Consider the following 55,801-nt stretch of genomic DNA (forward strand, 5'->3'; position numbering starts at 1 on the left):
AGCCTCACAGCGCCGATGGTACTGCAGGGGGGACCCTGTGGGAGAGTAGGACGCCGCCGAACTTTACTTATAGCCGTGGTCCCTGGACTTATTGTCCAGGGGCCACGGCTTTTTGTATTTCCGGGCCTTTCTGTCCCCTGACTACCCCTCTGCACCGCCGGCTGACAACTGAGGGTAAGGTCAGGGTGCATCATCGGCTCGTTTCCCACAGGAGGCCCCCGGGTGGAGGTCCAGGAGACTCGCGTCCAGACGGACCGGGTCCTCACCATCCCGAACATCCTCAGCATGGCGCGTCTCCTCGGCGTACCCCTCTTCCTGTGGCTGATCCTCAGGCCCGAGTTCGGCGGGCCCAAGAGCGATCACTGGGCGCTGTTGGTGCTGATGCTGAGCGGTATCAGCGACTATCTCGACGGCAAGCTGGCCCGCCGTTGGAACCAGATCAGCAATCTGGGGAGGCTGCTCGACCCGGCCGCGGACCGGCTCTATATCCTGTCGACCTTGGTCGGCCTTACGTGGCGGGAGATTCTTCCGCTCTGGCTGACCGCGGTGCTGCTCCTGCGGGAGCTGGTACTGCTGGTGATGGTCCTCATCCTCAGACGTCACGGCTATCCGCCGCCGCAGGTGAACTTCCTCGGCAAGGCCGCCACCTTCAACCTGATGTACGCCTTTCCACTACTGCTCCTCAGTGACGGAAGTGGCTGGATCAACAATCTCGCGGCTATTTTCGGATGGGCGTTCGCAGGATGGGGTACAAGTCTGTACTGGTGGGCAGGGATCCTCTACGTGGTTCAGGTCCGCCGACTTGTCCGTGCGGATGTCACGGCCGATTGAGCCTGCCGGTTCGGCAGCTGTGGAGGCTTGCAGCCCCGTAAGCCACATGTACGGGTCTAATCTGGCGGGCTGAGTCGGCCGGGACGTCGCCTATTGAGGAGGACGCTTCCGACATGAAGGCCGTCGTAATGGCCGGAGGCGAAGGCACGCGCCTTCGCCCTATGACCTCGAGCATGCCCAAGCCGCTCCTGCCTGTGGCCAATAGGCCCATCATGGAGCACGTGCTGCGGCTGCTCAAGAGGCATGGGCTCACCGAGACCGTAGTAACAGTCCAGTTCCTGGCTTCTTTGGTCAGGAATTACTTCGGCGATGGTGAAGAGCTCGGGATGGAGCTCACCTATGCCAATGAGGAGAAGCCACTCGGCACTGCCGGGAGTGTGAAGAACGCAGAGGAAGCATTGAAGGACGATGCGTTCCTCGTGATCTCCGGTGACGCTCTGACCGATTTCGACCTCACCGAGCTGATCAACTTCCACAAGGAGAAGGGCGCGCTTGTCACGGTCTGCCTGACGCGCGTCCCCAATCCGCTGGAGTTCGGCATCACCATCGTGGACGAGGAAGGAAAGGTCGAGCGCTTCCTGGAGAAGCCGACCTGGGGGCAGGTTTTCTCCGACACGGTGAATACGGGCATCTACGTCATGGAGCCCGAGGTCTTCGATTATGTCGACGCCGATGTGTCGGTGGACTGGTCCGGTGACGTCTTCCCTCAGCTCATGAAGGAAGGCAAGCCCATCTACGGGTACATCGCCGAGGGCTACTGGGAGGACGTCGGCACGCACGAGAGCTACGTCAAGGCTCAGGCCGACGTGCTGGAGCGCAAGGTCGACGTGGAGCTCGACGGCTTCGAGATCTCACCGGGCGTGTGGGTCGCGGAGGGCGCCGAGGTGCACCCCGACGCCACGCTGCGCGGGCCGCTCTACATCGGTGACTACGCGAAGGTCGAGGCGGACGCCGAGATTCGTGAGCACACGGTCGTGGGTTCGAACGTGGTGGTCAAGACCGGGGCGTTCCTGCACAAGGCCGTCGTGCACGACAACGTCTACATCGGCCAGCACAGCAATCTGCGGGGCTGTGTCATCGGCAGGAACACCGACATCATGCGGGCCTCCCGCATCGAGGACGGCGCCGTCATCGGCGATGAGTGCCTCGTCGGTGAGGAATCGATTATCCAGGGCAATGTCCGGGTCTATCCGTTCAAGACGATCGAGGCCGGCGCGTTCGTCAACACCTCCGTCATCTGGGAGTCGAGAGGCCAGGCGCATCTCTTCGGTGCGCGTGGGGTCTCCGGGATCCTGAACGTGGAGATCACGCCCGAACTCGCGGTGCGGCTGGCGGGGGCGTATGCCACGACCCTCAAGAAGGGCTCGACCGTCACCACGGCGCGTGACCATTCGCGAGGCGCCAGGGCCCTGAAGCGCGCGGTGATCTCGGCCCTGCAGGCCAGCGCCATCGACGTACGGGACCTGGAGAACGTACCGCTGCCCGTCGCGCGGCAGCAGACGGCTCGGGGCAGTGCCGGCGGGATCATGATCCGGACGACGGCGGGGTCGCCCGACTCCGTCGACATCATGTTCTTCGACGCGCGCGGGGCCGACCTGTCGCAGGGGAGTCAGCGCAAGCTGGACCGGGTTTACGCACGTCAGGAGTACCGGCGGGCGTTCCCCGGGGAGATCGGGGATCTGCACTTCCCGTCCAGTGTCTTCGACTCCTACACCGGATCACTGCTCCGCAATGTCGACACCACGGGTGTTGCCGAGTCGGATCTGAAGGTGGTCGTCGATGCCTCCAACGGCAGTGCGGGGCTTGTGCTGCCCAGCTTGCTCGGCCGGCTCGGCGTCGATGCGCTGACCATCAATCCGGGCCTGGACGAATCGCGCCCGACCGAGACCTACGAGGCACGCAGGTCGGGTCTCGTGCGGCTCGGCGAGATCGTGGCGTCGTCGCGTGCCGACTTCGGTGTGCGGTTCGACCCCGTGGGCGAGCGGCTCTCGCTCGTCGACGAGAAGGGGCGGATCATCGAGGACGACCGCGCGCTTCTCGTCATGCTCGACCTGGTCGCGGCGGAACGCCGCAGCGGGCGGGTCGCGCTGCCGGTGACGACGACGCGCATCGGCGAGCAGGTGGCGGCGTACCACGGGACGCAGGTCGACTGGACGACCACGTCGCCCGACGATCTGACGCGGGTGGGGCGCGACGAGTCGACCATCTTCGGCGGAGACGGCCGCGGCGGATTCATCATCCCCGAGTTCAGCAGCGTGTTCGACGGTACGGCCGCCTTCGTGCGGCTCATCGGTCTTGTGGCGAGGACGCAGCTCACGCTGAGCCAGATCGACGCGCGTATCCCGCGCGCGCATGTGCTCCGGCGGGATCTCGCGACGCCCTGGGCGGTCAAGGGGCTCGTCATGCGGACCGTCGTGGAGGCGGCGGGGGAGCGGTCCGTGGACACGACCGATGGTGTGCGGGTCGTGGAGGCCGACGGGCGCTGGGTCCTCGTACTGCCCGACCCGGCGGAGGCCGTCACCCATCTGTGGGCCGAGGGACCCGACGACGCGTCCGCCCAGGCGCTGCTCGACGAGTGGTCGGCCGTGGTGGACAGCGCCGGTCGCTGACCCCGGCGCGGGCCGGACGGCACCCTTGGGGGGTGCTGTCCGGCACGCCGGTGGGGCCATTCGGAGGTAACGCCCGCGACGTGCGACGATGTGCGGCATGCCGCAGCAGCCCCCCGTTCGGAGCACACCCTCACGCCCCCGGCGTCCGGACGCCTCCATGTCGCTGCTGACCACGGTCATGGACCACAGCCTGGACGAGGGTTACGCGGAGGCGGCGGCCCGCAAGAAGGCGAGGGGCGCCGGCGGCGTGCCGCGTCCGCTGCGGGCCAAGCTCGGACTCGCGCTCGGACTCGTGCTCGCCGCCCTCGTGGTGACCGTGGGCGCCGCGCAGGCGCGGATAGCCGCTCCGGTGGTCGCCAAGGAGCGCGCTGAGCTCATCGACCGGATCGAGTCGGCGACCTCGGACGCGGATGAGCTCGAGGGAGATGTCGAGACGCTCCGCGACGACGTGGGCGCACGGCAGCGCGAGGCGCTGAAGAAACACGGGGGCAGCCAGGGCGAGTTGGTGTCCCTGCTCTCCGGTGCCACCAAGGTCCACGGGCGCGGCGTGAAACTAGTGGTGGACGACGCCAAGGAAGCCGACCAGGGCGGGGGCGGGCCGCGGGAGAGCGCGGGTTTCTCCGACACCGGGCGGGTGCGGGACCGCGACATGCAACGGGTCGTCAACGGCTTGTGGCAGTCCGGCGCGGAAGCGATCGCCATCAATGATCAGCGGCTGACGGCCCTGTCGGCGATCAGGGCCGCGGGTGACGCGATACTGGTCGACAACAAGCCGCTCGTGCCGCCGTATACGGTGCTTGCCGTGGGTGACGGGCAGCGCTTGAGCACGCGTTTCCAGAACAGTCGCGACGGTCAGTATCTGCATGCTCTGCAGGAGAACTTCGGCGTCCGGACCAGCATTTCCGTCCAGGACGACGTCCGATTGCCGGCAGCGCCGAGTGTGACCGTACGTACAGCAGAGCCGAAGGCAGGAAAGGGCACATCGTGATCGCCGTACTGGGCCTCGTCGTGGGAGTCGTGGCCGGATTGTTGGTCCGGCCCGAGGTTCCGGCCGTGGTCGAGCCGTACCTTCCGATCGCCGTGGTGGCGGCACTCGACGCGGTGTTCGGAGGCCTGCGCGCGATGCTCGACGGCATCTTCGACGACAAGGTCTTCGTGGTGTCGTTCCTCTCGAACGTCGTCGTGGCCGCCCTGATCGTCTTCCTGGGCGACAAGTTGGGCGTCGGCGCCCAGCTGTCCACCGGCGTCGTGGTGGTCCTCGGCATCCGGATCTTCTCGAACGCGGCCGCCATCCGCCGACACATCTTCAGGGCGTGACGCGGATGGGTACGGAAGAGACGCCGGGGGGCGAGAACCGGAGCAGGGAGCTTCCCGCCGAAGTGCAGGGCCCGCCGCCCGCGGAGCCCGTGCGGCCCGCTGAGGACGCGGCGCCCGAGCAGGACGAGCAGCACCAGGACCCGGACGGGAAGGCCCCGCGCAGCGGCCGTCAGCGGCTGGCGGAGGGGCTGTGGCCGCCCCGCGTCACCCGTCCTCAACTCATCGTCGCCCTGCTGCTGTTCGTGCTGGGGCTCGGCCTTGCCATCCAGGTGCGCTCCAACAACGACAGCAGCGCGCTGCGCGGCGCACGTCAGGAAGATCTCGTACGCATCCTCGATGAACTGGATGACCGTACACAGCGTCTGGAAGGTGAGAAGCAGCGTCTGGAGGATCAGCGCACCGGGCTCGAGAACAGCTCGGACCAGGCCGAGGAGGCCCGCAAGCAGACCGTCGAGAAGGAACGGCAACTCGGCATTCTTGCGGGCACCGTGGCAGCGCAGGGTCCTGGTATCACGCTGACCATCGATGACAAGAAGGGATCGGTTGAGGCGGACATGCTGCTCGACGCCATTCAGGAGCTGCGCGCCGCGGGTGCCGAGGCCATCCAGATCAATGATGTACGCGTAGTGGCCAACACCTATCTTTCGGATACGGACAGTGGTGGTGTCCGGGTGGACGGCCGCAAGGTCGGCAAGCCCTACCGGTTCAAGGTGATCGGCAAGCCGCAGGACCTCGAGCCGGCACTGAACATCCCAGGTGGCGTGGTGCAGACTCTGGAGAAGGAGCAAGCCACCGTGACCGTGGCGCGAGCGGAGAAGATCGTGGTCGACGCCTTGCGAGCCGCGAAGCGGCCTGACTACGCTCGGTCGTCGTCCCAGTGAGGCGGGGGTGCATGGGGGCCGCCGGTCGCGGGCATGAGGTTGCGGGGGGTCGGCGCATCGTAAGCGTGATGCGTGGTGGAAACTGTTTGGTGGATACGGACGTTGTGAGGATGTCTGTGCTGCCGATGTACGGCGGTGTGTGCAATCAGGGTTCGTCCTGCCCCACGGGCGGGTCTGTTTCGGTCAAGGGGAATCGCCCGTGAAGTTGTTTGCGAAGTTGTTCGGCAAGAGTGCACGCGAGGACAGCGGCAACCCCGCCACTGCCCGGCACCGTGCCCCGCGCCATGGAGATGCCGAGGAGCAGGGCGGCGAGCGCCCGATGTTCCGTGACCAGGTCGGTGGGCCGGGCGGTGACATTTCGGGCGCGCAGGGCGCGTCGTCTGTTGACCCTGCCGGTCCGGGCCGCATAGGTTTCGGAGAACCGTCAACCTCAAGTACGGGTGGAGGGTTTACCCCCGGCCCGTACGCATCGAATGCCCCCGCGGGGCAGCCTCGGCAGGAGGATCCGTCCATGGCCCTGGTGTGTACGAGGTGCGGGAACCGCAACGCCGAGGCGAGCCGGTTCTGCTCCAACTGCGGCGCGCCGCTGCGGGCCGGGGCCGCGCCGGAGCGTCCGTCCGAGACGACATCGACGATCTCCATCTCCGGCCTTGAGGCCTACGACGCGGAGGCGACGGGGCAGACCGCCTCGCCCGCTCTCTCGCCGGAGGCTCAGGCCGCCGTCGACGCACTGCCGCTCGGCTCCGCGCTCCTCGTGGTGCGCCGGGGTCCGAACTCGGGCAGCCGCTTCCTCCTGGACGGCGAGCTGACCACGGCGGGGCGCCACCCGCAGAGCGACATCTTCCTGGACGACGTGACCGTCTCGCGCCGTCACGTGGAGTTCCGTCGCCTCGGTGACGGTTCCTTCACCGTCGCCGACGTGGGCAGCCTCAACGGCACGTACGTCAACCGGGAGCGCATCGACTCGGTCGCGCTGTCGAACGGCGACGAGGTGCAGATCGGCAAGTACCGGCTGGTCTTCTACGCGAGCCAGCGGGGCGTCGGTATCTGACCCTCCTCCGGACTCCGTCCGGGGGGACCCCCAGGAAGGGCCATGCCACAAACACCGAGGGGCGGTGCCGGGAACGGCACCGCCGCCGAGGACCGTCGGATGATGAGCATCGGCGCCGTGCTGAACGCACTGCGTGACGAGTTCCCCGAGGTCACGATCTCCAAGATCCGCTTCCTGGAGTCGGAAGGACTCATCGAGCCGGAGCGCACGCCGTCCGGCTACCGCAAGTTCAGCCCCGAGGACCTTGAGCGGCTCGGTCACGTCCTGCGGATGCAGCGGGACCACTATCTGCCCCTCAAGGTCATCCGGGAGCACCTGGACGCCATGGAGCGGGGAGAACGTCCCCCGCTGCCCTCCCAGGGGCAACCGCGCGAGCCCGGTGACGCGTGGGGCGCGAGTGACGCCGACGCGCCCACCGCCGCCCGGGTGGGCCGTGCCGAGCTGCTTGCCGCCGCGGAGATCGAGCCGGAGCAGCTCGCCGACTGGGAGACGTACGGCCTCATCGTGCCCTTGCCCGACGGCGGTTATGACGCGGAGGCCGTGACGGTCGCCGCGCTCGTCGTCGAACTCGGGCGGTTCGGTATCGAACCAAGACATCTGCGCACCATGAAGTCGGCGGCCGAACGCGAGGCCGGTCTGGTCGACCAGGTCGTCGCGCCGCTGCGCCGGCACCGTAACCCGCAGACCAGAGCCCATGCGGAAGCCCGTACGAAGGAACTCGCCGGGCTGACCGGAAAGCTGCATTCTGCACTGGTACAGACGGCTCTCGGAGTGCGGTTGCCCTGACTCGGGAGGTGCCCGACTACCCAAACCGGCCGGGCACGTCCTAGGGTTGCTGTGTGAACGAGCTCGACGTCGTAGGTGTCCGGGTGGAAATGCCCTCCAACCAACCGATCGTGCTCCTGCGTGAAGTGGGAGGCGATCGTTACCTCCCCATCTGGATCGGTCCAGGGGAGGCGACCGCGATCGCCTTCGCACAGCAGGGGATGGCGCCCGCGAGGCCGCTGACCCACGACCTGTTCAAGGACGTGCTGGAGGCGGTGGGTCAGGAACTCACCGAAGTGCGCATCACCGACCTGCGCGAAGGGGTCTTCTACGCGGAGCTGGTCTTCGCCAGCGGAGTCGAGGTGAGTGCCCGGCCGTCCGACGCCATAGCGCTTGCCCTGCGCACCGGAACGCCGATCTACGGCAGCGACGGTGTCCTGGACGACGCGGGCATCGCCATTCCGGACGAGCAGGAGGACGAGGTGGAGAAGTTCCGCGAGTTCCTCGACCAGATCTCGCCCGAGGACTTCGGTACCAACAGCCAGTAGTCCGCCGATTCCGCAGGGTCCCGGCGGGCCATTCGGCTAGCCTTTCCCGGCGATGCGGTACGGCAAACCACTCTTAGGGTGATTATCACTCGGCGTGCCGAGTGTGGCGATCGTTGACGAGCCCCTGGCGACTGCCTACCGTCGAGAAGGCAGGTCAAGGACGGAGGTCGGCGTGAGAAGCAGCGGCGACGGTACGGCGATGGGTGGGCCGTATCCGCTTCACAGCAGCACGGCCGGTCACTCTCCGCAGAGGCCGATGGCGGTTCAGGGCAGCGTTCAGGGGAGCGGGGACGCCACGTCCGGACAGTCCGAACAGGAGCAGATCGGTTACCGGGGGCCTACCGCGTGCGCGGCCGCCGGCATCACCTACCGACAGCTCGACTACTGGGCCCGTACGGGACTCGTGGAGCCCAGTGTGCGGTCCGCGGGCGGATCGGGGACCCAGCGGCTCTACAGCTTCCGGGACGTCGTGGTCCTGAAAATCGTGAAGAGGTTCCTGGACACCGGTGTGTCGCTGCAGAACATCCGGACCACCGTCCAGCACTTGCGCGACGGCGGATTCACGGACCTGGAGCGGATGACGCTCATGAGCGACGGCGCGACGGTCTACGAGTGCACGTCGCCCGACGAGGTCCACGATCTGCTCCAGGGCGGGCAGGGCGTCTTCGGGATCGCCGTGGGTGTCGTGTGGCGGGACGTGGAAGCCGCGCTCTCGCAGCTGCACGGCGAGCGGATCGACACCGGGGAGACCTTGCTGCGGCAGAACCCGGCCGACGAGCTCGCGAGGCGGCGCAACAGGGCCGTGTGAGGCGGTTGTGACTGCTGGGGCCGGACCGGGGCGCGGGGTGGTGTCCCGGTCGCGTTGTCAGTGGCGTAGGGCAGCATCAGAGGTGTGAGAACCGCGCCCACGATTCTGCATCTGGACATGGATGCCTTCTACGCGTCCGCCGAGCAGGCCGCGAAGCCGAGTCTGCGCGGGAAAGCCGTGGTCGTGGGCGGTCTGGGACCGCGGGGCGTGGTGGCGACGGCCTCGTACGAAGCGCGCAGGTTCGGGGTGCACTCGGCGATGCCCATGGGGCAGGCGCGGCGCCTCGCGCCCAATGCCGCCTATCTGGTGCCGCGCTTCGGGCTCTACCGCGAGATCAGCGAGCAGGTGATGACGCTGCTGCGGGCGCTGTCGCCGCTGGTGGAGCCGCTCAGCCTGGACGAGGCGTTCGTCGACCTGGAGGCGGGCGGCGTGGCCGACGACCAGGCGTCGGCGCTCGCCGTGGGCGAGCGGTTGCGGGCGGACATCAAGGCGGTGACCGGGCTCGCGGGGTCCGTAGGGCTCGCCGCGTCCAAGATGCTGGCGAAGATCGCCTCCGAGGAGGCCAAGCCGGACGGGCTGCGGTTGATAGTGCCGGGGACCGAGCGGGACCTGCTCGCGCCGATGTCGGTGCGGACGCTGCCCGGTGTCGGGCCTGCCACCGGGGACCATCTGCGGCGGGGCGGGATCACGACCGTGGGCGAGATCGCGGAGGCGGGCGAGGACGAGCTCGTACGGCTCCTCGGCAAGTCCCACGGGAGCGCGCTGTACGCGATGGCCCTCGCGCGGGACGAACGGCCCGTGGTGGCCGAGCGGGAGTCCAAGTCGGTCAGCGTCGAGGACACGTACGACGTGGACATCCACGACCGGGTGCGGGTCAGGGGAGAGGTGGCGCGGCTCGCGGAGCGGTGCGTGGAGCGGCTGCGGGCGGCGGGGCACTCGGGGCGGACCATCGTGCTGAAGGTGCGGCGGTTCGACTTCTCGACGCTGACGCGCTCCGAGACGCTGCGTGGGCCTACGGACGACCCCGGCGTGGTGCGGGAGGCCGCCGCGCGGCTCCTGGAGTCCGTGGACACCACCGGGGGCGTGCGGCTCCTCGGGGTGGGGGTCACGGGGCTCGCCGACTACACGCAGGAGGATCTCTTCGCGCAGGCCCAGGCGCAGGCCGAGGCCGAAGCCGCGGAGGCCCTGGAGGCGGAGCGGAACGCCGAGGGGGAGGCGCACGAGGAGGCGCAGGGGGAGATACGGGGGGAGCGGGACGGGGAGAGTCCGGTGGAGGACGTGGCCGAAACCGGCGATGCGCCGATCCCGCCGGCCGAGCGGCGATGGGCGGCCGGGCACGATGTGCGGCATGCCGATTACGGGCACGGGTGGGTCCAGGGCAGTGGCCTGGGGCGGGTGACGGTTCGCTTCGAGACGCCGGAGTCGCGGGTGCCGGGGCGGGTGCGGACATTCCGGACCGACGATCCGGCGCTCGAGCCCGCTGAGCCGTTGCCGCTGATGGCCGCGCCGGGGGAGGGGGCTGGGCAGGGGCCTCTGGTGTAGCCGGTGCTCGACGGGTGGGCTCGGGGGCGCGTTGGGCGGACTCAGGGGCTTGTGGCCGGGGTGGTGCTGGGTGGCCGGGCTCAAGGGTTCGTGGCCGGGTCGGGCCGGGCGGGTGCTGGTGTCGGGGCCAGGGGCTTGTGGCCGGGCGGGTGCTCGGAGGCCGGACTCGGGGGCTTGCGGCCGGGCCGGGGCTGGCTCTCCGGGCTCACGGGCTTGTGGCCGTGCGCATGCTGGGTGGCCGGGCTCAGGGCTCGTGGCGCGGTGGCCGGGCTCAGGGCTCGTGGCGCGGTGGCTGGGCTCAGGGCTCGTGGCGCGGTGGCTGGGCTCAGGGGTTCGTGGCCGGGCCGGGCGGGCGCTGGGTGTCCGGGCTCACGGGCTTGTGGCCGTGCGGGCGCTGGGTGGCCGGGCCAGGGGTTTGTGGCCGTGCGGGCGCTGGGTGGCCGGGCTCAGGGCTCGTGGCTCGGTGGCTGGGCTCGGGGGCTCCTGGTCGGGCTGGTGCTCGGTGGATGGCCTCAGGGCTCGTGGCCGGGGTCAGGCGTTCTCCTGGCCTGCGATCTTGCCGAAGTCCTGGTCCGGCGGGGGTGGCTGCGGGGGTGCGATGTCCAGGCCGTAATGGTGGTAGAGCTGCAGCTCCTGTTCGGGGGAGAGGTGGCGGCCCACACCGAAATCGGGGGCGTCCTTGATCAGGGCGCGCTCGAAGGGGATGCGCAGAGTGCCGTCGCCGGTGAGCTCGCTGGGTTCCAGGGGCACGAACGCGTCCCGGCTGAACAGCCCCGTACGTATGGCAGCCCATTCCGGGGTGCCCGTGGCATCGTCGAGATAGACCTCGTCGATCGTGCCGATCTTGGCCCCGTTCAGGTCGAACGCCTTCCGGCCGATCAGGTTGCGCGGATCGATATCGGTCTGCACGGTCCCTCCAACTGGTCGGGGCTTGTCGAAGTGGGGCGTAACTCATCCTTGTTCGTTCGTAATCACTACGAAAGAGCACTTCGGGGCAGGCGGCCACTCGAGGGATGGCCCGCGGTCCTCGCTGGTAGGCTGGCGGATGGCTGCTGACCCCGTGCGGGAGAGCTCTCCGGTTGAGACACCGGGGGCGCCGAAGGAGCAACTCCTCCCCGGAATCTCTCAGGCCCATGTACCGCACGGACGAGGTCACTCTGGAAAGCAGGGCGGGCGTCGGGCGGGCACGTTCGGAACCCCTCCTCACCGACGGTGAAAGCCGGGACGAGGCCCCTCGCGGGGCACGGCCCGGTGAAACTCTCAGGTTGAGATGACAGAGGGGGAGGCCGTCGGGGTACCCGTGCCGTGGTGCCCCTCGCAGGTCGCGTCAGACCAGGAGGCCTCCGCAATGACCGCCACCCCTCGCATCCCGCTTTCAGAGCTCGAGCAGGGCATTCCCTTCGAGCAGCGGCACATCGGACCCGACGCGGAAGCACGGGCCAAGATGCTCGCGCAGGTCGGATACGGCTCGCTCGACGAGCTGACCGCCGCCGCAGTGCCGGATGTGATCAAGAACGCCGAGGCGCTGAAGCTGCCCGGGGCGCGCACCGAGGCCGAGGTCCTGGCCGAACTGCGCGGCCTCGCGGACCGTAACCAGGTTCTTGATTCCATGATCGGGCTCGGCTACTACGGGACCTTCACGCCGCCGGTGATCCTGCGGAACGTCATGGAGAACCCGGCGTGGTACACCGCTTACACGCCGTACCAGCCCGAGATCTCCCAGGGACGCCTGGAGGCGCTGCTCAACTTCCAGACCGTCGTCGCCGAGCTGACCGGCCTTCCCACCTCCGGTGCCTCGCTGCTCGACGAGGGGACGGCCGCCGCCGAGGCCATGGCCCTCTCACGGCGCATGGGCAAGGTCAAGGACGGTGTCTTCCTCGTCGACGCCGACGCGTTGCCGCAGACCATCGCCGTCATCCAGACCCGTGCCGAGCCGACCGGTGTCGAGGTCGTCGTGGCCGATCTGAGCGAGGGCATCCCGGCGGACGTCGCCGAGCGCGGTGTCGTCGGCGTACTGATCCAGTACCCCGGCGCCTCCGGTGCCGTACGCGACATCAAGCCCCTCATCGAGCAGGCGCACGAGCTCGGCGCCATAGTCTCCGTGGCCGCCGACCTGCTCGCCCTGACGCTGCTCACCTCGCCCGGCGAGCTCGGCGCCGACATCGCCGTCGGCACCACGCAGCGCTTCGGCGTCCCGATGGGCTTCGGCGGCCCGCACGCCGGTTACATGGCGGTGCGCGAGAAGTTCGCCCGCAGCCTGCCGGGGCGCCTCGTGGGTGTCTCCGTCGACGCCGACGGCAACAAGGCCTACCGGCTCGCGCTGCAGACCCGTGAGCAGCACATCCGCCGCGAGAAGGCCACCAGCAACATCTGCACCGCTCAGGTGCTGCTCGCCGTGATGGCCGGAATGTACGCGGTGTACCACGGGCCCGAGGGTCTCAAGTCCATCGCACGCCGTACCCACCGCTACGCCACCGTGCTCGCCGCGGGTCTCGCCGCCGGCGGGGTCGAGGTCGTGCACGGCGCGTACTTCGACACCCTGACCGTGCGGGTGCCGGGCCGGGCCGAGCAGCTCGTCTCCGCGGCCCGCGAGGGTGGCGTCAACATCCACCTGGTCGACGCCGACCATGTCTCCCTGGCCTGCGACGAGACCACCACGCGCAACCAACTGACCGCGATCTGGACCGCGTTCGGCGTCGAGGCCGACGTCGAGGCGCTCGACGCGGAGACCGAGGACACGCTCCCGGCCGCTCTGCTGCGCCAGGACGAGTACCTCACGCACCCCGTCTTCCACCAGTACCGCTCCGAGACGGCCATGCTGCGTTACCTGCGCAAGCTGTCCGACCGGGACTACGCGCTCGACCGCGGCATGATCCCGCTGGGCTCCTGCACCATGAAGCTCAACGCGACCACGGAGATGGAGCCGGTCACCTGGCCCGAGTTCGGGCAGCTGCACCCCTTCGCGCCCGCCCAGCAGGCGCAGGGCTATCTGACGCTCATCCGTGAGCTGGAGGAGCGGCTCGCCGAGGTCACCGGGTACGACAAGGTCTCCCTGCAGCCCAACGCCGGTTCGCAGGGCGAACTCGCCGGACTGCTCGCCGTACGCGGCTACCACCGCGCCAACGGCGACGACCAGCGCACCGTCTGCCTCATCCCGTCCTCCGCGCACGGCACCAACGCCGCGAGCGCCGTGATGGCCGGCATGAAGGTCGTCGTCGTGAAGACCAGTGACGACGGCGAGATCGACATAGAGGACCTGCGCGCCAAGATCGAGAAGCACCGCGACGAGCTGTCGGTGCTCATGATCACCTACCCGTCCACGCACGGTGTGTTCGAGGAGCACGTCGCCGACATCTGCGCCCGGGTGCACGAGGCGGGCGGCCAGGTCTACGTCGACGGGGCGAACCTCAACGCCCTGGTGGGCCTCGCCCAGCCCGGCAAGTTCGGCGGCGACGTCTCGCACCTGAACCTGCACAAGACCTTCTGCATCCCGCACGGCGGCGGTGGCCCCGGCGTCGGCCCGGTCGGCGTGCGCGAGCACCTCGCGCCGTACCTGCCCAACCACCCGCTGCAGCCCGCCGCGGGACCCGAGACGGGCGTCGGGCCGATCTCCGCCGCTCCGTGGGGCTCGGCCGGCATCCTGCCGATCTCCTGGGCGTACGTACGCCTCATGGGCGGCGAGGGCCTCAAGCGCGCCACGCAGGTCGCCGTGCTCTCCGCGAACTACATCGCCAAGCGCCTGGAGCCGCACTACCCGGTGCTCTACACCGGTCCCGGCGGGCTCGTCGCGCACGAGTGCATCATCGACCTGCGTCCGCTGAGCAAGGCGACCGGCGTCAGCGTCGACGACATCGCCAAGCGCCTCATCGACTACGGCTTCCACGCGCCGACCATGTCGTTCCCGGTCGCCGGGACGCTGATGATCGAGCCGACCGAGAGCGAGGACCTGGTCGAGATCGACCGGTTCTGCGAGGCGATGATCAGCATCCGTGCGGAGATCGAGAAGGTCGGCGGCGAGTGGACCGCCGAGGACAACCCGCTGCGGAACGCGCCGCACACCGCCGCCACGCTCAGCGGTGAGTGGGAGCACGCCTACAGCCGCGAGGAGGCGGTCTTCCCGGCCGGGGTCGTCGCGGCGGACAAGTACTGGCCGCCGGTGCGCCGCATCGACCAGGCGTACGGCGACCGGAATCTGGTCTGCTCCTGCCCGCCGCTGGATGCGTACGAGGACTGATGTCGCGTCCCGCACATGCGTGGGGGCCGGTCCGGAGGTTGTCTCTCCGGGTCGGCCCCTTTGTCGTCCGTGCTGTTGTCCGTGCCGTGTCGCTGCGGCGTCAAGCGGCGGTCATGATCGTGTCCGTGCCCAGCGGTCGGTGCGGGGCGATGATCTGTCCGTCCGGCAGCAGCTCACCGGTGTCCTCGAAGAGGAGGACGCCGTTGCACAGCAGGCTCCAGCCCTGCTCAGGGTGGCTCGCCATGAGAAGCGCGGCCTCCCGGTCTGCGGAGTCGGCTGTCGGGCACGGTGGTTGGTGCTGGCACATGGAAGGGTTCTTTCGCTGCGGTGTGATGGCTGTGCTGTCTGCCTTGCGGCTCGATGCGGCGTTCATGGCCGCCCCCCGTTCAGTCGGTCCGGTCCCAGTGTTGCCCTACGGGAGTCAATCCGCAGGGATTTGGCGGCAGCGCTCCTTACTGCTTAATGACGTATCACCCGCCCGGACGGTTCAGCCCAACTGCACTGTCTATTCGGGTGGTTCGGGGTGGTCATACCGGGCTAGTCCGTACGGGTGCCGGACGCGCCGAGCCCCGCGGCCGGGAACGGCGGCGGGGCACGGAAACGTACGGCGAGGTCAGGCGGGCGAGCCGAGCAGCGGTGCGGGGCTCATGCGGTGGGTGAGGACCTTGAGAAGTTCCGCGGCGCGGTGCGGGCGGTGCGCCGCGATGCCGGGAGGCGCGGGCGCCAGGGGCACGAGGATGTCGGAGGCGTCGAGATGGCCGCCCGCCGCGTCCGCCGTGCAGTCGCCGTGCAGCCACAGTGTCAGCATGTAGAGCTCGGGTACGGACAACAACCGTGGTTGATAGGGCAGCTGCATCGCCTCGGCCTGGCGCAGGGCGCGTTCGGTGGCCGCGATGTACGGGCCCTCGAAGAAGTGGGAGAAGGTCCAGCCGTCGGGTGTCAGCATCGTGTCCGCCGCGGCGACGGCGCGCTCGCCGCAGCGGATCAGGAAACGCCACCCCGCGAGCCGGGTGGGCGAGGTGCCGGAGGGGGTGATCCGGTCCAGGACATGTACGGGCAAGGGAAGTTCGGGGCTTGCGGGTCCCTGTGCGGCGCGCAGGGACGGGGTTCGGGCTTCGCGTACGGCGGTGGGTGAACCGAGTGCCGCGAGGACGCTGCGCAGGGCGGGCGCGGGAGCCGGGGGGACTTGCAGCGGCATGATGGGTCGCCTCTCTCATTCGACAGGCACGGTGGAACGAGGACAGGTGCGGACGTCGCTGTCTGCTCCGGGGGCAGAGGGGGCGGGCAGGGGACCGCGGGCGCCAACTCTCTGCCTCGTTCGCGGAGTTTATACGACACGTGTTCAGGCGGTGTTTCAGCTAACCGCACCCGATATTACCGACAAGGCGATATCCGGTCGCCATTTTGCGGGCTTTACCCCGATTCCGGATGAGCCCGGGCCTTTGACCTCGGCGCCCTTCGCCGGAGCGGTCGGCCGATTCTCATCGGCGTTTTTCACCAGGGTTCGGCACGCCGATTCCGGCGGCGAACCTCATGCCTGGTGAATGTGCCGCCCGTACATGGCATCGAGCCTACTGGGCCCGCGGCATGTGCGGGGCGTTATCGATCACTTTGCAGGGCATCATTGGTCGAGACACAGCGGCCGGATCATTGGCTGCCCATCAGAGCCCAGCAGAGGAGGGGACGCTTCGATGGGGGAGAAGGTCGTAGCAGGCACGTTTGACCTGGCCGAGCGGCACCGGTACCGGAGCAAGCTCAAGGAGTGTCTCGCGGGGTTGCGGAGGCTGTTGGACGAGGAGCGGTTCGACAGGCCCAAGAACCTCATGGGCGTGGAGATCGAGCTGAATCTCGCGGGACCCGACGGCATGCCGAGAATGCTGAATGCTGAAGTTCTCGAACGCATCGCGAGCCGTGACTTCCAGACGGAACTCGGAATGTTTAATCTTGAAGTCAATATCGCCCCGCACCGATTGGGCGGACGTGTTCTCGACCGTCTCGCCGAGGAGCTGCGCACCGGCCTCGCCTATGCCCACCGTAAAGCGAACGAGGTGAACGCCGGCATCGTGATGATCGGAATTCTGCCGACCCTCGCGCACCATGACCTGGTCTCGGGAAATCTCTCCGACGTCGACCGTTACGCCCTGCTCAACGATCAGATCGTGGCGGCCCGCGGCGAGGAGTTCGTCCTCGACATCCAGGGCGTGGAGCGACTGAACTGCACCTCCGCGTCGATCGCGCCCGAAGCGGCGTGCACGTCCGTGCAGTTGCACCTTCAGGTCACGCCGGGCAGATTCGCCGACGTGTGGAACGCGGCGCAGGCGGTCGCCGCGGCGCAGATCGCCGTCGGCGCCAACGCGCCCTTCCTGTTCGGACGCGAGCTGTGGCGCGAGTCGCGTCCTCCGCTGTTCCTGCAGTCCACCGACACCCGCCCGCCCGAGCTCCAGGCGCAGGGCGTGCGGCCGCGGACGTGGTTCGGGGAGCGCTGGATCAGCGACGCGTACGAGCTTTTCGAGGAGAATCTGCGTTACTTCCCCGCACTGCTGCCCCTCCTGGACGACGAGGACCCGCTTGAGGTGCTCGACGACGGCCGCGTGCCGCAGCTCGGCGAACTCGTCCTGCACAACGGCACCGTCTACCGCTGGAACCGGCCCGTGTACGGCATCGCGGGCGGTGTCCCGCATCTGCGCGTCGAGAACCGCGTGCTGCCCGCGGGCCCCACCGTCACCGATGTCATCGCCAACGCCGCCTTCTACTACGGCGTCGTACGCGCCCTTGCCGAGGAGCCCCGGCCCGTGTGGTCGCGGCTGCCCTTCGAGGCCGCGGCCCGCAACTTCGACACCGCGTGCCGCGACGGCATCGAGGCCCGTCTGCAGTGGCCCCGGCGCGGCCGCTACGGCGGGATCACCGAGGTGCCCGCGGTCGCTCTCGTGCGCGACGAGCTGTTGCCGCTCGCCGCCGCGGGGCTCGACGCGTGGGGCGTCGAGCCCGCCGACCGTGACTTCTACCTCGGCGTCATCGAGGAGCGGTGCAGGCGGCGGGTGAACGGGGCGTCCTGGCAGGCGGCGACGTACCACCAGGCCCTGGAGACCGGGCTCGAACGCGAGGCCGCGCTCGCCGCGACCACCCGGCGCTACGCCGAGCTGATGCACGCGGGGGACCCCGTGCACACCTGGCCGGTGGGACTGCCCGAGCCCGCCGTCCTCAGCTAGGACGTCATGCACCGGGAGTGGAGGCGGGCTCAGCCGTGGCTGCCCGCCTCCATGATGGCCTTGAGGATGACCGCGTGGATCTGCGCCGGGTCGTCGACCTGGTGACCTGATCCGCCGGTCGCCTCCGCGATCTGCACCACCTCTTCCTTGTCCGCGTCCGGACCGACCGCGATGGCGATGAGCGGCACCGGGCGCTTGGGGTCGGAGAGGTTCTCCAGCCGTGAGATGAGGTCGCCGCGGGAGATGGAGCCGGGGTCCTGGTTGACGCCGTCCGTGAGCACCACGAGCGCGTTGAACTTGCCGCCCGCGTAGGTGGACGTGGCTTCCTTGTAGGCCGCGAGCGTGGTGTCGTACAGGCCGGTCGCCCCGCCCGGGATGGGCGCCAAGTTGCCGAAGGCCTCCGAGACCCTGTCCCGCTGGGTGCCCTCGCCCTTGCGGTCGCCGAGCCGCTCGGTCGGGACGAGTTCGCGGTAGTCGCGCTTGCCGTCCAGGAGGGTGGCGAACTCCCAGAGGCCGATCTCGTCCTCGTCGGTGAACCCCGCGAGCGCCCGCAGCAGCGAGGACTTGGTGACCTCCATCCGGGACTGGTTCTGGCCCGGCACGAACGCGCCCATGGAGTCCGAGACGTCGACGACCGTGCTGAGCCGGGCGCTCTGGACGGTGATCGTCCACATGCCGAGCGTCTCCTGGAGTTCCTTCTCGCCGGGAGGCTCGCTCGCCTCGGCCGTGTACGGCTGGGGAGTCCGGCCGCCGGCGGCCGTGACGAGCTTCGCCGGCGGGGCCTCGGCGCCGGTCCTGAAGCCGTGCTCCGCCAGGATCGCGCGCCCCTCGTCGTCGCCGAAGAGCGTCATGAACCGCAGGGCGGCCCGGCTCTGGTCCGTGGACAGTTCGTCCTCCCGGACCAGCGTGTACGGGTAGTCGAGACGGGGTGAGCCGTCCTTCGGGTAGAACATGTCGAGGCTGTTCCCCTCGCCCGCCGACGCGTTGTGCTTGTACGCGGCCTGTTCGGAGAGGATCAGCGCCTGGTTGCGCCGCGGGTTGCTCTTCTCGGAGCCGGACGCGTCGCGGGCCACGGTGTCCACGAGCCGGCTGTCGCTGTCGGACGTGCGCGAGGACAGCGCCTTGGCCATCCCCGCGGCCCGCGTGTCACCGCCCTTGCCGCCCGACTTCCCCGCGGCGCTCAGCTTGGCGAGCGCGAGCAGGCCGGTCGCGCTGCGCGCGGGGTCGGCGGCACCGAGCCGCAGCTTGTCGCTCTTCATCGCGGCGCCGGCCAACTCGAGCCAGTCGTACGTCTTCTCGGGCCAGCCCAGGGACTCGGCGGCGGAAGGCACCATGGCCATGCCAATCGGAGAGGAGGCTATGTTCCCCGCGGGAGCGACCTTGTTCTGCTTGCTGCCCGGGCCGACGCGCTGCAGCCACAGTTCGCTGTCCGGCACCCACACGTCGTAACCCGGATCGCCCTGGCCCGTGCGCAGTTCGCCGGCGACCTTGTACGAGTCACGGGCGGTGACCCGGACGTCGATGCACGACCCGTCGGAGGTGACCTCCTTCACGCGTGCGTCGTCGGCGGCCGCACGCAGGGCGGGGGCGATGTCCGGGGCGGCGACCACGTCGAGTTCCACCGCCTCGTCGCGGCACGAATCACCGAAGGACAGCAGGTCGCTGCGGACGGCCGCCGCGGTGCCCGCCGCGACCGTCAGGACGAGTGCCGTCGCGACGGCGACGGTGCGGCCGCGGCTGCGCGGCCGTGGGCCGGATGCGTCAGCCCCGGCCTCATCGGGCAAGCTGTGACGTCCCATGGCGGTGGTGCCCCTCCTTGAGTGATGAAGCAAGGAAAGAGGGGGTGGCATGACCGCAGTCGGCGTCCGTCCCCCTCGGCCTGTCGCGCACGATCTTCGTAACTTCTTTCGAGACCCTAGTGGGACGGGGATGGGGATGAGGCGGGATTACTCAACTGGAGGCGGAGTGCAAGCGGAGTCCGGGCCGTTGGCCGGTTCTTTTCGGGGTGAGGGGCCATCGCGACGGATCCTGCGGGACGAGACGCTGCTCGTCCTGGCCCTTTCACTGGGCGCGAGCGGTGTGTCCGCCCTGATCAGCTTTGTCGGATCGGTCACCAGGCCGGGCGGTCTGAAGGACCAGGCGGCGACCATGAACGCGTCCGCCGCTCCGGGACGGCCATGGCTTGATCTCGCGTGGCAACTCTTCGGGATCACGACCGCCCTGGTGCCGGTGGCGCTGGTCGCGCACTTCCTGATCAGGGAGGGCGCCGGACTGCGCACGATCGGCTTCGACCGGAGCCGGCCGTGGCCGGATCTGGGACGCGGGGCGGCGATCGCCGCGGTGATCGGCAGTACCGGCATCGCGTTCTATCTGGCGGCGCGCGGGCTCGGGTTCAACCTGACGGTGGTGCCGGAGGACCTGCCGGACGTGTGGTGGAAGTACCCGGTGCTCGTGCTCTCAGCGGTGCAGAACGCGGTGCTCGAGGAAGTGATCGTCGTCGGCTATCTGCTGCGCAGGTTCGGGCAGTTGGGGTGGACGCCGATGGCCGCGCTTGTCGGGAGTTCGGTGCTGCGCGGCTCATACCACCTCTACCAGGGCATCGGCGGGTTCATCGGGAACATGGCGATGGGTGTGGTCTTCGTGCTCCTGTACCGGCGGTGGGGGCGCGTCGGGCCGCTGGTGGTGGCGCACTCGCTCCTCGACATCGGGGCGTTCGTCGGGTACGCGCTGCTCGCGGGCAAGGTGGGGTGGCTGCCCACGCCTTAGCCGGCGGGTATACGGGCGGTTCTGTGGGGACGTACGACCGGGGTGCACGACCGGGCGTACGTCCCCACAGTGCCGTCAGGCGTACAGGTCGCCCTCGATGACCGTGACCGCGCGGCCGGTCAGGAGGGTGCGGTCGCCGCGCAGTTCCGTGCGGACCAGGCCGCTGCGGGGCGAGGCCTGAAGCCCGGTGAGCTGTGCGCGGCCAAGCCGCTGGGACCAGAAGGGGGCCAGGGCCGTGTGGGCGCTGCCGGTCACAGGGTCCTCGTCGATGCCGACGCGCGGGAAGAAGCAGCGCGAGACGAAGTCGTAGCCACCGGCGGGGTCTTCGGCGGGCGCGGTGGCGATGATGCCGCGCTTGGAGTGGTGAGCGAGGGCCTTGTGGTCCGGGGCGAGCGCGCGCACCGTCTTCTCGTCCGCGAGCTCGACGAGGAGGTCGCCGAGGTTCGCCCCCGTGTCGTATGCCGCGAGCGGCTCGGCGCCGAGGGCTTCGGCGGCGCCGTCGGGGACGTCGGCCGGAGTGAGCGGGGCGGTCGGGAAGTCCATGGCGAGGGTGCCGTCGGGGTGCGCGGTCGTGGTCAGTACGCCGCTGCGGGTGGCGAACCGTACGGGGCCTTCGGCGGCGCCGGTGGCCTGGAGCACGTGAGCGGTGGCGAGCGTGGCGTGGCCGCAGAGGTCGACCTCGGTGGCGGGCGTGAACCACCGCAGGGCCCAGTCGGCGTCGCCGCCCGCGGGAAGGCGGTGGGCGAAGGCGGTCTCGGCATGGTTGACCTCCGTGGCGACGTTCTGGAGCCAGGCGTCGTCGGGGAAGGCGTCGAGGAGGAGGACGCCCGCGGGGTTGCCCGCGAAGGGGCGGTCGGTGAAGGCGTCGACGATGCGGATGCGATGGGAAGTCGGCATACGAGCGACGCTAGCGGGCCAATGCCGGGGCGGAACAAGGCCAATCGCGGGCGTGTGGACCGATCGAGGCGCCGGCGCCCCTCTGACCTGCGGCTCTGTCCGACTCCTTGGCGGGGGTTGTCAGCCGAACAGTTCCGATATATCGTTGACGCATCGCGACAGATCAACGATGGCGCGATAGATCACCTATAGAAGAAAGATCGCAGAAGGAGTGATTGCCATGCGTTCCCACGGTTACGAACATGAGCACGGACGTGGAAAGTGCGGCCCCGGCCACGAAGGCAGGGGCGGCTTCGAAGGGCGGCGCGCAGCGTTCGGCCCCTTCGGTCCCGGCTTCGGCGGTCCCGGCGGGCCCGGTGGCCCCTGGGGCGGACGCGGCGGCCGAGGCGGTCCGCGGGGCAGGGCGCGGCGCGGCGACGTACGCGCGTCGATCCTGGCCCTCCTGAAGGACCGGCCGATGCACGGCTACGAGATGATCCAGGAGATCGCCGAGCGCAGCGGCGGGGCGTGGAAGCCCAGCCCCGGTTCGGTCTACCCGACCCTCCAGCTCCTGGAGGACGAGGGCCTGATCAGCAGCGCGAGCGAGGGCGGCAAGAAGCTCTTCTCGCTCACCGAGGCCGGCGTCACCGCGGCCGACGAAGGTCCCGACGCGCCTTGGGAAGAGGCCGGGCGCGGGGTCGACTGGGAGACGCTGAACGAGATCCGCCAGGCCGGTTTCGGTCTGATGGAGGCGTTCGGCCAGGTCTGGAAGACCGGCAGCAAGGACCAGCGCGAGAAGGCTCTCACGGTCATCAACGACGCCCGCAAGAAGCTGTACCTGATCCTCGCCGATGAGGACTGAGGCGGCGGGGGTCGCTGACCTCCGACGCCATTGAGGCGCCCCGCACTTACGTGTGGGGCGCCTATTTGTGTGCGGGGAGCGGGGAGCGAGGGGTGGGGGCAGGGCGGGAAGGGCGGGGGAGGTTCGGGCTCAGGCCACCAGGCCCGCCAGCTTCCGCAGTGACTCGTCCAGCGCGGCCGTCGCCGAGTCCTTCAGCTTGCCCGCCATCAGGGAGACCGCCGCGCCCGTGAACTCCCCGTCTATGCGTACGTTCGTCGCGTCCCCCTCGGGCGTGAGCGAGTAGCGGGTGCCGACCGTGACGCCCATCGGGCCCTTGCCCTTGATGGCCAGCGTGCGCTCGCTCTCCAACTCCTCGATCGTCCAGTTGACCTCGGCGGGGAAGCCCATCAGCTTCATGTTCTCCGCGAACGTGCCGCCCGTCTCCAGCGTGGTGGGTGCGCCCTTCGGGAAGCTCGTGTGCGTGGCGTTCCATTCGCCGTACGTGGAGAAGTCGGTGAGCTGGGCCCAGACCTTCTCGGCGGGTGCCTCGATCCGTGCTTCCGCGCTGACTTCGGCCATGCGACGACCCCTTTCCGTTGAGCGCTGCGGCGGGGCGCAGCTGCGGTGTCGCGGAACGTAGCCGCAGGGCCCGGAACATTCAATACTGATGAACCGTCAGGTGCGGCGGGGTGCGCTCCGGCGGTGCCGCTCGAACCCAGGTCGGGTACTGTTGCCCTCCCTCGCGACGGACGCGAGAGGACGGATCAGGGAGGTGGGACCCATTACCGCAGTAGCAGGCAGGGTGCTCCCCTTTCACGACCGCGCGGTCCGCCGGGCATAGGTGGCCGAGGCGATCGAGGGAGCCCCATCGGCATCCCGAGAGGTTCCTTTTCCCATGTCGGTTTCATCGCAGTCATCTGCTTCGCAGTCGCCTTCCGCGCAGTCACCCTCGTCCCCCTCGTCCCCCTCGTCACCCTCTTCGTCTTCTTCCGCCGTCGTCACCGAGTTGCGCGCCGCAGGCTGTGTCTTCGCCGAGGACGAGGCCCGGCTGCTCCTCGACGCCGCGCGTGACCACGCGGAACTCGCCGCCATGGTGGGGCGGCGCGTCGCGGGGCAGCCGCTCGAACACGTTCTGGGCTGGGCCGAGTTCCGGGGTCTGCGGATCGCCGTGGACGCCGGGGTATTCGTGCCGCGAAGGCGCACCGAGTTCCTCGTGGAGCAGGCCGCCGTTCTCGCCCGGCCCGGTGCGGTCGTCGTCGACCTGTGCTGCGGCTCCGGCGCGCTGGGTGCCGCGCTCGGCGCCGCAGTCGACCGCATCGAGCTGTACGCCGCCGACATAGACCCCGCCGCGGTGCGGTGCGCCCGGCGCAATGTCGCAGGCGTCGGAGGCCGGGTGTACGAGGGGGACCTCTACGGGCCGTTTCCCGGCGTGCTCCGGGGGCGGGTCGACGTACTCCTCGCGAACGTCCCCTACGTACCCACCGAAGAGGTCGGACTCCTGCCGGCGGAGGCCCGTATCCACGAGGCGCGTGTGGCGCTCGACGGCGGCGCGGACGGTCTGGACGTCCTGCGGCGGGTGACCGCCGACGCGGCGCGGTGGCTGGCTCCCGGCGGGCGGCTGCTGTTCGAGACGAGTGAGCGGCAGGTGCCGTACGCCCTCGAAGCGGTCGCCGACGGCGGTCTCGTGCCGCGGTCGGTGAGCGACGAGGAGAGGTACGCGACGGTCGTCATCGGGACGCGGTCCGTCACGGGGACGCGGTCCGTCATCGGGACGCGGTCCGTGTAGCCGGGGGGCCGGTGCCGCCGACCCTGCGTATCAGCGCGGCGTCGAACAGGTCGCACGCCCTGGGGAACGGGCCTTCGTCATGGCAGTGCCAGGCCTCCCAGAACAGGTCGGCGGGCAGTGCGTCATCGGGTGCGTACACCCGATACACGTACTGCCTGCCGTCGATCGCCGGCAGCGCGACCATCCAGCACCCGCACTCCATGCTCGGTGGACGAGCGGTCCCCGCGCCGTGGTTGCGGTCAGGGCGTGAATCAAGGCGGCGCGCGCCCCTCGGGGAAGAACTGTCGGATCTCATCCGTAAGGAGGAGAAGCCACACATGCGTGCCCAACCTGTGTCGGACGCGAAGATGCTTCCCGCCGCCGATGACACCGCTTTTGGGGGCTGATGGGGTGGGAGATGTGCAAAGCCGTACCCCGCAGGGCGCCGAGCCCGGCCCGACCCGAGCAGAGACCGCGTCACGACTCAGCGCCGCGCTGGCGTCCGTGGAGACAGGCGCGCGCCGGCGTGCGATGCGGGACGGGGACCGGCAGATAGACACCGCCCATCTGCTGCACTCCCTCCTGGAGACCGACCCCGACGTACGGGCGGCCCTCGACGACGGGGCGCAAGTGGTGCGGCTCCTCGGCTATCTCGTCCAGCGCAGCATCGGCTACGGCCTGCAGTGGCAGGGGACGGTCGAGGACTCCGGAGCGATGCCGCTGTTGCACGCTGCCGGCGCCGGCAGCGGGTCCGGGTCCGGCGGCAAGGAGACGGGCTGGTCACCGTCCGCGGCCGCGGCCATGGAGGCGGCCGCCGAGCGGGCTGCCCGGCGCGGCGAACCGCACGCCCTCGGCGTCGACCTTCTGGCCGCTCTCGCCGCCGATCCCGACTGCCGCGCGGTCGAGGTCCTGAGGCGGGCCGGTGCGGACGCGCGAGTGATCCTCCGGCGCCTTGAGGACGATCCGTACGCCGGAACGTCCGCCGATTGAGACAGGGTCTACCGGGGATGACGCTCATGACACGTCCTGCCATGATGTGCCCGTGCAAGCGTCATCGGGGAAACAGACAGGCTCGCGGCCGAGCCGGGGAAGAGGCGCAGGACTCGCGCTCGCCCTGGTGTCGGCTCTCGCTTTCGGCGGCTCGGGCGTCGCGGCCAAGCCGCTGATCGAGGCGGGTCTCGACCCGCTGCACGTGGTGTGGCTGCGGGTGGCGGGCGCCGCCCTGGTGATGCTGCCGGTCGCCTGGCGCCACCGCGGGCTGCTGCTGCGCAGGCCCGCGCTTCTGCTCGGCTTCGGCCTGCTCGCCGTGGCCGGTGTCCAGGCCTGCTACTTCGCGGCGATCTCCCGTATCCCCGTCGGCGTCGCGCTCCTGGTCGAATATCTCGCGCCCGCGCTCGTCCTGGGCTGGGTCCGCTTCGTGCAGCGGCGGCCCGTGACGCGGGCCGCCGCGGTGGGCGTGGTGCTCGCGGTCGGCGGACTCGCGTGCGTGGTGGAGGTGTGGGCCGGGCTGAGCTTCGACGCCGTGGGGCTCCTTCTCGCGCTGGGCGCCGCCTGCTGTCAGGTCGGCTACTTCGTCCTGTCCGACCAGGGCAGCGACGCGGGGGACGATGCTCCTGATCCGCTCGGCGTCATCGCGTACGGACTGCTGATCGGTGCCGTGGTCCTCACCGTCGTGGCGCGGCCCTGGGGCATGGACTGGTCGGTGCTCGCGGGCAGCGCGGACATGGACGGCTCGGCCGTTCCCGCGTGGGTGCTCATCTGCTGGATCGTGCTTCTGGCGACCGTCGTGGCGTATGTCACCGGAGTGCTCTCGGTGCGCAGGCTCTCGCCGCAGGTCGCGGGGGTCGTGGCCTGTCTGGAGGCGGTCATCGCGACCGTGCTCGCCTGGGTCATGCTGGGCGAACATCTGTCGGCGCCGCAGATAATCGGGGGCGCGGTCGTCCTCGCGGGGGCGTTCATCGCGCAGTCGTCCACGCCCGCCAAGCCGCGGGGAGGGCCTGCCGCGGGCGGACTCGCGGAGCCGGAAGAGCGGTTGTCGTCGACCGGCACCGCCGTCTAGGGTGATGATCATGCATTCACGCGCGCTCGTTCTTCCGCCTCCCGCCGCTTAAGCGCGGGCACCTCCTGGATCACACCCGGCCGTGGCCGGGTGGAACGACGCTGCCCGCAGACGGAGTCAGGGACCTTCCTCTTCATCTTCTGCGGAGAACTCACGTGTCGAATGTGTCGACTGCTGAATCCGACGCTGCCTCCGGCCTGTCCGTCGGGCGCGGCCTCTTCTATCTGATCGTCGCCGGTACGGCGTGGGGCACCGCCGGTGCCGCCGCGGCGCTGGTCTTCAGGGCCAGTGACATGGGGCCGGTCAGCCTTTCCTTCTGGCGCTGCGCGGGCGGCTTCGTACTGCTGTACGCCGTCCGTCTGATCCGGGCGCGCCGACGCTCCGCGTACGCCGCGGGGAGCGTGCCGCTGCGGCAGAGGCTGCCGCGGATCGTGGCGACCGGGGTGGCCCTCGCGGTGTTCCAGACCGCCTACTTCGCGGCCGTCGAGTCGACCGGGCTCGCGGTCGGCACGGTGGTCACGATGGGCGCCGGGCCCGTGCTCATCGCCATCGGGGCGCGCTTGACCATGGGCGAGCGGCTCGGGGGCGGCGGGATCGTCGCCGTGGCCGGGGCGCTCGCCGGGCTCGTGGTGCTCGTCCTGGGCGACGGCGGTGCGAGCGTACGACCGGCCGGGGTCGGATGGGGGCTGCTTTCGGCGGCCGCGTACGCCACGATGACGCTGCTCACGCGGTGGTGGGGGCGGGACGGGAGCGCCGATTCCGCCGACACGACGGTCTGGTCGTTCGCCGTGGTGTCCGTCTGCCTGCTGCCGCTCGCCGCGGTCGAGGGGCTTGTACCGCACATCGCCGATCCGGCGCGGACGGGGATCTTTGTCCTGTACATCGTGGTGATTCCGACGGCGGTCGCCTATGCCCTGTACTTCGCGGGCGCCGCGGTCATCCGGTCCGCGACGGTTTCTGTGATCACGCTCCTCGAACCGCTGAGCGCGGCCGTCATCGCGGTGCTGCTGCTCGGCGAGGCGCTGACGGTGCCGACCGTGCTCGGTACGTTGCTGATGCTGGCCGCGGTGACGGGCCTCGCGGCCGCCGAGACGGTGCTCGCGGGGCGGGGCGGGGCACGAGTACCGTCCTGAGACCGCGCGTCCGGCACCCGCGCCGGCGCGGGTGCCGGACGCGCGGTTCCGGGTGCCGGACGCGCGGCCCCCGTGGCCTTTACGGGGTTTGGCGGCGGCGTAGTTGGTGGGTGTGTGCCTCCGCGTCCCGTGGGTCGGCGCGTCGTGCCAGGCCCGCCGCGATCCGGTCCTGGACCTCCTGTGGCTTGTGACTGGCGTACTTGAACTTCGCCCGTACGTCCGTCACTTCGAGGCACAGGGCGCGGATGCCGGAGAGCATGCGGCCGAACGGGGGCTCGCCCGGGTCGGCGGGGGCCGAGCCGCCGTCCGGCTGGAAGTGGGCGACCTGGCGGTTGAGGAGCTTGGCCTTCTGGGCCGGGTCGTCCACGACGCGGGCGGTGCAGCGCAGTTGGACGGCGGCGTAGAAGCTGGTCGGCACGCCGTGCTCGGGCGGCGTGTCCGGCGGTGCCTGCCAGGGGCCCGGCACGTACACGTAGTCGTCCACCACGCTGAGCAGCACCTCGGGGTCGGCTTCGAGCGCGGGCCACAGGGGGTTGGGGCGCGCCAGGTGGGTGATCACCCGGCCGTGCGGTCCGTGGTCCGGTTCGTAGGCGAAGTGCGCGGGCTGTACGTGCGGGGGCTCGCCGGGCAGGCCGTTGACCGCGAGCTGGCCGAAGTCGTGTCCGGCGAGCCACTGCTGCCACTCGGCGTCGGAGTGCGGGGCGTCCCAGGGGTGGATCAGCATCACAGTTCGATCAGGTAGTCGGGGGCCTCGATGCCCGGGGCCAGGTCGGTCGACGGGATGAGCGGGTCGTGGCCCTTGCGCAGGGGGACGACGCCGGCCCAGTGGGGGAGGCCGAGGTCCTCGGGCTCGTCGTTGGGGCCGCCGGTGCGCACCTTGGCGGACACCGCGGCGAGGTCGAGGCTGAGCACGGCGGTGGCGGCGAGCTCCTTCGCGTTCGCGGGGCGGGAGTCGGCGGAGCGGCCCGGCACGACGTGGTCGACGAGCGCGTCGAGGGCCGTGCGCTTCTCCTCGGGGTCCGTGACCTGGTGGGCAGTGCCGTGAATCACGACGGAGCGGTAGTTGATCGAGTGGTGGAAGGCCGACCTGGCCAGGACGAGGCCGTCGACGTGGGTGACGGTCAGGCAGACCGCGAGCCCCGGGTCCTCCTCCCGCTGCCGGGCGTCGCCCGCCATCCGCAGCGGCCGGGAACCCGTCGAACCGTGTACGTAGAGGCGCTCGCCCACCCGGCCGTACAGCGTCGGCAGGACGACGGGCGCGCCGTCGCGCACGAAGCCGAGGTGGCAGACGTAGGCCTCGTCGAGTATCGCGTGCACCAACCGGCGGTCGTACGCGGCCCGGTCCCGCCCGCGGGTGGGGACGGTGAGGTCGGTCGGCGCGTACGCGGCGGTGTCGGCGGCGGTCTCGGTGCCGGACTCGGATGCGACGCTCATTGCCTTCTCCATTGCACTAGTGCATAATCTTGTTTGTGCTAGGAGAGTATCGGATCGAAGGCCGGCGCGCAGCTGAGATCGCTGCCAGCGTGGAGCGTGCGGTGGGGGAAGGCGACCTGGAACCGGGTCAACTGCTGCCTCCCATGCGGGAGTTGGCAGGGCAGCTCGGGGTGAATCCCAATACGGTGGCGTCCGCGTATCGCATCCTGCGCGAACGCGGAGTCATCGAGACGGCGGGCCGGCGCGGCAGCCGCGTACGCCCCAGGCCCGCGACGACGGTGCGCGAGCTGATCCGTGTGGACGTACCGGCGGGTGTGCGGGACGTGTCGAACGGCAACCCGGACACGGCGCTGCTCCCCGCGCTCGCCGGGGCGTTCGCGGCAGCGGCCGCGGAGGGCGACCGGCGCCCCGTGCTGTACGGGGAGGAGGCCGTCGACCCCGAAATGACCCGCCACGCGCGCGTGGCCCTCGACGAGGACGGCGTGCCGGACGGCCCGGTCGCCGTCACCTCCGGGTCGCTCGACGCCATCGAGCGTGTGCTCGCCGCGCACCTCAAGCCCGGCGACGCGGTGGCGGTGGAGGACCCCGGCTGGGGCAGCCTGCTCGGCCTGATGCCGGTGCTCGGACTGCGTACGGTGCCGGTGGGGGTCGACGACGACGGGCCGTTGCCCGACGACGTCGAGAGGGCGCTGAGCGGGGGTGTCCGGGCGCTCATCGTCACCGACCGCGCGCAGAACCCCACCGGTGCCGCGATCAGCGCGCCACGCGCGCGTGCCCTGCGCAAGGTGCTCTCGGCCCACAAGGACGTGCTGCTCGTCGAGGACGACCACGGTCACGCCATCGTCGACCTGCCGCTGCATCCGCTGGCGGGAGTGACCCGCAGCTGGGCCTTCGTCCGCTCGACGGCCAAGGCGTACGGCCCCGACCTGCGGCTCGCCCTGCTCACCGGGGACGCCGTGACCGTCGACCGCGTCCAGGGGCGCCAGCGGCTCGGGCCCGGCTGGGTGAGCCATCTGTCGCAGCGCGCCGTGGTGCGGCTGTGGACGGACGGCGCGGTCGACCCGGCCGAGGTGGCGGCGTCGTACGGCAGGCGGCGTGACGCCCTGATCGCCGCGCTCGCCGAGCGGGGCATCACGGCGCACGGGCGCAGCGGCATGAACGTATGGGTTCCGGTGCCGGACGAGACCGGCGCGGTCGCCAGGCTGCTGCACGCGGGGTGGGCGGTCGCTCCGGGGGCACGCTTCCGGATGAGCGCGCGGCCCGGGGTGCGGATCACGGTGTCGACGCTGGGAGCCGATGACATCGAAGCGGTGGCGGACGCCGTCGCCTCCGCCACCGGGCCCGCCCCGGTGCGGCGCTACGAGTGATCGGGCCCCCCGCGCTCGGCGCTACGAGCGGTCGGTCCCGTTACGAGCGTGACCGCGAGCCCCGGACTGATCACGTTTCCTGGACCCACCGCGTGGCCGGGACTGGGTGAGGGCCGCGCCCGCCAGGACGATCACCGCGCCGACCGGCGTCGACCAGCTCAGGGACTCGCCCAGTACGGCGACGCCCGCGGCCGTGGCGATGACCGGGACGAAGTACGTGACCATCTGGGCCGTCGTCGGGCCGACCTCGGCGACGAGGCCGTACTGGAGGAGGAAGGCGAGGCCGGTGCCGATGGCACCCAGTGCCACGATCGCGAGGAACGGCACGACGGGGAAGTGCGTGGGCAGGGACGTGAACAGCGGGGTCACCACGGCCAGTTCCGCCGTCGCGAGCAGCAGTTGGGCGCCGGTCAGGGAGAGGTTGGAGTGGCCGGAGCCCGCCAGGGTGCGCCGCACGTAGATCCAGCCGATCGGGTAGCTCAGCGAGGCGAGGAGCGCCAGCGCCGTGCCGCCGAAGTCAAGGCCGTTGAAGCCCTGCCAGGCGCCGAGCACCGTGAGGACGCCGATGAACCCGATGCCGAGTCCCGCGACCCTGCGCCGCGTCGGGCGGTCCTCGGAGAGCGCGACCAGGGAGAGCGCCATGCCCCACAGGGGCGAGGTCGCGTTGCAGATACCGGCGAGCGTGGACGGAATCGTCAGCTCCGCGTACGCGAACAGAGAGAACGGCAGGGCGTTGAGCAGCAGCGCCGCGACCGCGAGGTGCGCCCACGTGCGTGCCTCGCGTGGCAGCCGTTCGCGCTTGGTCACGAGGACGGCCGCGACGACCAGGGTGCCGAAGGCCAGCCGGCCCAGGGTGACCTGGAACGGTGCGTAGCCGTCGGTGCCCACCTTGATCAGCAGGAAGCTGAAGCCCCAGATCAGCGAGAGGAGGCCGAAGCGCAGACGCCAGCCGAGGGCGCGGCGTCCCGTCGGTCCGGCGGGGGCGGGCGCGGCGGGAGGGGCGGCGAGAGAGCCCTGAGGGGCGGGGGTGACGCTCATGTACGTCACCTTGGGGCAGGCAAACCTCGTAGAACAAGCGAATTAAACTGCCCAGTATCGCGTAGCATCGCTTACATGTTGAACCTGGAGCGCCTGCGCACGCTCGACGCCCTGGCCCGGCACGGCTCGGTCAGCGGAGCGGCCGCGGGGTTGCACGTCACGACGTCGGCCGTCTCCCAGCAGATGACCAAACTGGAGCGCGAGGTGGGCCAGCAACTCCTCGCCAAGAACGGCAGGGGAGTGCGCCTCACCGACGCCGGACGGCTGCTCGCCGAGCACGCCGGGCGCATCCTCTCCCAGGTGGAGCTCGCGCAGTCGGACCTGGAGGAGCAGCGCGGCAAGGCCGTCGGCGAGCTGCGCATCTCCGCCTTTCCCACCGCGATGCGCGGCCTGCTGCCCGCCACGCTCGGCGCCCTGCGGGCCGGTCACCCCGGCCTCCGCGTGCGCTCGCGGGAACTGGAGCCGCAGCCGGCGGTGGCCGCCGTGGTGCGCGGTGACATCGACATGGCGGTTGTCCTCGACTGGTACAACAAGCCGCTGCCGATGCCCGAAGGCCTGGTCAAGGCGCCTCTCCTGGACGACCCCGCCGATGTCGCCATGCCCGCGGCGCACCCCCTCGCCGACCGCGCCGAAGTGGACCTGGAGGAGTTCGCGGACGACGAGTGGATCACCTGGGCGGAGGGGGAGTTCTGCCACGAGTGGCTGATGTTCACGCTGCGCGCCAAGGGCATCGAGCCGCGCATCGCGCACCGCGCGGAGGAGCACCACACCCAGCTCGCCCTGGTGGCCGCGGGTCTCGGCGTGTGCGTGGCGCCCCAGTTGGGCCGCGATCCGATGCCCGCCGGGGTCCGGACGGTTCCGGTGCGGCACCGGGTGAACCGCCATGTGTACGTGGTCTGGCGCGCGGACGCGGACCGCCGGCCCTCGATCAGGGCGGCGGTCGAAGCGCTTCAGGGGGCGGCGGCGGGGGCGCGCTAGCGCTCAGGGGCGCGCCTGGAGGTCCGCCAGCTTCCGGAAGTCCCAGGACGCGATCGCGTCGGGCGTGAGCCGGATCCACGCGTGTTTCCCGTCGTCCGGCATCGTGTCCATCCCGAAGTACTTCCGGGCGAACAGCTGCTCAGGGGGATCGATCCCGGGGCGCGGCTCGCCCGCGCGGGACGGTTCGGGGGAGAGGACCGCCGTCCCGGACAGTTCCACGCCCCGCAGCTCTCCGTACTCGACGCCGGAGTCGATCACCACGGCCATCCGCTGGTCCTTGCGCAGATCGGCCCAGCGCTTGCTGCGGGTGATGGAGAACAGCCACAGGGAGACGCCGTCCCAGGCGAACCAGAGCGCGCTGACGTGCGGGGCGCCGTCGCCGGACACGGTGGCGACCCGGCAGGTGCGCTCCGCGGCGAGGAACGCGTCGAGCTCGTCCGGCGACATCATGATCCTGCGGCCCCGGCGCTGTGTGACGGACATCGGTCCTCCCGCGACATGTGGAAAAGGTCGGTGCACGACATCAACTGACACGCCGTCAGGTTCGGTGCGTCAGGGAAAGCATGCGGTCTCTTCCGCCCTGACGCAATGACCGCTAACCTCCGCGCATCCCGGGCGGCGGGTACCTCGGACGACCCCCGACGGCCCGGATGCCCGGGCAACTCGACCGACCCGACCGACCCGACTGACCCGACCGACCCGACCGACCCGACCGACTCGGACAGGGGGAGCCATGCCGTCGTACGAACAGCTCAGGGAACTCCTCGATCCCGCCACCACCGTACTGATGACCGTCGAGTGCCAGCAGGGTGTGGTGGGCACGGAGAGCGCGCTGCCCGAACTGGCCGACGAGGCGCGCTCGTCGGGCTGTCTCGCCAATGTCGCGCGGCTCGTCTCCGCCGCCCACCAGGCCGGGGTCCAGGTCCTGCACGCCGTCGCCGAGCGGCGGCCGGACGGGCGCGGCGCCAACCGCAACGCCCGCCTCTTCCGTGCCGCGGGGCGGCTGCCCGTGCAGCAGCTCTCCGGCACCAAGGCGGTACGGATCGCGCCGCCCGTCGAGGTGACCGACGAGGACTTCGTCGTACGGCGGCTGCACGGGCTCTCGCCCCTCGCCGGCACGGACGTCGACCCGCTCCTGCGCAACCTGGGCTGCCGCACCCTCATGGTGACCGGTGTGTCGGCGAACGTGGCGATACCGAACGCCGTCTTCGACGCCGTGAACCTCGGCTACACCGTCGTCGTGCCGTCGGACGCCATCGCGGGAGTCCCCTCCGACTATGCACCCGCGATGATCCGCAACACGCTCTCCCTGGTGGCCACCATCGCCACCACCGAGGACATCCTCGGCAGCTGGAAGCGTCCTAGGCCAGTCTGATCGAGTCCCCGTCCACCGTGATCTCGGCGGGCGGCAGCGGTTTCGCGGCCGGGGACGCCTGCACGCTCCCGTCGGCGACGGCGAACTTGCTGCCGTGGCACGGGCAGTTGATGGTGCCGCCCTCGACGCTCGTCACCGGGCACTGCTTGTGGGTGCAGCGGTTCGAGAAGGCCTTGAACTCGCCCTCCGTAGGCTGCGTCACCACCACCCCCGCATCCTTGAAGATCTTGCCGCCGCCCACCGGGATCTCGGACGTCTTGGCGAGCACGGCCCCGCCGGCGCCGCCCCCGGCCTCCTCGGTGTCGTCCGTGTTGTCGGCGGAGTCGGGTTTCTGCTCCGCGGCCGGGTCGGAGCCGTAACCGTCACCGTCCTCGCTCCCGCCGCAGGCGGCGAGGGCGGCGGCCAGACTGACGACGCCCGCCGCCGTGACGACCGAACGGCGGGACGGTGCGGGCAGATGTTCCTTCGAAATGGTCATGTCTGGTGGTACGAGACCGCGCGCCGCTGCGTTCAAGAGCTCAAGCACTTCTTGCGCCGGCCCCGTTCGGACCGGCATTAACCTGGGGCAATGCTCACCGAAGTCACCGCGGTCCGCTACGTCGTGCCCCTGCGGGAGGGCGGATCGCTCCCCGGCCTCGTCGAGGCCGTCGACGGCCGGGGAACGTACGCGCCCTACGTCATGAAGTTCACCGGGGCCGGACAGGGCCGCAAGACGCTCGTCGCCGAGGTGATCTGCGGGCAGCTCGCGCGCGGCCTCGGTTTCAGGGTGCCCGGTCTGACGACGATCGAGCTCGACCCGGTGCTCGGCCTGGGCGAGCCGGACCAGCAGGTGCAGGAGCTGCTCAAGTCCAGCGGCGGCCCGAACCTCGGGATGGAGTATCTCTCGGGGGCGCTCGGTTTCGACTCGCTCGCGTTCGACGTCGATCCGGCCGAGGCGGGCCGCGTCGTCTGGTTCGATGCGCTGATCAACAACGTGGACCGCTCCTGGCGCAACCCGAACATGCTGGTCGTCGGCGGTGACCTGTGGCTCATCGACCACGGCGCGAGCATGATCTGGCACCACAACTGGCGCACCGCCGAGACCGCCGCCGCCAAGCCGTACGACGCGTCCGACCACGCGCTCGCCCCGTTCGGCCCCGATGTGGCATCGGCCGCCGCCGAGCTCGCCCCCCTCGTCACCGAGGAGCTGCTCGCCGCCGCCGCGGCCGACGTGCCCGACGCGTGGCTGGCGGACGAGCCGGGCTTCGAGAGCCCCGCCGCCGTGCGCCGCGCCTATGTGACGGCACTGCTGCCGCGCGCCAAGACCATCCACGAACGGATCCAGCTGCCCGAGCCGCAGCGGAAGGGCGCCACCCGGTGACCGAGCAGCCTTCGACCCCGCAGACCCCGCAGACCCCGCAAACCCCGCCGACCTCGTCGAATGCGCCGATCAAGCGGGACGTCTTCGAGTACGCCCTGGTGCGCGTCGTGCCGCGGGTGGAGCGCGGCGAGCAGTTCAACGCCGGTGTGGTGGTCTACTGCCGGGCCAAGTCCTTCGTGGCCGCCCGTACCCATCTCGACGAGGCCAAGCTGCGCGCCCTGGACCCGGGGGCCGACATCGATGGCATCAGGGCCGCGCTCGGTGCCGTGGAGCGGATCTGCGCGGGCGGCGAAGGGGCGGGGCAGGCCGAGCGGGACGAGCCGGGGCGGCGCTTTCGGTGGCTGATCGCACCGCGCTCGACCGTCGTGCAGCCGGGGCCGGTGCACACGGGCCTCACGGCGGATCCTGTCGCAGAGGTGGACCGACTCCTCGACCTCCTGGTGAGGTAAAGAATCACAGCCTCCTGTGTGCCGTTGACACCGGGTGCCAGGGCTTCTAGCGTCTCGTTCAGCTGAAGGTACTAAGCGGTCGCTCACCATCGGGGCGTACCGTAGAGCCGCATCCCAAGGGCGAGGAGAACCAGCATGTCCACCACTGAGCAGCGCGTCGCGGTCGTGACCGGAGCAGCGCGAGGCATCGGCGCGGCGACCGCCGTACGTCTGGCCGCCGAAGGCCGCGCCGTCGCGGTGATCGACCTCGACGAGGCCGCCTGCAAGGACACCGTCGCGCAGATCACCGCTGCCGGTGGCAAGGCGATCGCCGTCGGCTGCGACGTGTCCGACGAGGCGCAGGTCGAGGCGGCCGTCGCCCGCATCGCCGACGAGCTCGGCGCGCCCACGATCCTCGTGAACAACGCCGGTGTGCTCCGCGACAACCTCCTCTTCAAGATGAGCGCGAGTGACTGGGACACGGTCATGAACGTGCACCTGCGCGGCGCCTTCCTGATGTCGAAGGCCTGCCAGAAGCACATGGTGGACGCCAAGTTCGGCCGGATCGTGAACCTCTCCTCGTCCTCCGCGCTCGGCAACCGCGGCCAGGTCAACTACGCCGCGGCCAAGGCCGGCCTCCAGGGCTTCACCAAGACCCTGGCCAAGGAGCTCGGCAAGTTCGGCGTCACCGCCAACTCCGTCGCCCCCGGCTTCATCGTCACCGAGATGACCAAGGCCACCGCCGACCGCGTCGGCATGGGCTTCGAGGACTTCCAGGCCGCCGCCGCCACGCAGATCCCGGTGCAGCGCGTCGGCCGCCCCGACGACATCGCCAACGCCATCGCCTTCTTCACGGGCGACGCCGCCGGCTTCGTGTCGGGCCAGGTCATGTACGTGGCCGGCGGACCGCTCAACTAGTTCTCGTTCCGGAGGGATGCGGAGATGACAGTGCAGGACAGCGGAAAGGCCGCGCTCGTCACGGGCGCGAGCCGCGGCATCGGCTACGGCATCGCGGAGGCGCTCGTCGCCCGCGGTGACCGGGTGTGCATCACCGGGCGCAACGAGGACGCGCTCAAGGAAGCCGTCGAGAAGCTCGGCTCCGACCGGGTCATCGGCGTCGCGGGCAAGGCCCACGACGAGGCCCACCAGGCGGTCGCCGTCGAGCGCACCATGGAGGCCTTCGGGCGGGTCGACTTCTTGATCAACAACGCCGGTACGAACCCGGTGTTCGGGCCGATGGCGGACCTCGACCTCAACGTGGCGCGCAAGGTCTTCGAGACCAACGTGATCTCCGCGCTCGGCTTCGCCCAGCTGACCTGGAAGGCCTGGCAGAGCGAGAACGGCGGCGCGATCGTGAACATCGCCTCCGTCGCGGGCGTCTCCCCGTCGCCGTTCATCGGCGCGTACGGCATGAGCAAGGCCGCCATGGTCAACCTCACGCTCCAGCTGGCGCACGAGTTCGCGCCGAAGGTGCGGGTCAACTCGATCGCGCCCGCGGTGGTCAAGACCAAGTTCGCCCAGGCGCTGTACGAGGGCCGCGAGGAAGAGGCGGCTGCCGCGTACCCGCTCGGGCGGCTCGGTGTGCCGGAGGACATCGGCGGCGCCGCCGCGTTCCTCACGTCCGGCCAGTCCGACTGGATCACGGGCCAGACACTCGTGGTCGATGGCGGCATCTTCCTCAATGCGGGCGTCGCCTGACGAGGTTCTCAATCCTCGGATACGCCCCTCAAAAGGGACGTACACCCGCATGAAGTGCCCCGTCGGCGCCGCGAGTTGGCTCGGCGGGGCATTGCGGTAGGGTCTGCCGACCCATGGCATGGCCGATCGAGGAGCGTGCGCGTGTTCAGTGAAGTTCGTCTGGTGGCGGCGGCGGGTCTGCGTGGCCTGGCCGGGCTGCCTCGCCGGGGCCTGCGGCCGGCCGCGGCGCTGGTGTCCGTCTCCCTCATCTCGGGATGTGGCGTCCTTTCGTCGGATGATTCCGACGAGGAGCAGCAGATCACCGTCGGCACGATGAGTGCTCCCAGTACTCTCGATCCGGCGGCCGCCTGGGACAGCTCCTGGGAGCTGTACCGAAACGTCTTCCAGACGCTCCTGAGCTTCCCCAGCGGGGCGGCCGAGCCCGAGCCGGACGCGGCCGAGTCCTGCAAGTTCACCGACGAGTCGAACCAGGTCTTCACCTGTGAGCTGCGGGAGGACCTCAAGTTCTCCGACGGCCACGAGCTGGACGCGCGGGCGGTCAAGTACACCTTCGACCGGATGCGGCGCATCGACGTGAAGGGCGGCCCCGCGGGGCTGCTCGGATCGCTCGACTCGATCGCGACCAAGGGTGAGCGGACGGTCACGTTCCGCCTCAAGAAGCCGGACGCCACCTTCCCGTTCGTGCTCTCCACGCCCGCCATGTCGATCGTCGACCCCCGTGAGTACCCGGCGGACAAGCTCCGCGAGGGCACCTCGATCGCCGGCTCGGGGCCCTACTCCCTGAAGTCGTACAAGGCCGGTGAGCGGGCGGAGCTGGTCAAGAACACCCACTACAAGGGCGCGGCCGAGCGCAAGAACGACGCCGTCACCATCCGCTACTTCAACAAGTCGTCCGCCATGGTGGAGGCCCTGCGCGACAAGCAGATCGATGTCACCTTCCGCGGGCTCGCGTCCGGGGACGTCGTCGACATGCAGGCCAACAAGAACGCGCGCGAGGGCATCCAGCTCGTCGAGGGCTCCGGCACCGAGATCCGTTACCTGGTGTTCAACCCGGACGACCCCTGGGCCGGGAAGAAGCAGGTCCGGCAGGCCGTCGCCCAGGTCATCGACCGCCCGGCCATCGCCCACAAGATCTACCAGGACACGGTCGAGCCGCTGTACTCGATGGTCCCCCAGGGGCTCACCGGGCACGGCACCGGCTTCTTCGACGACTACGGAGACCCCAGTGCCGCCAAGGCCGCCGACATCCTGAAGGGCGCCGGCATCAACCAGCCGGTGCCGCTCACCCTCTGGTACACCACCGACCGCTACGGCTCGGCGACCGAGGGCGAGTTCAAGGAGATCAAGCGGCAGCTCGAGGCATCGGGTCTCTTCAAGATCACGATCAAGGGCCGTCCCTGGACCGAGTTCGACGCGGGCACCAAGAAGCGCGAGTACCCGGTCTTCGGCCGTGGCTGGTTCCCCGACTTCCCCGACGCGGAGAACTTCATCGCGCCGTTCATCGGCGAGAAGAACGTGCTCAACACGCCCTATCCGTCGCGGGAGATCACCGACGAGGTGCTGCCGCGCTCCCGCCGTGAGGCCGACCGCGGAGCGGTGGCCGACGACTTCGAGCAGGCCCAGAAGGTCCTCGTCGACGACGCCAGGCTGCTGCCGCTGTGGCAGGGCAAGCAGTACATCATGGCGAGCGAGGAGATCGCGGGCGGCGAACGTGCCCTCGACCCCTCGGCGATCATGATGATGTGGGAGCTGGAGCGCAAGACCAGCTGGTAGCGCAGGACCAGCTGGTAGCGCGAGACCAGCTGGTGGCGCGAGGCCGGTCGGCAGCACGAGGCCGACCGGCGGCGGGGGAGCGCGGGCAGAGGGGCCGGGACGGATTGTCAGTGGCCGCCGGTAGGTTCAGTGGTGAGAAGTGACCGCACACCGGAGGTTGTTGACGTGACCGACATCGCCATGCTGCCCGCGTCCTGGCGCGGAGTCCTCGGCGAGGAGCTGCAGAAGCCCTACTTCAAGGAGCTCACCGAGTTCGTCGAGGCAGAGCGGGCAAAGGGGCCCGTCTACCCTCCGCGTGACGAGGTGTTCGCCGCGCTCGACGCGACTCCGTACGACCAGGTCAAGGTGCTCGTCCTCGGCCAGGACCCGTATCACGGCGAGGGGCAGGGGCACGGCCTCTGCTTCTCCGTGCGGCCCGGCGTGAAGACCCCGCCCTCGCTGCGCAACATCTACAAGGAGATGAAGGAAGAGCTCGGCCACCCGGTGCCGGACAACGGCTATCTGATGCCGTGGGCCCGGCAGGGCGTCCTGCTCCTGAACGCGGTGCTCACCGTCCGCGCGGGAGAGGCCAACTCCCACAAGGCCAAGGGCTGGGAGAAGTTCACGGACGCGGTGATCCGTGCCGTGGCCGAGCGCCCCGACCCCGCCGTCTTCGTCCTGTGGGGCAATTACGCCCAGAAGAAGCTCCCGCTCATCGACGAGGAGCGGCACGCGGTCGTGAAGGGCGCGCACCCCTCGCCGCTCTCCGCGAAGAGGTTCTTCGGCTCGCGTCCCTTCACGCAGATCGACGAGGCCGTGGCGGCGCAGGGACACGAGCCGATCGACTGGCGCATCCCGGACCTGGGCTGAGCCCGGCGGAGCGCGCCGGTGCGGTCGTCCCGTGACGGCTGCGCCGTGCCGGCCCGGATCGTCGTCGCACCGTCACCGGGCTGGCCCAGCGGCACGCGCGTGCGCCTCGCGGCCGTTCGCGCCTGACTGTGATTGTCGGTGGGTGCGGCTAGCGTCGAGAGCGGTGGGCACGTTGGGCACGTTGGGCACGTTGGGCTTACGAGTGTGGAGGACCCGGTGGCGGAGCAGCAGGAGCAGGCGGCGGAAGACGCCATGATGACCCGGATCGGGCAGGCGGTCATGCTGCACCACGGGGGTGACCGCGAGGAGGCCCGGGGCCGCTTCCTCGGCCTGTGGTCGGAGATCGGCGAGGAGGGCGACCCGCTGCACCGCTGCACGCTCGCGCACTACATGGCGGACACGCAGGAGGACCCGTCGGACGAACTGGCGTGGGACTTGCGGGCGTTGTCGGCGGCGGACGAGCTCACGGACGAGCGCCTGCACGAGCATCACGACTCGATCGCGGTCCGCGGCTTCTACCCCTCCCTGCACCTGAACCTCGCCGCGGACTACGCGAAGCTGGACCGCCCCGAGGCGGCCCGCAACCACCTCCGGCGAGCACGTGAGGTGGTCGGGGCGCTGGGGGACGACGGGTACGGGGACGGGGTCCGGGCGGCCATCGGGCGCCTGGAGCTGCAGCTGGGGGAGGGCAGCGAGGTGGAGTGAGGCAGGGGCCGGGGCTGGGGCTGGTCGCAGAGGGCGGGGCGGCGCGGGTGGCGGGGGTTCAGGGCTGTGCGGGCGGGTCAATGACCGTAGGCGTCCTGGCAGATGACGGCCTCGGGGCTGCCGGGCTGCCAGCCGCCGTACTGCTTGCCGAGGGCGCAGGGGTCCGTACTCGTGGGTGCGGCCGTGGGGAGCGCCGGTGATTCGGCGGCCACGGGCCGGTGGCCGCGGCGCTGCGGGGGCGGGGTCGAGCGCTGCGGGGGTCTCGCCGTGCGGGACGGCGCGGCGGGGATGCTCGGCGCGGTGCCGGTGGCGCGGGGTGCCGGGTCACGGGGCGGTCCGATGAGTTCGAGCGCCTCGCGGGCGGGGGCTTCCACGACGCGCGGGCGGGAATGGCCGTCGGGGCGGGGTGCCGGGGGTGGGGCGCTCGCGACGGTCGGCCCCGTCGCGGGCTGCCGCTCGACGCTCACACAGCCGGAGAGGGCGGTGACCGCCACGGAGGCCAGGAGCGTGGCGGTGGTCGTGGTTCGGTGCATTCGCGCAACTCTGCGGGTTACGGGGCCCTTCCGGCGAGGGAATGGGCGGAAGTTGGCCCGCATGGCTTAGTGGGTTCGCCTCTGGCCGGCGGGGGGAGCGGGGGCTGGTTGGGGTCGGTCCGGGGTGGGTTGTTCTCTGCGGGCCTCGGGGATTTCCGCCGCTCCGCGGCGAGGTTTTCCCGCCCGCCCACCCGTTACTCCGCGTCCAGCATGTGGGTGTCTGTGAGGCAGTCGGGGCTTTTCGCCGCTTCGCGGTGAGCTCTTCCCGCCCGCCCGTTACTCCGCGTCCAGCATCCCCCGTAGTAGGTCGCCGACATTGCGCCGCAGGGCCTTCTCGTCCGGGGGCGGTGTGCGGGGGGAGCCCGCTGCGCAGGAGAAGAGGAGGCCCTCGCACCATGCCACCAGGGACAGCGCGTGCCGCTCGGGGTCCGGTGAGCCCAGGGTGCGCATCAGGGCCACCAGCGGCTCCCTGAAGCGGGCTCCCGCCGCGTCGTAGTAGGCGCGCAGCTCCGGCCTGCGGGTTGCCTCCAGGGCCAGTTCGTAGCGGGCGATCAGGAGTGTGCGGTGATCGCCCGTGAGGTAGCGGTGCAGGGCCAGGGCGAGCGCGGTGATCACGGGCTCGCGGTCCTCCCCGCCGGCGCCCGTGAGGCCGCGCAGCTCGGCGGGGGCGAGCACCGCGCCCTCGCGTTCCGCCAGCCTGGCCACCGCCGCCTCGAGGAGGGCGAGCCGGGTGCGCGCGTGATTGGACGTCGAGCCCTGCGGGAGCCCCGCCGCCTCGTCCACGGCCCGGTGCGTCAGCCCCCGCATGCCGCGCTCGGCGAGCAGGGAGAGTGCCGCGTCGGCGATCAGTTCGCTGCGGGGCGGACCCGCGCTGAGCTTGCGTACGGACATGGGGCCCACCCTACCGGCAACCACTACAGGTGTAGTACGGTCGGTGGCGCAGTCACTACAGATGTAGTGAACGAGCCCGAGGAGGAGTCATGGCGCAGCCCCCCAAGCCCCACGCCGTCGTCATCGGTGGCGGTATCGGCGGACTCACCTCCGCCATCGCCCTGCACCTCTCCGGCTGGCGCGTCACCGTCCTGGAGCGGGCGGCGACGCTGGAACCCGTCGGCTCCGGCATCGGACTCGCCCCCAACTCCCAGCGCGCACTGGACGTCCTCGGCCTCGGCGACCGGGTCCGCTCCCGCGCGGCCCTGGAGGGAGACGGCGGGATGCGCGCCCAGAACGGACGCTGGCTCGTCCGGCTGAGCGCCTCGGCGGCCGCGTCGGAGTTCGGCGGCTCGCTCGTGCTCCTGCACCGCGCGAACCTCGTCGACCTGCTCGTCTCCGCGCTGCCCGCCGACGCCCTGCGCACCGGGGCACGGGCCGAGCTCGCCGACCCGGGAGCGGCCGACCGCAGGGCCGTTGTCCGTACCGAAGGCGGGGACATCGAGGCGGACCTCGTGATCGGCGCCGACGGCATCAACTCAGCCGTGCGCTCGGCCCTCTTCCCGGCACACCCGCAGCCGACGTACGCCGGATTCACGGCCTGGCGCATCGTCGTCCCCGCGCCCGACCGCCCCTTCGAACCCCACGAGACCTGGGGACGCGGCGGAGTCTGGGGCACCCACCCGCTCAAGGACGGCAGGATCTACGCGTACGCCACCGCCACCGTCCCCGCGGGCGGGCACAGCCCCGACGGGGAGAAGGCCGAGCTGGCACGCCGCTTCGCCGACTGGCACGACCCCATCCCCGCGATCATCGCCGCCGCACGCCCCGAGGACATCCTGCGCAATGACGTGCGCCACATGAGCACGCCCCTCACGCACTACCACCGGGGGCGGGTCGCGCTCGTCGGCGACGCCGCGCACGCCATGGCGCCCACCCTGGCCCAGGGCGGCAACCAGGCCATCGAGGACGCCGTCGTCCTGGCCCACCACGTGGACCCGGCGAACGACCTGGCCGCCGGGCTCGCCGGCTACAGCGCGGCACGCGTGCCGCGCACGACGGCGATCGTCCGGCAGGCGGCGCGCGCGGCCCGCATGAACCACCTGACGAACGGCCCCCTCATCGCCGTACGCAACGAACTCATCGCGGCGGCGGCACGTCTCGGCCCGAACCTCATCCTGCGAAGCTTCGCCTCCATCGCCGACTGGCGCCCGCCGCAGCAGCCGTATGCTGCGGGAACACAAGTCGCACAGCGGTAGAACACAGCGGTGGAACACGGCGGCGGCAGAGCAGACAGGGGACAGTGGTGAAGGTCGGCTGCATCGGACTCGGTGACATCGCACAGAAGGCGTATCTGCCCGTGCTCACCACCCTGCCGGGGGTCGAGCTGCACCTGCAGACGCGCACGCCCGCGACCCTCGCCCGCGTCGCGGGCGTCCACCACATCCCCGAGGAGCGCTGCCACACCGACCTCGACTCGCTGCTCGCCCGGGGAATCGACGCCGCCTTCGTGCACGCCTCGACCGCCGCCCACCCGGAGATCGTGACGCGGCTGCTCGAAGCGGGCGTCGCCACCTACGTCGACAAGCCTCTGGCGTACGAGTTCGCCGACTCGGAGCGGCTCGTACGCCTCGCCGAGGAACGCGCGACGAGCCTCGCCGTCGGCTTCAACCGCCGCTTCGCACCCGGTTACGCCCAGTGCGTCGAGCACCCGCGCGAGCTGATCCTGATGCAGAAGAACCGCGTCGGACTGCCCGAGGACGTGCGCACGCTCGTCCTCGACGACTTCATCCACGTCGTGGACACGCTGCGTTTCCTGGCGCCGGGACCGATCGACCACGTCGGCGTGCGCGCCCGCATGCACGACGGGCTCATGGAGCACGTCGTGCTGCAACTCGCGGGGGACGGATTCACCGCGCTCGGCGTGATGAACCGGCTGAGCGGCTCCGCCGAGGAGATCCTGGAGGTCTCCGGCCAGGACACCAAGCGGCAGGTGGTCAATCTCGCCGAGGTCATCGACCACAAGGGCCAGCCCAGCGTGCGGCGGCGCGGCGACTGGGTGCCGGTGGCCAGGCAGCGCGGCATCGAGCAGGTGGTGCACGCCTTCCTCGACGCCGTGCGCGCGGGCAAGGTGCTCAGCGCCCGGGACGCGTTGGCGACCCATGAGCTGTGCGAGCACGTGGTCCGTGCGGCTCAGGAGCAGCAGGCCCGGGAGCAGCGGACCGGCTGAGCCGCGCCTTCGCGGGACGGCGCAGGACGCGCACGCCCTCGGCCGCGCACAGCACCGCGAGCACGGCGAGGGCCGCGTGCACGGGCCAGTCGCCGAGACGCACGTAGGGCGTGACGCCCTCGGCCAGCGGAATGTCGTACGTCGCCGCCGTGCTCGCCGATGTGCCGAGCGGCTCACCGACCCGCTCGCCGTCCGCGTCGTACACGGCGGAGACGCCGGTGAGCGTGGCGTGCACCATGGGGCGGCCGGTCTCGGCAGCCCGCAGCGCCGCCAGCGAGGCGTGCTGTTCGGGCGCCCAACTGGACTGGAACGACGAGGTGGAGGACTGCGCGAGCAGCAACTGGGCTCCCTCGCGCGTCAGATGGCGGCTCATGTCGGGGAACGCCGACTCGAAGCAGACCAGCGGACCGACCTTCAGGCCGCCCTCGACCTCCATGACGACCGGATGCTCACCGCGTCTGCGGTCCTCGCCCGCCGCCTTGCCCACGGACGTCGCCCAGCCGAGGAGCGAGCGGGCAGGGATGTACTCGCCGAAGGGGACGAGCCGCATTTTGTCGTAGCGGTCGCCGGTCGGGCCCCCGGGGCCCACCAGGACCGAGCTCTTGAAGATGCCGGGCTTGTCGGAGCGGCGCGCGTCCACGTTCACCAGGATGTCGGCGCCGACCTCACGGGACAGTCCGGCTATCCGCCGCGCGACGTCGGGGCGCTCCGCGAGGTCGTATCCGACGCTGCTCTCGCCCCAGACGACCAGGTCCGGATCCCGCCCGGCGAGGCCACGGGTCAGCGCCTCCTCGCGCGCCAGCCGCTTGCCGGCGCTGCCTGCCCCGTCGATGACACCGGGCTGTACGACGGCCACGCGCATCCGGCCCGCGGGCTCGGGACGCGGCGCCCATGCCCAGGCGGAGGCGGCCACGGCGGCCACGGCCACGAGCCCGGCGGTGGCGGGGACCGCCAGGGCGGCGGACGGGCGTGAGGTCTGCGACGAGCGTGCGGTCGCCGCCCGCAGGAGTACCGCGATGCCGGTGTTCAGCATGACGATCAGGGCGCTGACCAGCCACACCCCGCCGATCGACACGAGGCGCAGAGCGGGCTCGACCTGCCACTGACTGGAACCGAGCAGCCCCCAGGGCCCGCCCAACCCCTCCCAGGACCTGACCAATTCGACCAGCAGCCAGCCGGAGGGCAGGACGACCAGCGCGGCGGCGGTCCGTCCGGGCGACGCTGCCCCGCCCAGGAGCCGCCGCACGAGCCAGCCCCACGGCGCCCACAACAGGCCGAGCAGCGCCGCTATCAGGAGCGTGAAGACATGCAGACTCGGAAGGAGCCAATGGTGCACCGCCACCATGAACCCGAGCCCGCCGAGCCAGCCGTCGAGCGCCGCCCGGCGCCCGGTGTCCGCCGAGCGCGCGAGCAGGATCCAGGGCACGAGCGCGACGTACGCGAACCACCACAGCGACGGAGCGGGAAAGGCGAGGGCGGGCAGCGCTCCGGCGGCGACCGCCAGAGCGGCGCGGCCATAGGGCGAGGCGAGCAGCCCTGCCCCCTTCGCCGGGGCGGCCGGAAGGCGTGGCCGCCGTCCGCCCCGTTCGTCGCTGAGTCGATCCATGCAGCGCCTCCCTCGGCCCCGACGCCCGGTCGTCCGTCCAGTGTGCGCGCCCCGGACGATCTAGGACAGGGCCCCCGCCGTGCGTTTTCTCAGCCGGAGCTGTGGTTCCGGGACGGCTCCCGCACGCGGCGCCACTTCTCCTGCACCGTCACCTGGCGCAGCCGCCAGCCCTGGTCCGTACGCAGCGCCGTGAAGGCGTAGCGTCCGCCGCAGATGAAGTCCGGAGCCGTAGATTCCGCGCCGCCTCCGCCACCTCCTCCGCCGCTGGTGTCCTCGCCCCCGCCCGCGCCCGCACGCGACGCGAAACGCATCGGGTTCACGTAGTCGGCCTGCACCTGCGCGACGTCGTCGATGTCCTGGTCGAGCGTCCCGAACCGCAGCCTCCTGTTGACGATCAGGTGCTGGCGCATCGGGAAGAGCTCCATCGTCCCGGCGAGCCAGCCGGCCACCTCGGCGGCGCTCGCGTCGATGCCGCCCGCCGAGCTGTAGTCGGCGCGCCCGTCGGGGGTGAAGAGCCGCTGGTAGGCGTCCCAGTCGCCGTCGTCGACGGTCACTGCGTACTCGGTGATGAGGGAGTCGATGGCCAACCGGTCCATCACGGCGGCGAGTTCCACGCGCTGCGTCATCGGGTCAGTGTTGGGCACGAGGGGTGACGAACCAAGAGGCGTGCAGGAACGTGCCGCAAAGGATACGGGGGAGCGGCCCCGCAAGTTGCGCACGGCGAGGGTCGCATCGTGGCCAACTGCCATACGATGCCGATGAGTTGACAAGCCGAGCGGCCGCTCACAGGGGCGGGCGCACCCCCGAGCTGGAGGCCCGGTGAAGAACGAGCAGCGCATCGCGGCGTACAAGCGGCAGGGCAACCGCCGGGAGCTCACGGGGCGGCAGAAGCGCCGCCTGGCGAAGAAGGCGTCCCAGGGCAAGGGCTGACGCGGCAGCGGCAGCCGTCGGGACGCGGCGAGCGCCCCGGGGCGCCGGGGGAGACGCCGGTCAGGCCGCCCTCACGATCTCCTCGCGCACGGCGGCCGCCCACTCCGTCACCAGGTGTTCGTACTCACGGCGCTGTTCGGCCGAGAGACGGCCGCCCGTGCGCATCCACAGGCCGCGGATCCGCTCGTTCAGTTCCGCGGCAGACCGCGCGGAACCAGGGGGCTGAGGGTTTAAGGGCATGCGGTCAAGCCTAGGGGATGGCTACGACAATCGGAACTGTCAGCTACCGCGCGGATCCTCCACGTGAGCATTCGCACAGCGACGACGGCCCCGATGTGCCCGTCGCGCCCGTCACCCGGACGGCCCATCAGCGCGCCGTGCCGGGCCGTGGCTCCTGATATCCAGGGTGAAGGGACGCGCCGGAAGCCGCGCGCCGTGGGGGATTCGTCGCCCTGACGCCATACCGGCGTCCGGGGCCCATCGAGTGGAGGGCCACTCATGTCCCAGCAGTACATAAGTCTCTCCGTGGACTTCACCCAAGGCCTCAACGACGCCTGGTCGAAGGTCGCTACGTTCGTGCCGAAACTCATCGGCTTCCTGGTCGTCCTGGCCATCGGCTGGTTCGTGTCGAAGATGATCGCCAAGGTCCTCGACCGGGTGCTGCGCAAGGTCGGCTCCGAGAAGCTCGCCGAGCGGGCGGGCGCGTCCCGGATGCTCGCGAACTCCAAGTACGACATGACGGGGATCGTCTGCAAGGTCGTGTACTACGCCCTGCTCCTGATCACCCTGCAGCTCGGCTTCGGTGTGTTCGGCGCGAACCCGGTCTCCGACATGCTCAACAGCATCGTCGGCTGGATCCCGCGCGGCATCGTCGCCATCGTCCTGATGGTCGTCGCCATGGCGGTGGCCAATCTCGTCCGCGACATCGTCACCAACGCGCTGTCCTCGATGTCGTACGGCAAGACCCTCGGCACGATCGCCTGGGCCTTCATCGTCGTGCTCGGCGTGATCGCGGCCCTCGGGCAGGCGGGCATCGCCACGACGGTCACCCAGCCCGTCCTGTACGCGGCCCTCGCGGCCGGTGCGGGCATCCTCGTCGTCGGTGTCGGCGGTGGTCTCATCGGCCCGATGCGGCAGCGCTGGGAGCGCTGGCTGAACACGGCCGAGCAGGAGACGGCCAAGGCGCGCGGCAGCGTCGGCGCCTACCAGGCGGGTCGGCAGGACGCGATGACCAACCAGCCGGTGCAGGAGCGTACGCGCGGCGCGATGGGCGGCACGGGCAGCCACCTGCGCGACGACGACACGGGCAACGACATGCGTGGCGGCGGCTTGCGCGACGACATGTGACGCCCGCGGGCCTCAGGACCCGGAGGCCTCCGGCACCAGGTCGTGCCGCCTCACCAGCCAGGAGATGGCGGTGAGGCGGCACACCGCGTAGTCGTGGCCGACCGGCTCCCGCCACCCGTTCTCGGCCAGGCCGTCGAGGAACCCCAGGGCGTAGTCGGCGAGGAGTTCGGGGTCCGGAGCCGGCGGTACGAGCTCCGCCCCGCGCATCTCCAGGCGCTCGCGAACCTCGGCGACGTGCTGGTCCACGGCAGCCGTGAACCCGGGCTCGAAGGCGAACTCGGCGAAGCGCGGCGCGTACGAGGCGCTGATGCGGGCGAGGGGCGACATTCCCACACCGTAAGCCGGGCCAAACCTCGTCAAGAGGGTCTTTCGGCATGCCTTTGGTCACAAGGGACGGCCGCAGCCGGGGCTCAGCCCGCCGACTCTCCCGCGTGCGGGCTCAGCACACCCATCCCGACCAGCACGAACAGCACGATGCCGAGCACGATCCGGTAGTACACGAAGGGCATGAAGCTCTTGGTCGTGATGAACTTCATGAACCACGCGATGACCGCGTAGCCGACGATGAAGGCAATGATCGTCGCGAAGATCGTCGGGCCCCAGGACACATGTCCCTCGCCCGCGTCCTTGAGCTCGAAGACGCCGGACGCGAGGACGGCCGGGATCGCGAGCAGGAACGAATAGCGGGCCGCGGCCTCGCGGGTGTAGCCCATGAGCAGGCCGCCGCTGATCGTGGCGCCGGAGCGCGAGACGCCGGGAATCAGGGCCATCGCCTGGCAGAAGCCGAAGATCAGACCGTCCCGGACACCCAGTTCCTTGAGGCTTTTGCGCTCCTTGACGGCGCGGTGCTTGCCGCCCGTCTCGTCGCGGGCCGCGAGACGGTCGGCGATGCCGAGGACGATGCCCATCACGATCAGAGTCGTGGCGATGAGCCGCAGATCGCGGAACGGGCCCTCGATCTGGTCCTTGAAGGTGACGCCGAGCACGCCGATCGGGATCGAGCCGACGATGACGAGCCAGCCCATCTGCGCGTCGTGGTCCGAGCGCGGCACCTTGCCGAGGAGGGAACCGAACCAGGCGGAGATGATCCGCGCGATGTCCTTGCGGAAGTAGATCAGCACGGCGGCCTCGGTGCCGATCTGGGTGATCGCGGTGAACGCGGCCCCCGGATCGTGCCAGCCCGCGAACGCCGCGGTCAGCCGCAGATGCGCGCTGGACGAGATCGGGAGGAACTCGGTCAGTCCCTGGACGAGCCCGAGGATGAAGGATTCAAGCCAAGACATGGAAACTGCGCCGTCCAAGTACGGATCATGGGCTGCGGGTGCGGTCATGTGCGGGACACGGAAGACATGCGGGCGAGGGGTGATCACTCCCCTGCCGTGGGGCAGCGTAGCGCCACAAAGTTACGAGATCGCCGACAGGCCCGCCGCCCGCGAGCGGCCGACGGTCAGCGGCCCCGCATGTGGTGGCGCTTGCACCACGCCACCACCGCGCCCGCGAGACCCGTCACCGCGATGAAACCCATCGCGACGAGGAAAGCGGGAGAGGTCGGCGTCGACGCGCGGGCACCCGCGACGACGTACGCGGCGGTGTTCGGGATCGACCCCAGGCCGGTGGCGAGCAGGAACGGCAGCCACCCCATGCGGGACACCGCCGCACAGTAGTTGGCGGCCGCGAACGGCACGCCCGGGAACAGCCGGGCCGCCAGCATCGACCGGAAGCCGTGCCTGCTCAGCTGCCCGTCGGCCGCCTTCAGCCAGCGCCCCCGCAGCAGCGGACGCAGCGCGTCCTGCCCCAGCATCCGCCCGAGCCCGAAGGCTGTTCCGGCGCCGAGGACCGTGCCCGCGAGCGCGGCGGCGAGCCCCGCCTGCGAACCGAACAGGGCGCCCGCGGCCAGGTTGAGGAGCGGGCGCGGCACGAACGCGGTGGTGCACAGGCCGTACGCGACGGCGAACACCATCACGGCGGCGGCGCCGCCGAGTTGGCGAAGCCCTCCGTCGGAAAGGAGCCGCTGTGGCTCGAAGAGCAGTACGCACGTTCCGGCGGCCGCGAGCAGCATGAGCAGCAGAGACAGCCGCGACCACGGCGAGAGAAGCGCCTTGGTGCAGCGCACGGCGAAGCCCCGGGGACGGGCGGCGGCGGTGTCGGGCATCCGGGGAGACTAACCGACAAATGTGTGTGATCGCCGTATGGTGCGTCTCATGAGCGTCACAGTCCCGCGCAGCGCCGTGGCGGACGTCGTCATGGAACGGCTCACCACGACGTACCCCCGGGCGGCCGATCCGGAGCGGGCCGCGCAGGCCATGGCGTACATGAAGAACGTCGCCCCCTTTCTGGGCCTGCCCTCGCCGCTGCGCCGCCAGTTGTCCCGCGAAGTCCTCGCCAGTACCCCGCGCCCCGACGAGGCGGACTGCACGGCGATCGCCCTGCGCTGCTGGCGATTGCCGGAACGCGAGTACGCGTACTTCGCCGTCGATTACCTGCGTCGGCACATGCGGCACTGCTCGTCCGGCTTCCTGCCGATCGCCCGTCACCTCGTCACGACGGTGCCCTGGTGGGACACGGTCGACGCCCTCGCCGCGCATGTCGTGGGAGGTCTGGTCGCCGCCGAGCCCGGGCTCCGGACCGAGATGGACGCCTGGATCGGGGACGAGGACATGTGGGTGGCCCGCACCGCCCTCCTCCACCAGCTGCGGTACAAGGACGCCACCGACGCCGAGCGCCTCTTCGCCTACTGCCTGCGCCAGTCGGGCCACCCCGACTTCTTCGTCCGCAAGGCCATCGGCTGGTGTCTGCGCGAGTACGCCAAGACCGATCCGGACGCGGTACGCGACTTCGTCGAGCGGGAGCGCGGACGCCTCTCGCCCCTCTCGGTGCGCGAGGCACTGAAGAACCTCTGAGCACACCGGATTTCACGGGCCACTCCCGCGCTCACCCCGGCGAAAACCATTCGACGTACCCCTGCCCGTCGGCAATGATCTGCGGCATGTTCCGGTACGCCTTTCACGCAGACACGCCCGCAGTCGCGGGCGTCGCGAAGGCTGCCGTCCTCCTCTGCGCCGCATTCCCCGTCGACGGCGCCCGACGCTGACCCTCCCCGGACACTCCGGCGGACCCCATAGGGGGAGGGTCGGTCCGGCCCCGGGGTCCCCGTCCCGAGCGCGCACGCGATGACGTGCGCGCGGGACTTCAGCTTCGAGTTCCGGAGAAGGAACCGCCATGTCCAAGACGGCATACGTCCGCACCAAGCCGCACCTCAACATCGGCACGATGGGCCACGTCGACCACGGCAAGACCACCCTGACGGCCGCCATCACCAAGGTCCTCAGCGAGCGCGGCACCGGCGCGTTCGTGCCCTTCGACCGCATCGACCGCGCCCCCGAGGAGGCGCAGCGCGGCATCACCATCAACATCGCGCACGTCGAGTACGAGACCGACACCCGTCACTACGCCCACGTGGACATGCCGGGCCACGCCGACTACGTCAAGAACATGGTCACCGGCGCCGCGCAGCTCGACGGAGCGATCCTCGTCGTCTCCGCGCTGGAGGGGATCATGCCGCAGACCGCCGAACACGTCCTGCTCGCCCGGCAGGTCGGCGTCGACCACATCGTCGTCGCGCTCAACAAGGCCGACGCCGGTGACGAGGAGCTCACGGACCTCGTCGAGCTCGAGGTGCGCGAACTGCTCTCCGCGCACGGGTACGGGGGCGACACCGTCCCGGTCGTACGGGTCTCGGGGCTGAAGGCGCTGGAGGGCGACCCGCGGTGGGCCGCCGCCATCGAGGCGCTGCTCGACGCGGTGGACACCTATGTGCCCATGCCCGAGCGGTATGTCGACGCGCCCTTTCTGCTTCCGGTGGAGAACGTGCTCACCATCACCGGACGCGGGACCGTCGTCACCGGGGCCGTCGAGCGCGGCACGGTGCGGGTCGGCGACCGGGTGGAGGTGTTCGGAGCGGAGACGGAGACCGTCGTCACCGGTCTGGAGACCTTCGGCAAGCCCATGGAGTCCGCGCAGGCCGGCGACAACGTGGCGCTGCTGTTGCGCGGGGTGCCACGCGACGCCGTACGGCGCGGGCATGTCGTCGCTGAGCCGGGGAGCGTCAGTCCGAGCCGCCGCTTCACCGCGCAGGTGTACGTCCTCTCGACCAAGGAGGGCGGCCGGTCGACGCCCATCGCGACCGGCTACCGGCCGCAGTTCTACCTCCGCACCGCGGACGTCGTCGGCGACGTCGACCTCGGTGCGGCCGCCGTCGCCCGGCCCGGCGACACCGTCACCGTGACGGTCGAGCTCGGCCGTGCCATGCCGCTGGAGACGGGGCTCGGCTTCGCGATCCGCGAGGGCGGGCGCACCGTCGGCGCGGGCACGGTGACCGAGGTCGGCTGACGGCCGCGATGCCCGCCCGACTCGGGGGACCCACCCCCGAGCCGGGCGGGCACAATGGAGCGGTGACTGAGGACGAACAACCGGACGAGGCGATAGCCGTCATCAAGGACGTCGACCACGGCACCGCCAAGCTGATGCCGGACGTGGACCGGCCCCGCGCCTGGCTGCTGACGGTCGACGGGGCGCCCCAGTCGTACGTCGATCTGGACGCGCCCACCCACCTGGAGTTCGAGTACGCGCAACGGCTCGCCCACGTCCTCGACACCTCGGACGACCCCGAGCGCCCCTTGGACGTGATCCACCTCGGCGGCGGCGCGCTCACCCTGCCCCGCTATGTCGCCGCCACCCGGCCCGGCTCCCGGCAGGACGTGGTGGAGGCGGACCGCGGGCTCCTCGACCTGGTCACCGAACGGCTGCCGTTGCCCGCGGACTGCGGGATCACCGTGCACGGCGCGGACGCCCGGCAGTGGCTCGAAGCGGCGGCGCCCGACAGCGCCGATGTCCTGGTCGCCGACGTGTTCGGCGGCTCGCGGGTGCCCGCCCATCTGACCTCGGCGGCCTACGCGCGCGCCGCGGAGCGTGTCCTGCGCGCGGGCGGGATCTACGCGGCGAACCTCGCCGACGGGGCGCCCTTCGGCTTCCTGCGCTCTCAGCTCGCCACCTTCGCCGAGGTGTTCGGGCAGGTCGCGCTGATCGCCGAGCCGACCGTGCTGCGCGGGCGGCGCTTCGGCAACGCGGTGCTCGTCGCCTCGCACGACGCGATCGAGGTCGAGGCTCTCGCCCGACGTGCGGCGGCCGACGTCTTCCCGGCGCGTGTCGAGTACGGTGCGGCGCTGCGCCTGTTCATCGGTGACGCGCGGCCGGTGCGGGACGAGGACGCGGTGGCGTCACCCGAGCCGCCCGACGGGGCCTTCGGCATCGGCTGAGGCCGCGGGTGTGACCGCGGGTGTGACCGGGGGCGTGACCGGGGGCGTGACCGGGAGAGCGTCCGCCCGGGCGGTGTCCCCGGTGATCTCCTTCGACGCGGTGCGCCGCGTCAGATTGCGCACGTCGGGGACGAGCAGCACGAGCGCCGTCACCACGACCACCAGGACCGCGCAGCCCCACAGCGAGGCCGAACGCCCGAAGGCGAGCTCCGCGGGACCCGCGAGGGCCGTGGCGAGCGGGACCATCGCGATCGAGCCGAACCAGTCGTACGCGGCGACCCGCGACAGTTTCTCCTCGGGTATCTCCTGATGCATCGTCGTCATCCAGGAGACGCCGAACACCTCGATCGCGACGCCGCTGACGAACATCACCGCGGCCAGACCCCACACCGGCAACGGCACCGCGAGCGCTGCCGACGGCGCGGCGAGCGGGAAGACGCACAGGGTGCCCGCGAGCAGCAGCCGCCGCGGCTTCCAGCGCATCATCAAAAACGCGCCGCCGACCGTGCCCGCGCCGAACGCGCCGAGGGCCAGACCCCACGGTCCCGCGCCCCCCAGTTCGTCCCGCGCGACCAGTGGCCCGAAGACCGCCTCGGCCGCGCCGACCACCGCGACCACCACCGAGAACTGCGCGACGATCGCCCACAGCCACGGCCGGCCGATGAACTCCCGCCAGCCGTCCCGCAGATCGGAGAGCAGCCCGCCGCCCGGCTTGCGTGCCGGTATATGGCTTACGTCCAGGAACGACCGCAGTGCTCCGGCCACCGCGAACGCCGCCGCGTCCACGGCGAGTACCCATCCGGGGCCGATCGCGGCGACCAGCAGACCGCCGAGCGCCGCCCCGCCGAGCCCCGCACCCTGCATCGCCATGCGGTAGAGCGCGAAGGCGCGCCGCGCCTGTTCGCCGCTGACGGTCGAAAGGAGCATGCCCTCGGCGGCCGGGCCGAAGAACGCCTGACCGGTGCCGCCGAGCGCGGTGAGCAGCATCATCGACCACAGCGGGGGCGTGCCGGAGATGACGAGCACCGCGAAGACGGCCTGCGAGGCGCAGTTGAGCGCGTTGGCCGCGACCATCACGTGGTGGCGCGGCAGCCGGTCGGCGACGGCGCCGCCGATGAGCAGGAACAGCACGAGCGGCAGCGTGCGCGCGGCGGCCACCAGACCCACGTCCCCGCCGTCACCGCCGGAGTCGAGCACGGCGAACGCCGCCGCGATCAGGGCACCGGCACTGCCCAGATTGGTCACGACCGCGGCGGCGGTCAGCAGGCTGTAGTTGCGGCCTGCCCAGGAGGGACGGCGCACGGCGGCGGGAGTGGTCACCAGGGGACTATCGCCGCCGCGACACCGACTTGCCAAACCGATTCTTCATGGGGCAGGACCCCGTCAGCGGCTCAGGATTCCTCGGGGTCGCCGTGCAGCCGCACCGTGCTGAGGATCTTCTTCACGGTCGCGTCGGGGATCTCGTCCTTGACGCCCTTGGCGCCGTAGAGCGACCACGCGACGTACTCACCGTCGGCGTTCTTGAACGCGAACGTCGTGGCCTTGCCGTCCGAGTCGCACTTGTCCTCCTTGACGACTCCGGACGTCGTGGAGGTGGCGACGCTGCCCTTGACGCCCGACGTGGTGGTGTACGACTCCACCTTGCCGATCTTGATCCTCTTCTTGTCGGCCTTCTTCTGGCCCGTGTACCCGCCGAAGACCCACCACGCGGAGTCGTTGCGCGCGACGTCCTTGGTGTTCTTGGCGCCGTTCTGGCCCTTCGTGCCGACCGCGCCGAGGGCGGTGTCGTCCTTCGTGCCGTCCTTGTCGTCGTCCGAGGAGCACCACTTGGACTTGTAGTGCGCGGGCGCGGACATGCCGATGAGCACGCTGCCGTCACCCTTCTCTTCGTCCTCGAAGCCGATGAAGGTGTCCGGGGTGTCGACCTCCCAGTCGGCCGGGACGTCGAAGGCGGTGCCCCACTTGGGGTTCACCACGACCTGCCAGCCCTTGATCGTCGCCTTCGGGCCCTTGCCCGTACCGCGCTCGGTGCCGCCTTCGTCGGTCTCGGTGGGGCTTGGCTTCGAGGAGGCGGACTTGGCCGGGGACTTCCCCGGCTTGCCGTTCGCCTCGTCGTCCTTGTCGCCGCCGAGCACCAGGAACCCCGTGACACCGGCGGCCGCCAGGACGGCGAGCGCCGCGACGATCGCGGTGATCTTCGTCTTGTTTCCGTCCCCGCCCCCGCCGCCCTGCTGGGGCGGCACCGGCGGCGGAGTGGGCGCGGCCCACTGCGGCTGCTCCGGCTGCGAGTAGACACCCGGCTGCGGTTGCTGCTGGTACCCCGGCTGCTGGTACGGGTTCGGCTGCTGGTACCCCGGCTGCTGGTACGGATTGGGATTCTGGTCCTGCGGGTTCTGCTCGCCCCCGGGCGGCTGCTGTCCTGGCCACATGGGCAGTAACCATAGAGGGGCTCGTGGCCTGATGTCATCGCCGGCCCCGCGGGGACAGCGGCACATCGGTTCACAAGCCCCACCGGCGGAGGAAACGTGTCAGGACTCCGTGGGGTCCCCGTGCAGACGCACCGTATTGAGGATCTTCATGACGGTGGCCTCCGGGATCTCGTCCTTGACGCCCTTGGCGCCGTAGAGGCTCCAGGCCACGTACTCACCGTCGGAGTTCTTGAAGCCGAAG

The 55,801-nt window shown here is 70.7% G+C and carries 57 protein-coding genes and 1 riboswitch (1 of these 58 cut by a window edge); of the genes, 34 read left to right on the plus strand and 23 right to left on the minus strand.

What is annotated here, in order from left to right; translation table 11 throughout:
* The first annotated feature begins 222 nt into the window (after positions 1-222).
* From clsA to IE226_RS27895, 10 genes are all read left to right on the plus strand, one after another.
* Positions 223-831, plus strand: a complete 609-nt coding sequence (clsA, locus tag IE226_RS27850) for a cardiolipin synthase ClsA (RefSeq protein WP_190084157.1) — start codon at positions 223-225, stop codon at positions 829-831.
* Positions 832-944: 113 nt separating this feature from the next.
* The gene (locus tag IE226_RS27855; RefSeq protein WP_190084158.1) at positions 945-3,440 is read left to right on the plus strand and encodes a mannose-1-phosphate guanyltransferase; all 2,496 of its coding nucleotides are present in this window, start codon (positions 945-947) and stop codon (positions 3,438-3,440) included.
* A gap of 88 nt (positions 3,441-3,528) precedes the next feature.
* Positions 3,529-4,428 (plus strand): DUF881 domain-containing protein, encoded by a 900-nt coding sequence (locus IE226_RS27860; RefSeq protein ID WP_190084159.1) that lies wholly within the window; start codon positions 3,529-3,531, stop codon positions 4,426-4,428.
* Complete coding sequence (locus IE226_RS27865) at positions 4,425-4,757, plus strand: small basic family protein (RefSeq protein ID WP_030794354.1); 333 nt, start codon at positions 4,425-4,427, stop codon at positions 4,755-4,757. The genes IE226_RS27860 and IE226_RS27865 overlap by 4 nt, the downstream gene beginning before the upstream one ends.
* A 5-nt stretch (positions 4,758-4,762) precedes the next feature.
* Entirely contained in the window at positions 4,763-5,638 is an 876-nt protein-coding gene (locus IE226_RS27870) for a DUF881 domain-containing protein (RefSeq protein WP_190084160.1), read from the plus strand.
* A gap of 82 nt (positions 5,639-5,720) precedes the next feature.
* Positions 5,721-6,689, plus strand: a complete 969-nt coding sequence (locus IE226_RS27875; RefSeq protein WP_190084364.1) for an FHA domain-containing protein — start codon at positions 5,721-5,723, stop codon at positions 6,687-6,689.
* 42 nt (positions 6,690-6,731) lie between these two features.
* Complete coding sequence (gene ftsR / locus IE226_RS27880) at positions 6,732-7,475, plus strand: transcriptional regulator FtsR (protein ID WP_190084161.1); 744 nt, start codon at positions 6,732-6,734, stop codon at positions 7,473-7,475.
* Positions 7,476-7,528: 53 nt separating this feature from the next.
* Positions 7,529-8,002, plus strand: a complete 474-nt coding sequence (locus tag IE226_RS27885) for a bifunctional nuclease family protein (RefSeq protein WP_006123076.1) — start codon at positions 7,529-7,531, stop codon at positions 8,000-8,002.
* Between the two features lie 172 nt (positions 8,003-8,174).
* On the plus strand, positions 8,175-8,810 hold the full coding sequence (locus IE226_RS27890; protein WP_190084162.1) for a MerR family transcriptional regulator: 636 nt from the start codon (positions 8,175-8,177) through the stop codon (positions 8,808-8,810).
* Between the two features lie 84 nt (positions 8,811-8,894).
* Complete coding sequence (locus IE226_RS27895) at positions 8,895-10,352, plus strand: DNA polymerase IV (RefSeq protein WP_190084163.1); 1,458 nt, start codon at positions 8,895-8,897, stop codon at positions 10,350-10,352.
* A gap of 531 nt (positions 10,353-10,883) precedes the next feature.
* Here the strand turns inward: IE226_RS27895 and IE226_RS27900 are convergent.
* Entirely contained in the window at positions 10,884-11,261 is a 378-nt protein-coding gene (locus IE226_RS27900; protein ID WP_190084164.1) for a PRC-barrel domain-containing protein, read from the minus strand.
* A gap of 144 nt (positions 11,262-11,405) precedes the next feature.
* Positions 11,406-11,503: riboswitch (glycine riboswitch) on the plus strand.
* Between the two features lie 197 nt (positions 11,504-11,700).
* On the opposite strand from IE226_RS27900, the gene gcvP reads away from it, so the two are divergent.
* Positions 11,701-14,586 (plus strand): aminomethyl-transferring glycine dehydrogenase, encoded by a 2,886-nt coding sequence (gcvP, locus tag IE226_RS27905; protein ID WP_190084165.1) that lies wholly within the window; start codon positions 11,701-11,703, stop codon positions 14,584-14,586.
* A 100-nt stretch (positions 14,587-14,686) separates the two neighbouring features.
* Here gcvP and IE226_RS27910 read toward each other — a convergent pair whose 3' ends face one another.
* Both IE226_RS27910 and IE226_RS27915 read right to left on the minus strand, forming a co-directional pair.
* Entirely contained in the window at positions 14,687-14,893 is a 207-nt protein-coding gene (locus IE226_RS27910; protein ID WP_190084166.1) for a DUF5999 family protein, read from the minus strand.
* A gap of 306 nt (positions 14,894-15,199) precedes the next feature.
* The gene (locus IE226_RS27915) at positions 15,200-15,784 is read right to left on the minus strand and encodes a hypothetical protein (protein WP_190084167.1); all 585 of its coding nucleotides are present in this window, start codon (positions 15,782-15,784) and stop codon (positions 15,200-15,202) included.
* Positions 15,785-16,277: 493 nt separating this feature from the next.
* Between IE226_RS27915 and IE226_RS27920 the strand changes: the two genes are divergently transcribed.
* On the plus strand, positions 16,278-17,795 hold the full coding sequence (locus tag IE226_RS27920; RefSeq protein WP_190084168.1) for a glutamate-cysteine ligase family protein: 1,518 nt from the start codon (positions 16,278-16,280) through the stop codon (positions 17,793-17,795).
* A gap of 29 nt (positions 17,796-17,824) precedes the next feature.
* Here IE226_RS27920 and IE226_RS27925 read toward each other — a convergent pair whose 3' ends face one another.
* Positions 17,825-19,594: a substrate-binding domain-containing protein gene (locus IE226_RS27925; RefSeq protein ID WP_190084169.1), complete on the minus strand. Its 1,770-nt coding sequence runs from the start codon at positions 19,592-19,594 to the stop codon at positions 17,825-17,827.
* A 166-nt stretch (positions 19,595-19,760) separates the two neighbouring features.
* Between IE226_RS27925 and IE226_RS27930 the strand changes: the two genes are divergently transcribed.
* Complete coding sequence (locus tag IE226_RS27930) at positions 19,761-20,561, plus strand: CPBP family intramembrane glutamic endopeptidase (RefSeq protein WP_190084170.1); 801 nt, start codon at positions 19,761-19,763, stop codon at positions 20,559-20,561.
* Positions 20,562-20,636: 75 nt separating this feature from the next.
* On the opposite strand, the gene IE226_RS27935 is transcribed toward IE226_RS27930, so the two are convergent.
* On the minus strand, positions 20,637-21,458 hold the full coding sequence (locus IE226_RS27935; protein WP_190084171.1) for a PhzF family phenazine biosynthesis protein: 822 nt from the start codon (positions 21,456-21,458) through the stop codon (positions 20,637-20,639).
* Positions 21,459-21,678: 220 nt separating this feature from the next.
* Between IE226_RS27935 and IE226_RS27940 the strand changes: the two genes are divergently transcribed.
* Complete coding sequence (locus tag IE226_RS27940; RefSeq protein ID WP_190084172.1) at positions 21,679-22,299, plus strand: PadR family transcriptional regulator; 621 nt, start codon at positions 21,679-21,681, stop codon at positions 22,297-22,299.
* A gap of 129 nt (positions 22,300-22,428) precedes the next feature.
* On the opposite strand, the gene IE226_RS27945 is transcribed toward IE226_RS27940, so the two are convergent.
* Positions 22,429-22,857, minus strand: coding sequence for a type II toxin-antitoxin system Rv0910 family toxin (locus tag IE226_RS27945; protein WP_190084173.1), 429 nt, complete (start codon positions 22,855-22,857; stop codon positions 22,429-22,431).
* 316 nt (positions 22,858-23,173) lie between these two features.
* Between IE226_RS27945 and IE226_RS27950 the strand changes: the two genes are divergently transcribed.
* Positions 23,174-24,064: a putative protein N(5)-glutamine methyltransferase gene (locus IE226_RS27950; protein WP_190084174.1), complete on the plus strand. Its 891-nt coding sequence runs from the start codon at positions 23,174-23,176 to the stop codon at positions 24,062-24,064.
* Here IE226_RS27950 and IE226_RS27955 read toward each other — a convergent pair.
* Positions 24,042-24,266 carry a hypothetical protein gene (locus tag IE226_RS27955; protein WP_190084175.1) on the minus strand — a complete coding sequence of 75 codons (225 nt, stop codon included), beginning with the start codon at positions 24,264-24,266 and terminating at the stop codon, positions 24,042-24,044. The genes IE226_RS27950 and IE226_RS27955 overlap by 23 nt on opposite strands.
* A 197-nt stretch (positions 24,267-24,463) precedes the next feature.
* Here IE226_RS27955 and IE226_RS27960 point away from each other — a divergent pair, with 197 nt between their 5' ends.
* The 3 genes from IE226_RS27960 to IE226_RS27970 all read left to right on the plus strand — a co-directional run bounded on the left by IE226_RS27960 (position 24,464) and on the right by IE226_RS27970 (position 27,235).
* Positions 24,464-25,033 carry a Clp protease N-terminal domain-containing protein gene (locus IE226_RS27960; protein ID WP_229871581.1) on the plus strand — a complete coding sequence of 190 codons (570 nt, stop codon included), beginning with the start codon at positions 24,464-24,466 and terminating at the stop codon, positions 25,031-25,033.
* A 46-nt stretch (positions 25,034-25,079) separates the two neighbouring features.
* Complete coding sequence (locus IE226_RS27965; protein ID WP_373307047.1) at positions 25,080-26,102, plus strand: EamA family transporter; 1,023 nt, start codon at positions 25,080-25,082, stop codon at positions 26,100-26,102.
* A 155-nt stretch (positions 26,103-26,257) separates the two neighbouring features.
* Positions 26,258-27,235 (plus strand): DMT family transporter, encoded by a 978-nt coding sequence (locus IE226_RS27970; protein ID WP_229871582.1) that lies wholly within the window; start codon positions 26,258-26,260, stop codon positions 27,233-27,235.
* A gap of 79 nt (positions 27,236-27,314) precedes the next feature.
* On the opposite strand, the gene IE226_RS27975 is transcribed toward IE226_RS27970, so the two are convergent.
* Together IE226_RS27975 and IE226_RS27980 are read right to left on the minus strand one after the other, a co-directional pair.
* Positions 27,315-27,959, minus strand: coding sequence for an FMN-binding negative transcriptional regulator (locus IE226_RS27975; RefSeq protein WP_190084178.1), 645 nt, complete (start codon positions 27,957-27,959; stop codon positions 27,315-27,317).
* Positions 27,959-28,669 (minus strand): pyridoxamine 5'-phosphate oxidase family protein, encoded by a 711-nt coding sequence (locus IE226_RS27980; protein ID WP_190084179.1) that lies wholly within the window; start codon positions 28,667-28,669, stop codon positions 27,959-27,961. The genes IE226_RS27975 and IE226_RS27980 overlap by 1 nt, the downstream gene beginning before the upstream one ends.
* A gap of 35 nt (positions 28,670-28,704) precedes the next feature.
* Between IE226_RS27980 and IE226_RS27985 the strand changes: the two genes are divergently transcribed.
* A complete protein-coding gene (locus tag IE226_RS27985; RefSeq protein ID WP_190084180.1) occupies positions 28,705-30,036 on the plus strand; it encodes an aminotransferase class I/II-fold pyridoxal phosphate-dependent enzyme in 1,332 nt (443 codons plus the stop codon).
* A 21-nt stretch (positions 30,037-30,057) separates the two neighbouring features.
* On the opposite strand, the gene IE226_RS27990 is transcribed toward IE226_RS27985, so the two are convergent.
* Complete coding sequence (locus IE226_RS27990) at positions 30,058-31,074, minus strand: DMT family transporter (RefSeq protein WP_190084181.1); 1,017 nt, start codon at positions 31,072-31,074, stop codon at positions 30,058-30,060.
* A 75-nt stretch (positions 31,075-31,149) separates the two neighbouring features.
* On the opposite strand from IE226_RS27990, the gene IE226_RS27995 reads away from it, so the two are divergent.
* Complete coding sequence (locus tag IE226_RS27995; protein ID WP_190084182.1) at positions 31,150-32,052, plus strand: LysR family transcriptional regulator; 903 nt, start codon at positions 31,150-31,152, stop codon at positions 32,050-32,052.
* 3 nt (positions 32,053-32,055) lie between these two features.
* Here the strand turns inward: IE226_RS27995 and IE226_RS28000 are convergent, their stop codons facing one another.
* Complete coding sequence (locus IE226_RS28000) at positions 32,056-32,535, minus strand: pyridoxamine 5'-phosphate oxidase family protein (RefSeq protein WP_190084183.1); 480 nt, start codon at positions 32,533-32,535, stop codon at positions 32,056-32,058.
* A 250-nt stretch (positions 32,536-32,785) separates the two neighbouring features.
* Between IE226_RS28000 and IE226_RS28005 the strand changes: the two genes are divergently transcribed.
* Entirely contained in the window at positions 32,786-33,427 is a 642-nt protein-coding gene (locus tag IE226_RS28005) for a cysteine hydrolase family protein (protein WP_190084184.1), read from the plus strand.
* Here IE226_RS28005 and IE226_RS28010 read toward each other — a convergent pair.
* Positions 33,414-33,905, minus strand: coding sequence for a Rieske (2Fe-2S) protein (locus IE226_RS28010; RefSeq protein WP_190084185.1), 492 nt, complete (start codon positions 33,903-33,905; stop codon positions 33,414-33,416). The genes IE226_RS28005 and IE226_RS28010 overlap by 14 nt on opposite strands.
* A 90-nt stretch (positions 33,906-33,995) precedes the next feature.
* Between IE226_RS28010 and IE226_RS28015 the strand changes: the two genes are divergently transcribed.
* The 7 genes from IE226_RS28015 (at position 33,996) to IE226_RS28045 (ending at position 40,240) form a co-directional block, all read left to right on the plus strand.
* Positions 33,996-34,787 (plus strand): HipA family kinase, encoded by a 792-nt coding sequence (locus IE226_RS28015; protein WP_190084186.1) that lies wholly within the window; start codon positions 33,996-33,998, stop codon positions 34,785-34,787.
* Positions 34,788-34,855: 68 nt separating this feature from the next.
* On the plus strand, positions 34,856-35,236 hold the full coding sequence (locus tag IE226_RS28020; protein ID WP_190084366.1) for a DUF3037 domain-containing protein: 381 nt from the start codon (positions 34,856-34,858) through the stop codon (positions 35,234-35,236).
* Positions 35,237-35,371: 135 nt separating this feature from the next.
* Positions 35,372-36,133, plus strand: coding sequence for a 3-oxoacyl-ACP reductase FabG (fabG, locus tag IE226_RS28025; protein WP_190084187.1), 762 nt, complete (start codon positions 35,372-35,374; stop codon positions 36,131-36,133).
* A gap of 24 nt (positions 36,134-36,157) precedes the next feature.
* Positions 36,158-36,913 (plus strand): SDR family oxidoreductase, encoded by a 756-nt coding sequence (locus IE226_RS28030; protein ID WP_190084188.1) that lies wholly within the window; start codon positions 36,158-36,160, stop codon positions 36,911-36,913.
* 162 nt (positions 36,914-37,075) lie between these two features.
* Entirely contained in the window at positions 37,076-38,686 is a 1,611-nt protein-coding gene (locus IE226_RS28035; RefSeq protein ID WP_373307052.1) for an ABC transporter substrate-binding protein, read from the plus strand.
* 165 nt (positions 38,687-38,851) lie between these two features.
* A complete protein-coding gene (gene ung, locus IE226_RS28040; protein ID WP_190084189.1) occupies positions 38,852-39,535 on the plus strand; it encodes a uracil-DNA glycosylase in 684 nt (227 codons plus the stop codon).
* A 216-nt stretch (positions 39,536-39,751) separates the two neighbouring features.
* Positions 39,752-40,240, plus strand: coding sequence for a tetratricopeptide repeat protein (locus tag IE226_RS28045; protein ID WP_190084190.1), 489 nt, complete (start codon positions 39,752-39,754; stop codon positions 40,238-40,240).
* Between the two features lie 77 nt (positions 40,241-40,317).
* On the opposite strand, the gene IE226_RS28050 is transcribed toward IE226_RS28045, so the two are convergent.
* A complete protein-coding gene (locus tag IE226_RS28050) occupies positions 40,318-40,773 on the minus strand; it encodes a hypothetical protein (RefSeq protein WP_190084191.1) in 456 nt (151 codons plus the stop codon).
* Between the two features lie 276 nt (positions 40,774-41,049).
* Positions 41,050-41,664 (minus strand): TetR/AcrR family transcriptional regulator, encoded by a 615-nt coding sequence (locus IE226_RS28055; protein ID WP_190084192.1) that lies wholly within the window; start codon positions 41,662-41,664, stop codon positions 41,050-41,052.
* 89 nt (positions 41,665-41,753) lie between these two features.
* Between IE226_RS28055 and IE226_RS28060 the strand changes: the two genes are divergently transcribed.
* A complete protein-coding gene (locus tag IE226_RS28060; RefSeq protein WP_190084193.1) occupies positions 41,754-42,962 on the plus strand; it encodes an FAD-dependent monooxygenase in 1,209 nt (402 codons plus the stop codon).
* A gap of 47 nt (positions 42,963-43,009) precedes the next feature.
* Entirely contained in the window at positions 43,010-43,933 is a 924-nt protein-coding gene (locus IE226_RS28065) for a Gfo/Idh/MocA family protein (protein ID WP_190084368.1), read from the plus strand.
* On the opposite strand, the gene lnt is transcribed toward IE226_RS28065, so the two are convergent.
* From lnt to IE226_RS28080, 3 genes are all read right to left on the minus strand, one after another.
* Positions 43,839-45,539 carry an apolipoprotein N-acyltransferase gene (gene lnt, locus IE226_RS28070; protein ID WP_190084194.1) on the minus strand — a complete coding sequence of 567 codons (1,701 nt, stop codon included), beginning with the start codon at positions 45,537-45,539 and terminating at the stop codon, positions 43,839-43,841. The genes IE226_RS28065 and lnt overlap by 95 nt on opposite strands.
* An 89-nt stretch (positions 45,540-45,628) precedes the next feature.
* Positions 45,629-46,165: a nuclear transport factor 2 family protein gene (locus IE226_RS28075; RefSeq protein ID WP_190084195.1), complete on the minus strand. Its 537-nt coding sequence runs from the start codon at positions 46,163-46,165 to the stop codon at positions 45,629-45,631.
* Positions 46,166-46,529: 364 nt separating this feature from the next.
* Complete coding sequence (locus tag IE226_RS28080) at positions 46,530-46,709, minus strand: hypothetical protein (RefSeq protein WP_190084196.1); 180 nt, start codon at positions 46,707-46,709, stop codon at positions 46,530-46,532.
* A gap of 258 nt (positions 46,710-46,967) precedes the next feature.
* On the opposite strand from IE226_RS28080, the gene IE226_RS28085 reads away from it, so the two are divergent.
* Positions 46,968-47,816 carry a mechanosensitive ion channel family protein gene (locus tag IE226_RS28085; protein WP_190084197.1) on the plus strand — a complete coding sequence of 283 codons (849 nt, stop codon included), beginning with the start codon at positions 46,968-46,970 and terminating at the stop codon, positions 47,814-47,816.
* A 12-nt stretch (positions 47,817-47,828) separates the two neighbouring features.
* On the opposite strand, the gene IE226_RS28090 is transcribed toward IE226_RS28085, so the two are convergent.
* The 3 genes from IE226_RS28090 to IE226_RS28100 form a co-directional block, all read right to left on the minus strand.
* Positions 47,829-48,143, minus strand: coding sequence for a DUF6401 family natural product biosynthesis protein (locus IE226_RS28090; RefSeq protein WP_190084198.1), 315 nt, complete (start codon positions 48,141-48,143; stop codon positions 47,829-47,831).
* 83 nt (positions 48,144-48,226) lie between these two features.
* Positions 48,227-49,099, minus strand: coding sequence for an undecaprenyl-diphosphate phosphatase (locus tag IE226_RS28095; RefSeq protein ID WP_190084199.1), 873 nt, complete (start codon positions 49,097-49,099; stop codon positions 48,227-48,229).
* Positions 49,100-49,263: 164 nt separating this feature from the next.
* A complete protein-coding gene (locus IE226_RS28100) occupies positions 49,264-49,968 on the minus strand; it encodes a TVP38/TMEM64 family protein (RefSeq protein ID WP_190084200.1) in 705 nt (234 codons plus the stop codon).
* Positions 49,969-50,017: 49 nt separating this feature from the next.
* Here IE226_RS28100 and IE226_RS28105 point away from each other — a divergent pair, with 49 nt between their 5' ends.
* The 3 genes from IE226_RS28105 (at position 50,018) to IE226_RS28115 (ending at position 53,131) form a co-directional block, all read left to right on the plus strand.
* Positions 50,018-50,716 carry a DNA alkylation repair protein gene (locus IE226_RS28105; protein WP_190084201.1) on the plus strand — a complete coding sequence of 233 codons (699 nt, stop codon included), beginning with the start codon at positions 50,018-50,020 and terminating at the stop codon, positions 50,714-50,716.
* A gap of 319 nt (positions 50,717-51,035) precedes the next feature.
* The gene (gene tuf / locus IE226_RS28110) at positions 51,036-52,205 is read left to right on the plus strand and encodes an elongation factor Tu (RefSeq protein WP_190084202.1); all 1,170 of its coding nucleotides are present in this window, start codon (positions 51,036-51,038) and stop codon (positions 52,203-52,205) included.
* Positions 52,206-52,339: 134 nt separating this feature from the next.
* Positions 52,340-53,131: a spermidine synthase gene (locus tag IE226_RS28115; RefSeq protein ID WP_229871594.1), complete on the plus strand. Its 792-nt coding sequence runs from the start codon at positions 52,340-52,342 to the stop codon at positions 53,129-53,131.
* On the opposite strand, the gene IE226_RS28120 is transcribed toward IE226_RS28115, so the two are convergent.
* The 3 genes from IE226_RS28120 to IE226_RS28130 form a co-directional block, all read right to left on the minus strand.
* On the minus strand, positions 53,093-54,454 hold the full coding sequence (locus tag IE226_RS28120) for an MFS transporter (RefSeq protein ID WP_229871595.1): 1,362 nt from the start codon (positions 54,452-54,454) through the stop codon (positions 53,093-53,095). The genes IE226_RS28115 and IE226_RS28120 overlap by 39 nt on opposite strands.
* 68 nt (positions 54,455-54,522) lie before the next feature.
* Positions 54,523-55,560, minus strand: a complete 1,038-nt coding sequence (locus IE226_RS28125; protein ID WP_190084205.1) for a DUF8017 domain-containing protein — start codon at positions 55,558-55,560, stop codon at positions 54,523-54,525.
* Positions 55,561-55,659: 99 nt separating this feature from the next.
* Positions 55,660-55,801 carry the end of a DUF8017 domain-containing protein gene (locus tag IE226_RS28130; RefSeq protein WP_190084206.1) on the minus strand. The gene runs 929 nt beyond the window's last position, so only the last 142 of its 1,071 coding nucleotides appear in the window; its start codon lies off the right edge, out of view — the gene reads right to left on this strand; its stop codon occupies positions 55,660-55,662.

Source organism: Streptomyces longisporoflavus (assembly GCF_014649775.1).
In the GTDB taxonomy this organism is placed as follows: domain Bacteria; phylum Actinomycetota; class Actinomycetes; order Streptomycetales; family Streptomycetaceae; genus Streptomyces; species Streptomyces longisporoflavus.

Coding starts and splice junctions, on each gene's coding strand:
- IE226_RS27855 (WP_190084158.1), top strand. CDS start 945: ATGAAGGCCGTCGTAATGGCCGGAGGCGAAGGCACGCGCCTTCGCCCT.
- IE226_RS27860 (WP_190084159.1), top strand. CDS start 3,529: ATGTGCGGCATGCCGCAGCAGCCCCCCGTTCGGAGCACACCCTCACGC.
- IE226_RS27870 (WP_190084160.1), top strand. CDS start 4,763: ATGGGTACGGAAGAGACGCCGGGGGGCGAGAACCGGAGCAGGGAGCTT.
- ftsR (WP_190084161.1), top strand. CDS start 6,732: ATGCCACAAACACCGAGGGGCGGTGCCGGGAACGGCACCGCCGCCGAG.
- gcvP (WP_190084165.1), top strand. CDS start 11,701: ATGACCGCCACCCCTCGCATCCCGCTTTCAGAGCTCGAGCAGGGCATT.
- IE226_RS27910 (WP_190084166.1), bottom strand. CDS start 14,893: ATGTGCCAGCACCAACCACCGTGCCCGACAGCCGACTCCGCAGACCGG.
- IE226_RS27915 (WP_190084167.1), bottom strand. CDS start 15,784: ATGCCGCTGCAAGTCCCCCCGGCTCCCGCGCCCGCCCTGCGCAGCGTC.
- IE226_RS27920 (WP_190084168.1), top strand. CDS start 16,278: ATGGGGGAGAAGGTCGTAGCAGGCACGTTTGACCTGGCCGAGCGGCAC.
- IE226_RS27925 (WP_190084169.1), bottom strand. CDS start 19,594: ATGGGACGTCACAGCTTGCCCGATGAGGCCGGGGCTGACGCATCCGGC.
- IE226_RS27935 (WP_190084171.1), bottom strand. CDS start 21,458: ATGCCGACTTCCCATCGCATCCGCATCGTCGACGCCTTCACCGACCGC.
- IE226_RS27940 (WP_190084172.1), top strand. CDS start 21,679: ATGCGTTCCCACGGTTACGAACATGAGCACGGACGTGGAAAGTGCGGC.
- IE226_RS27945 (WP_190084173.1), bottom strand. CDS start 22,857: ATGGCCGAAGTCAGCGCGGAAGCACGGATCGAGGCACCCGCCGAGAAG.
- IE226_RS27950 (WP_190084174.1), top strand. CDS start 23,174: ATGTCGGTTTCATCGCAGTCATCTGCTTCGCAGTCGCCTTCCGCGCAG.
- IE226_RS27955 (WP_190084175.1), bottom strand. CDS start 24,266: ATGGAGTGCGGGTGCTGGATGGTCGCGCTGCCGGCGATCGACGGCAGG.
- IE226_RS27975 (WP_190084178.1), bottom strand. CDS start 27,959: ATGCTGATCCACCCCTGGGACGCCCCGCACTCCGACGCCGAGTGGCAG.
- IE226_RS27980 (WP_190084179.1), bottom strand. CDS start 28,669: ATGAGCGTCGCATCCGAGTCCGGCACCGAGACCGCCGCCGACACCGCC.
- IE226_RS27990 (WP_190084181.1), bottom strand. CDS start 31,074: ATGAGCGTCACCCCCGCCCCTCAGGGCTCTCTCGCCGCCCCTCCCGCC.
- IE226_RS27995 (WP_190084182.1), top strand. CDS start 31,150: ATGTTGAACCTGGAGCGCCTGCGCACGCTCGACGCCCTGGCCCGGCAC.
- IE226_RS28000 (WP_190084183.1), bottom strand. CDS start 32,535: ATGTCCGTCACACAGCGCCGGGGCCGCAGGATCATGATGTCGCCGGAC.
- IE226_RS28005 (WP_190084184.1), top strand. CDS start 32,786: ATGCCGTCGTACGAACAGCTCAGGGAACTCCTCGATCCCGCCACCACC.
- IE226_RS28010 (WP_190084185.1), bottom strand. CDS start 33,905: ATGACCATTTCGAAGGAACATCTGCCCGCACCGTCCCGCCGTTCGGTC.
- IE226_RS28015 (WP_190084186.1), top strand. CDS start 33,996: ATGCTCACCGAAGTCACCGCGGTCCGCTACGTCGTGCCCCTGCGGGAG.
- fabG (WP_190084187.1), top strand. CDS start 35,372: ATGTCCACCACTGAGCAGCGCGTCGCGGTCGTGACCGGAGCAGCGCGA.
- IE226_RS28030 (WP_190084188.1), top strand. CDS start 36,158: ATGACAGTGCAGGACAGCGGAAAGGCCGCGCTCGTCACGGGCGCGAGC.
- IE226_RS28050 (WP_190084191.1), bottom strand. CDS start 40,773: ATGCACCGAACCACGACCACCGCCACGCTCCTGGCCTCCGTGGCGGTC.
- IE226_RS28055 (WP_190084192.1), bottom strand. CDS start 41,664: ATGTCCGTACGCAAGCTCAGCGCGGGTCCGCCCCGCAGCGAACTGATC.
- IE226_RS28060 (WP_190084193.1), top strand. CDS start 41,754: ATGGCGCAGCCCCCCAAGCCCCACGCCGTCGTCATCGGTGGCGGTATC.
- lnt (WP_190084194.1), bottom strand. CDS start 45,539: ATGGATCGACTCAGCGACGAACGGGGCGGACGGCGGCCACGCCTTCCG.
- IE226_RS28075 (WP_190084195.1), bottom strand. CDS start 46,165: ATGACGCAGCGCGTGGAACTCGCCGCCGTGATGGACCGGTTGGCCATC.
- IE226_RS28080 (WP_190084196.1), bottom strand. CDS start 46,709: ATGCCCTTAAACCCTCAGCCCCCTGGTTCCGCGCGGTCTGCCGCGGAA.
- IE226_RS28085 (WP_190084197.1), top strand. CDS start 46,968: ATGTCCCAGCAGTACATAAGTCTCTCCGTGGACTTCACCCAAGGCCTC.
- IE226_RS28090 (WP_190084198.1), bottom strand. CDS start 48,143: ATGTCGCCCCTCGCCCGCATCAGCGCCTCGTACGCGCCGCGCTTCGCC.
- IE226_RS28095 (WP_190084199.1), bottom strand. CDS start 49,099: ATGTCTTGGCTTGAATCCTTCATCCTCGGGCTCGTCCAGGGACTGACC.
- IE226_RS28100 (WP_190084200.1), bottom strand. CDS start 49,968: ATGCCCGACACCGCCGCCGCCCGTCCCCGGGGCTTCGCCGTGCGCTGC.
- IE226_RS28105 (WP_190084201.1), top strand. CDS start 50,018: ATGAGCGTCACAGTCCCGCGCAGCGCCGTGGCGGACGTCGTCATGGAA.
- tuf (WP_190084202.1), top strand. CDS start 51,036: ATGTCCAAGACGGCATACGTCCGCACCAAGCCGCACCTCAACATCGGC.
- IE226_RS28115 (WP_229871594.1), top strand. CDS start 52,340: ATGCCGGACGTGGACCGGCCCCGCGCCTGGCTGCTGACGGTCGACGGG.
- IE226_RS28125 (WP_190084205.1), bottom strand. CDS start 55,560: ATGTGGCCAGGACAGCAGCCGCCCGGGGGCGAGCAGAACCCGCAGGAC.